Source organism: Winogradskyella ursingii, assembly GCF_013403975.1.
Classification (GTDB): domain Bacteria; phylum Bacteroidota; class Bacteroidia; order Flavobacteriales; family Flavobacteriaceae; genus Winogradskyella; species Winogradskyella ursingii.
In genome coordinates this window covers 692,057-749,727 of record NZ_JABFDH010000002.1, presented here as the reverse complement: position 1 = coordinate 749,727, position 57,671 = coordinate 692,057, and the positions used below count along the sequence as shown (strand labels likewise).

55 protein-coding genes (2 of these 55 running past the window's edge) are annotated in these 57,671 nt (G+C 35.2%); 14 read left to right on the top strand and 41 right to left on the bottom strand.

Going from position 1 to position 57,671, the window contains the following annotated elements; translation table 11 throughout:
• Positions 1 to 165, bottom strand: the 5' portion of a protein-coding gene (locus HM983_RS07130) for an immunoglobulin-like domain-containing protein (protein ID WP_179344692.1). The gene continues 4,542 nt to the left of window position 1, outside the view; the window shows 165 of its 4,707 coding nt (coding positions 1–165); its start codon is at positions 163 to 165; the stop codon falls past the left edge of the window.
• Positions 166 to 418: 253 nt separating this feature from the next.
• Here HM983_RS07130 and HM983_RS07125 point away from each other — a divergent pair, with 253 nt between their 5' ends.
• On the top strand, positions 419 to 2,113 hold the full coding sequence (locus HM983_RS07125) for an ABC transporter ATP-binding protein (protein ID WP_179344691.1): 1,695 nt from the start codon (positions 419 to 421) through the stop codon (positions 2,111 to 2,113).
• A 350-nt stretch (positions 2,114 to 2,463) separates the two neighbouring features.
• Here HM983_RS07125 and HM983_RS07120 read toward each other — a convergent pair whose 3' ends face one another.
• The 5 genes from HM983_RS07120 to HM983_RS07100 all read right to left on the bottom strand — a co-directional run bounded on the left by HM983_RS07120 (position 2,464) and on the right by HM983_RS07100 (position 7,940).
• Positions 2,464 to 3,117, bottom strand: a complete 654-nt coding sequence (locus HM983_RS07120) for a 3-oxoacid CoA-transferase subunit B (protein WP_179344690.1) — start codon at positions 3,115 to 3,117, stop codon at positions 2,464 to 2,466.
• Positions 3,117 to 3,815 carry a CoA transferase subunit A gene (locus tag HM983_RS07115; RefSeq protein WP_179344689.1) on the bottom strand — a complete coding sequence of 233 codons (699 nt, stop codon included), beginning with the start codon at positions 3,813 to 3,815 and terminating at the stop codon, positions 3,117 to 3,119. The genes HM983_RS07120 and HM983_RS07115 overlap by 1 nt, the downstream gene beginning before the upstream one ends.
• An 87-nt stretch (positions 3,816 to 3,902) precedes the next feature.
• The gene (locus HM983_RS07110; protein WP_179344688.1) at positions 3,903 to 6,260 is read right to left on the bottom strand and encodes a penicillin-binding protein 1A; all 2,358 of its coding nucleotides are present in this window, start codon (positions 6,258 to 6,260) and stop codon (positions 3,903 to 3,905) included.
• Positions 6,261 to 6,262: 2 nt separating this feature from the next.
• Positions 6,263 to 6,769 carry a gliding motility lipoprotein GldH gene (locus HM983_RS07105; RefSeq protein WP_179344687.1) on the bottom strand — a complete coding sequence of 169 codons (507 nt, stop codon included), beginning with the start codon at positions 6,767 to 6,769 and terminating at the stop codon, positions 6,263 to 6,265.
• The gene (locus HM983_RS07100) at positions 6,753 to 7,940 is read right to left on the bottom strand and encodes a PSP1 domain-containing protein (RefSeq protein ID WP_179344686.1); all 1,188 of its coding nucleotides are present in this window, start codon (positions 7,938 to 7,940) and stop codon (positions 6,753 to 6,755) included. Before HM983_RS07100 ends, HM983_RS07105 begins: the two co-directional genes overlap by 17 nt.
• Positions 7,941 to 8,143: 203 nt before the next feature.
• Between HM983_RS07100 and HM983_RS07095 the strand changes: the two genes are divergently transcribed.
• A complete protein-coding gene (locus HM983_RS07095) occupies positions 8,144 to 9,565 on the top strand; it encodes a peptidoglycan DD-metalloendopeptidase family protein (protein ID WP_179344685.1) in 1,422 nt (473 codons plus the stop codon).
• A gap of 61 nt (positions 9,566 to 9,626) precedes the next feature.
• Here the strand turns inward: HM983_RS07095 and trhO are convergent, their stop codons facing one another.
• Positions 9,627 to 10,697: an oxygen-dependent tRNA uridine(34) hydroxylase TrhO gene (gene trhO / locus HM983_RS07090; protein ID WP_179344684.1), complete on the bottom strand. Its 1,071-nt coding sequence runs from the start codon at positions 10,695 to 10,697 to the stop codon at positions 9,627 to 9,629.
• A 383-nt stretch (positions 10,698 to 11,080) separates the two neighbouring features.
• Between trhO and recA the strand changes: the two genes are divergently transcribed.
• The 4 genes from recA (at position 11,081) to HM983_RS07070 (ending at position 14,764) form a co-directional block, all read left to right on the top strand.
• Positions 11,081 to 12,085 carry a recombinase RecA gene (gene recA / locus HM983_RS07085; protein ID WP_179344683.1) on the top strand — a complete coding sequence of 335 codons (1,005 nt, stop codon included), beginning with the start codon at positions 11,081 to 11,083 and terminating at the stop codon, positions 12,083 to 12,085.
• A gap of 99 nt (positions 12,086 to 12,184) precedes the next feature.
• Positions 12,185 to 12,595 carry a hypothetical protein gene (locus tag HM983_RS07080; RefSeq protein ID WP_179344682.1) on the top strand — a complete coding sequence of 137 codons (411 nt, stop codon included), beginning with the start codon at positions 12,185 to 12,187 and terminating at the stop codon, positions 12,593 to 12,595.
• A 52-nt stretch (positions 12,596 to 12,647) separates the two neighbouring features.
• The gene (locus HM983_RS07075; protein ID WP_179344681.1) at positions 12,648 to 13,193 is read left to right on the top strand and encodes an RNA polymerase sigma factor; all 546 of its coding nucleotides are present in this window, start codon (positions 12,648 to 12,650) and stop codon (positions 13,191 to 13,193) included.
• A complete protein-coding gene (locus HM983_RS07070; protein WP_179344680.1) occupies positions 13,193 to 14,764 on the top strand; it encodes a porin family protein in 1,572 nt (523 codons plus the stop codon). Before HM983_RS07075 ends, HM983_RS07070 begins: the two co-directional genes overlap by 1 nt.
• 91 nt (positions 14,765 to 14,855) lie before the next feature.
• On the opposite strand, the gene HM983_RS07065 is transcribed toward HM983_RS07070, so the two are convergent.
• A complete protein-coding gene (locus HM983_RS07065; RefSeq protein ID WP_179344679.1) occupies positions 14,856 to 15,593 on the bottom strand; it encodes a lysophospholipid acyltransferase family protein in 738 nt (245 codons plus the stop codon).
• Positions 15,594 to 15,685: 92 nt separating this feature from the next.
• Here HM983_RS07065 and trpS point away from each other — a divergent pair, with 92 nt between their 5' ends.
• A complete protein-coding gene (gene trpS, locus HM983_RS07060) occupies positions 15,686 to 16,654 on the top strand; it encodes a tryptophan--tRNA ligase (RefSeq protein ID WP_179344678.1) in 969 nt (322 codons plus the stop codon).
• Positions 16,655 to 16,711: 57 nt separating this feature from the next.
• Here the strand turns inward: trpS and dprA are convergent, their stop codons facing one another.
• Positions 16,712 to 17,815, bottom strand: a complete 1,104-nt coding sequence (dprA, locus tag HM983_RS07055; RefSeq protein ID WP_179344677.1) for a DNA-processing protein DprA — start codon at positions 17,813 to 17,815, stop codon at positions 16,712 to 16,714.
• A 107-nt stretch (positions 17,816 to 17,922) separates the two neighbouring features.
• Here dprA and HM983_RS07050 point away from each other — a divergent pair, with 107 nt between their 5' ends.
• Positions 17,923 to 18,864 carry an HU domain-containing protein gene (locus HM983_RS07050; RefSeq protein WP_179344676.1) on the top strand — a complete coding sequence of 314 codons (942 nt, stop codon included), beginning with the start codon at positions 17,923 to 17,925 and terminating at the stop codon, positions 18,862 to 18,864.
• A gap of 105 nt (positions 18,865 to 18,969) precedes the next feature.
• Positions 18,970 to 19,479, top strand: a complete 510-nt coding sequence (locus tag HM983_RS07045) for an acyl-CoA thioesterase (RefSeq protein ID WP_179344675.1) — start codon at positions 18,970 to 18,972, stop codon at positions 19,477 to 19,479.
• Here HM983_RS07045 and HM983_RS07040 read toward each other — a convergent pair whose 3' ends face one another.
• The 24 genes from HM983_RS07040 to HM983_RS06915 form a co-directional block, all read right to left on the bottom strand.
• Positions 19,480 to 20,703: a murein hydrolase activator EnvC family protein gene (locus HM983_RS07040; protein WP_179344674.1), complete on the bottom strand. Its 1,224-nt coding sequence runs from the start codon at positions 20,701 to 20,703 to the stop codon at positions 19,480 to 19,482.
• The gene (locus tag HM983_RS07035) at positions 20,703 to 21,494 is read right to left on the bottom strand and encodes a DUF4292 domain-containing protein (protein ID WP_179344673.1); all 792 of its coding nucleotides are present in this window, start codon (positions 21,492 to 21,494) and stop codon (positions 20,703 to 20,705) included. Before HM983_RS07035 ends, HM983_RS07040 begins: the two co-directional genes overlap by 1 nt.
• Positions 21,495 to 22,856, bottom strand: a complete 1,362-nt coding sequence (locus HM983_RS07030) for a tetratricopeptide repeat protein (RefSeq protein WP_179344672.1) — start codon at positions 22,854 to 22,856, stop codon at positions 21,495 to 21,497.
• Between the two features lie 127 nt (positions 22,857 to 22,983).
• Complete coding sequence (locus tag HM983_RS07025; protein ID WP_179344671.1) at positions 22,984 to 23,550, bottom strand: hypothetical protein; 567 nt, start codon at positions 23,548 to 23,550, stop codon at positions 22,984 to 22,986.
• A 21-nt stretch (positions 23,551 to 23,571) separates the two neighbouring features.
• Positions 23,572 to 24,591: a sugar phosphate nucleotidyltransferase gene (locus tag HM983_RS07020; protein ID WP_179344670.1), complete on the bottom strand. Its 1,020-nt coding sequence runs from the start codon at positions 24,589 to 24,591 to the stop codon at positions 23,572 to 23,574.
• Between the two features lie 33 nt (positions 24,592 to 24,624).
• Positions 24,625 to 25,059 (bottom strand): dUTP diphosphatase, encoded by a 435-nt coding sequence (dut, locus tag HM983_RS07015; RefSeq protein ID WP_179344669.1) that lies wholly within the window; start codon positions 25,057 to 25,059, stop codon positions 24,625 to 24,627.
• A gap of 112 nt (positions 25,060 to 25,171) precedes the next feature.
• Complete coding sequence (locus HM983_RS07010; RefSeq protein WP_179344668.1) at positions 25,172 to 26,632, bottom strand: oligosaccharide flippase family protein; 1,461 nt, start codon at positions 26,630 to 26,632, stop codon at positions 25,172 to 25,174.
• A 124-nt stretch (positions 26,633 to 26,756) separates the two neighbouring features.
• On the bottom strand, positions 26,757 to 27,143 hold the full coding sequence (locus HM983_RS07005; RefSeq protein ID WP_179344667.1) for a hypothetical protein: 387 nt from the start codon (positions 27,141 to 27,143) through the stop codon (positions 26,757 to 26,759).
• A 136-nt stretch (positions 27,144 to 27,279) separates the two neighbouring features.
• Entirely contained in the window at positions 27,280 to 27,972 is a 693-nt protein-coding gene (locus HM983_RS07000; protein ID WP_179344666.1) for a fibronectin type III domain-containing protein, read from the bottom strand.
• 2 nt (positions 27,973 to 27,974) lie between these two features.
• On the bottom strand, positions 27,975 to 31,988 hold the full coding sequence (locus HM983_RS15995) for a thrombospondin type 3 repeat-containing protein (protein WP_317166951.1): 4,014 nt from the start codon (positions 31,986 to 31,988) through the stop codon (positions 27,975 to 27,977).
• 282 nt (positions 31,989 to 32,270) lie between these two features.
• Positions 32,271 to 33,131 (bottom strand): ATP synthase F1 subunit gamma, encoded by an 861-nt coding sequence (atpG, locus tag HM983_RS06980; RefSeq protein WP_179344665.1) that lies wholly within the window; start codon positions 33,129 to 33,131, stop codon positions 32,271 to 32,273.
• Between the two features lie 104 nt (positions 33,132 to 33,235).
• Positions 33,236 to 34,816 (bottom strand): F0F1 ATP synthase subunit alpha, encoded by a 1,581-nt coding sequence (gene atpA / locus HM983_RS06975; protein ID WP_179344664.1) that lies wholly within the window; start codon positions 34,814 to 34,816, stop codon positions 33,236 to 33,238.
• 56 nt (positions 34,817 to 34,872) lie between these two features.
• Positions 34,873 to 35,403: an ATP synthase F1 subunit delta gene (gene atpH / locus HM983_RS06970; RefSeq protein WP_179344663.1), complete on the bottom strand. Its 531-nt coding sequence runs from the start codon at positions 35,401 to 35,403 to the stop codon at positions 34,873 to 34,875.
• A gap of 41 nt (positions 35,404 to 35,444) precedes the next feature.
• Entirely contained in the window at positions 35,445 to 35,939 is a 495-nt protein-coding gene (locus HM983_RS06965) for a F0F1 ATP synthase subunit B (RefSeq protein ID WP_179344662.1), read from the bottom strand.
• A gap of 76 nt (positions 35,940 to 36,015) precedes the next feature.
• Positions 36,016 to 36,225 carry an ATP synthase F0 subunit C gene (gene atpE, locus HM983_RS06960; RefSeq protein WP_034042296.1) on the bottom strand — a complete coding sequence of 70 codons (210 nt, stop codon included), beginning with the start codon at positions 36,223 to 36,225 and terminating at the stop codon, positions 36,016 to 36,018.
• A gap of 19 nt (positions 36,226 to 36,244) precedes the next feature.
• Positions 36,245 to 37,348: a F0F1 ATP synthase subunit A gene (atpB, locus tag HM983_RS06955; RefSeq protein ID WP_179344661.1), complete on the bottom strand. Its 1,104-nt coding sequence runs from the start codon at positions 37,346 to 37,348 to the stop codon at positions 36,245 to 36,247.
• A gap of 146 nt (positions 37,349 to 37,494) precedes the next feature.
• Positions 37,495 to 37,890, bottom strand: coding sequence for a hypothetical protein (locus HM983_RS06950; RefSeq protein WP_179344660.1), 396 nt, complete (start codon positions 37,888 to 37,890; stop codon positions 37,495 to 37,497).
• Between the two features lie 7 nt (positions 37,891 to 37,897).
• Positions 37,898 to 38,161 carry an AtpZ/AtpI family protein gene (locus HM983_RS15950; RefSeq protein WP_262886481.1) on the bottom strand — a complete coding sequence of 88 codons (264 nt, stop codon included), beginning with the start codon at positions 38,159 to 38,161 and terminating at the stop codon, positions 37,898 to 37,900.
• Positions 38,094 to 38,546, bottom strand: a complete 453-nt coding sequence (locus HM983_RS06940; RefSeq protein WP_179344658.1) for a bactofilin family protein — start codon at positions 38,544 to 38,546, stop codon at positions 38,094 to 38,096. The genes HM983_RS15950 and HM983_RS06940 overlap by 68 nt, the downstream gene beginning before the upstream one ends.
• A 17-nt stretch (positions 38,547 to 38,563) precedes the next feature.
• Positions 38,564 to 41,137, bottom strand: a complete 2,574-nt coding sequence (gene porW, locus HM983_RS06935) for a type IX secretion system periplasmic lipoprotein PorW/SprE (RefSeq protein WP_317166950.1) — start codon at positions 41,135 to 41,137, stop codon at positions 38,564 to 38,566.
• A gap of 240 nt (positions 41,138 to 41,377) precedes the next feature.
• On the bottom strand, positions 41,378 to 42,100 hold the full coding sequence (locus tag HM983_RS06930; RefSeq protein WP_179344657.1) for an ABC transporter ATP-binding protein: 723 nt from the start codon (positions 42,098 to 42,100) through the stop codon (positions 41,378 to 41,380).
• A 20-nt stretch (positions 42,101 to 42,120) separates the two neighbouring features.
• A complete protein-coding gene (locus HM983_RS06925; RefSeq protein ID WP_179344656.1) occupies positions 42,121 to 43,599 on the bottom strand; it encodes a DUF5687 family protein in 1,479 nt (492 codons plus the stop codon).
• Between the two features lie 60 nt (positions 43,600 to 43,659).
• Positions 43,660 to 44,352, bottom strand: coding sequence for a hypothetical protein (locus tag HM983_RS06920; RefSeq protein WP_179344655.1), 693 nt, complete (start codon positions 44,350 to 44,352; stop codon positions 43,660 to 43,662).
• A gap of 11 nt (positions 44,353 to 44,363) precedes the next feature.
• Entirely contained in the window at positions 44,364 to 44,696 is a 333-nt protein-coding gene (locus HM983_RS06915) for a PadR family transcriptional regulator (protein WP_179344654.1), read from the bottom strand.
• A gap of 132 nt (positions 44,697 to 44,828) precedes the next feature.
• Here HM983_RS06915 and HM983_RS06910 point away from each other — a divergent pair, with 132 nt between their 5' ends.
• A complete protein-coding gene (locus HM983_RS06910) occupies positions 44,829 to 45,887 on the top strand; it encodes a ferredoxin--NADP reductase (RefSeq protein ID WP_179344653.1) in 1,059 nt (352 codons plus the stop codon).
• Between the two features lie 45 nt (positions 45,888 to 45,932).
• Here the strand turns inward: HM983_RS06910 and HM983_RS06905 are convergent, their stop codons facing one another.
• Both HM983_RS06905 and HM983_RS06900 read right to left on the bottom strand, forming a co-directional pair.
• Entirely contained in the window at positions 45,933 to 46,955 is a 1,023-nt protein-coding gene (locus HM983_RS06905; protein WP_246277475.1) for a glycosyltransferase family 9 protein, read from the bottom strand.
• Between the two features lie 49 nt (positions 46,956 to 47,004).
• A complete protein-coding gene (locus HM983_RS06900; protein ID WP_179344652.1) occupies positions 47,005 to 47,613 on the bottom strand; it encodes a DUF4254 domain-containing protein in 609 nt (202 codons plus the stop codon).
• Between the two features lie 70 nt (positions 47,614 to 47,683).
• Between HM983_RS06900 and upp the strand changes: the two genes are divergently transcribed.
• Complete coding sequence (gene upp, locus HM983_RS06895) at positions 47,684 to 48,343, top strand: uracil phosphoribosyltransferase (protein ID WP_179344651.1); 660 nt, start codon at positions 47,684 to 47,686, stop codon at positions 48,341 to 48,343.
• On the opposite strand, the gene HM983_RS06890 is transcribed toward upp, so the two are convergent.
• Positions 48,332 to 49,249: a DUF6427 family protein gene (locus HM983_RS06890; protein WP_179344650.1), complete on the bottom strand. Its 918-nt coding sequence runs from the start codon at positions 49,247 to 49,249 to the stop codon at positions 48,332 to 48,334. The genes upp and HM983_RS06890 overlap by 12 nt on opposite strands.
• Before the next feature lie 54 nt (positions 49,250 to 49,303).
• Here HM983_RS06890 and HM983_RS06885 point away from each other — a divergent pair, with 54 nt between their 5' ends.
• A complete protein-coding gene (locus tag HM983_RS06885) occupies positions 49,304 to 49,531 on the top strand; it encodes a DUF6341 family protein (protein WP_179344649.1) in 228 nt (75 codons plus the stop codon).
• 4 nt (positions 49,532 to 49,535) lie between these two features.
• Here HM983_RS06885 and purD read toward each other — a convergent pair whose 3' ends face one another.
• The gene (gene purD, locus HM983_RS06880; RefSeq protein WP_179344648.1) at positions 49,536 to 50,807 is read right to left on the bottom strand and encodes a phosphoribosylamine--glycine ligase; all 1,272 of its coding nucleotides are present in this window, start codon (positions 50,805 to 50,807) and stop codon (positions 49,536 to 49,538) included.
• A 104-nt stretch (positions 50,808 to 50,911) separates the two neighbouring features.
• On the opposite strand from purD, the gene HM983_RS06875 reads away from it, so the two are divergent.
• Both HM983_RS06875 and HM983_RS06870 read left to right on the top strand, forming a co-directional pair.
• Positions 50,912 to 52,222: a phenylacetate--CoA ligase family protein gene (locus HM983_RS06875; protein WP_179344647.1), complete on the top strand. Its 1,311-nt coding sequence runs from the start codon at positions 50,912 to 50,914 to the stop codon at positions 52,220 to 52,222.
• Between the two features lie 6 nt (positions 52,223 to 52,228).
• A complete protein-coding gene (locus tag HM983_RS06870) occupies positions 52,229 to 53,392 on the top strand; it encodes a glycosyltransferase family 4 protein (protein WP_246277474.1) in 1,164 nt (387 codons plus the stop codon).
• Here the strand turns inward: HM983_RS06870 and HM983_RS06865 are convergent.
• From HM983_RS06865 to HM983_RS06850, 4 genes are all read right to left on the bottom strand, one after another.
• On the bottom strand, positions 53,389 to 54,744 hold the full coding sequence (locus tag HM983_RS06865) for an undecaprenyl-phosphate glucose phosphotransferase (protein ID WP_179344646.1): 1,356 nt from the start codon (positions 54,742 to 54,744) through the stop codon (positions 53,389 to 53,391). The two genes, HM983_RS06870 and HM983_RS06865, sit on opposite strands and share 4 nt — an antisense overlap.
• Positions 54,745 to 54,921: 177 nt before the next feature.
• Complete coding sequence (locus tag HM983_RS06860) at positions 54,922 to 55,833, bottom strand: GDP-mannose 4,6-dehydratase (RefSeq protein WP_246277473.1); 912 nt, start codon at positions 55,831 to 55,833, stop codon at positions 54,922 to 54,924.
• Complete coding sequence (gene gmd, locus HM983_RS06855; protein ID WP_179344645.1) at positions 55,802 to 56,836, bottom strand: GDP-mannose 4,6-dehydratase; 1,035 nt, start codon at positions 56,834 to 56,836, stop codon at positions 55,802 to 55,804. Before gmd ends, HM983_RS06860 begins: the two co-directional genes overlap by 32 nt.
• 1 nt (position 56,837) lies before the next feature.
• Positions 56,838 to 57,671, bottom strand: partial view of a glycosyltransferase gene (locus HM983_RS06850; protein WP_179344644.1) — the 3' portion only. Its footprint extends 315 nt past the window's final position; the window shows 834 of its 1,149 coding nt (coding positions 316–1,149); its start codon lies off the right edge, out of view; it ends in the stop codon at positions 56,838 to 56,840.

Sequence of the window (57,671 nt, the reverse complement as noted above, 5' to 3'; positions counted from 1 at the left end):
ACTAGATGTATTTAAGTTAAATACATGAAAATCTGTAAGGTTCTTGTGACTGGCCTTAGAGGCAAAAGAGCTGTTAGTTATTTCTTTATCCCAATAACGGTCGGATTGTGACCATACAGTACTAGTAACCGTAAAAGCAATAAGCAAGAGTAGTTTAATTTTCATATAAGCTATGGTTTTGAATTAAAATGTCTCTGAAATTAGATTAATTTTTACTGTATTCGGCACTAAAATTTAAGTTTATCTTAACAATTTAACAAAATTGCGTAAAAACCGTAATCTCATGTAAGTATTTTCTTGCTATTGTTGGCTATTTGATAATATATTATCCTAAATTTTTTTTGGTCTTTAAGTTGCTGTATTTTTAGTCAGATCTTATTTAGGTTAATCATTTAAAATAAAATAACGACATTTAATTATGCATAATGCACGCCTGATAGAAGTTAATGACTTAAGTATCTCTTTTTTTAAGGATAATAAGTCTGAAACGGAAATCATCAAGAAAATTAAATTCAATATTAATTCTAATGAGATAGTCGCCATGGTGGGAGAGTCCGGTTCCGGAAAATCCATATCTTCATTGGCTATAATGGGACTTTTGCCTCAAAATATTTCTAAAATTACATCGGGTTCAATAGAATTTAATGGTTTAAACCTTGTTGAAGTCAATTCCAAGAGATATAAAAAATTAAGAGGTTCAGAAATTGCAATGATTTTTCAGGAGCCTATGAGCTCGTTAAATCCATCGATGCAGTGTGGTAAGCAAGTAGAAGAAATCTTAAAGGCACACCTTAACTTATCAAAATCTAAATTAAAGTCTGAAATTTTACAATTATTTGAAAAAGTAAAACTCCCAAACCCACAACGCATCTATAAGTCTTATCCACATGAAATATCTGGTGGCCAAAAACAAAGGGTGATGATCGCCATGGCTATTGCATGCAAACCTAAATTACTAATTGCAGATGAACCTACAACTGCACTTGATGTTACAGTACAAAAGGAAATATTAGAATTACTAAAGGAATTACAACGGGAAACAAAAATGAGTATACTTTTTATTTCCCATGATTTATCGCTGGTGTCGGAAATTGCAGATCGTGTTTTGGTTATGTATAAAGGTGAGATTGTAGAACAAGGTTCAACAATTGAGATTTTCAATACTCCTAAGCACAATTATACCAAAGCATTGATTGCGGCTCGACCATCTACAGATCAAAGATTGAAGCGACTGCCAACCATTTCGGATTTTTTAGCTGAAACGGTGAATAACTCATCAATATCTGATAAGGAACGAGTAAACAACCATAAAAAACTGTACAACCAAGAACCCCTTTTAGAACTTTTTAATGTTGAAAAAGAATTCTTTTCCAAAACTGGAATGTTTACAAAAGATCAATCTTTTAAAGCTGTTGATGGTGTAAGTTTTAAAATCTATCCTGGAGAAACGCTAGGTTTAGTTGGTGAGTCTGGGTGTGGCAAATCAACCTTAGGAAATGTGATTTTACAACTGGATCAGGCAACCAAGGGAAGTATTAAATATTTAGGAAAGGAAATCACCAATCTTACAAAAACAGAATTACGTCATTTACGAAAAGATATTCAAATCATTTTCCAAGACCCTTATGCTTCCTTAAACCCAAGATTAACGGTTGGTAATGCCATTATGGAGCCCATGAAAGTGCATCATATAAGCACATCTAGTACCGACAGAAAGAATAAGGTCATTTCTCTTTTACACAAAGTTGGATTGGACAAACAGGCATTTGACAAATACCCTCATGAATTTTCAGGTGGACAGCGACAACGCATTGGGATCGCAAGAACCATTGCTTTAGAACCTCAACTTATAATTTGTGATGAATCTGTATCCGCCTTGGATATTTCAGTTCAAGCTCAAGTTCTTAATCTTCTCAATTCACTTAAGGAAGAATTTTATTTTACCTATATATTTATTTCACACGATTTGGCTGTAGTAAAATATATGGCTGATCAATTGTTAGTAATGAATAAAGGAAAAATTGAGGAGATTGGTGAAGCAGATGCTATTTATACCTCTCCTGAAAAAGAATACACCAAAAAATTAATCCATGCTATACCCAAAGGATTATAGCATGAATATTTTTTTGGTCAACTTTAAAACACCTTTGACAACTCTAATTGTGTTTTTGAAATTTGAAAACATTACATTTTCATCTAAAGTAGGTTCTGGTAGATTTGGGTTTGAGTTCATAAGCGGTAGTTTACGATAGATTTGGGGTAAATCATAAAGTTAAGTTTATGGTAAATTTGGTTGTTTAGATTTGGGACTGCTAATATGTAATATATTTTTAAATATTCAGTTTAAATACATTATTAATCGATGTAATGCACTATTTTTTAACATTTAGCTTCAAAAATAACGATTTTACCTACAAAAAAAGCGACTATGCTTTTTAGTCGCTAGGTAATTTTTTTACAGAACTATAAATCCATTTCTGGAATTTCCCCTTCAACAATTAAAGTACCCTCTGTGGCCATTTTAATATCTTCGACCGATACGCCTGGTGCACGTTCTAAAAGTTTAAATCCTTTGTCTGTAATTTCGATAACAGCCATGTTGGTTACAATCTTTTTTACGCATTCCACACCTGTTAATGGCAATGAACAACGCTTTAAAAGTTTAGATTCTCCCGCTCTATTAGTATGCATCATAGCAACAATAATATTTTCAGCACTTGCCACTAAATCCATGGCTCCACCCATACCTTTTACCATTTTTCCAGGTATCTTCCAATTGGCAATGTCTCCGTTTTCTGCAACTTCCATTGCTCCAAGAATTGTTAAATCTACATGCTGACCTCTTATCATGGAAAAACTCGTTGCCGAATCAAAGAAACTAGCTCCAGGTAAGGTTGTAATAGTTTGTTTTCCTGCATTGATAATGTCTGCATCCTCTTCCCCTTCAAACGGAAATGGACCCATGCCCAATACACCATTTTCACTTTGGAATTCTACTTCGATATCGTCTCTTACAAAATTAGCGACCAAAGTAGGTATACCAATTCCTAAGTTAACATAGTAGCCGTTTTTTACTTCCTTTGCTATTCGCTTTGCTATTCCGTTTTTATCTAACATTATCTTTGTCTTACTGTTCGCTGTTCTATACGTTTCTCATAATTCTTTCCTTGAAAAATTCGTTGTACAAAAATGCCAGGAATATGAATTTGGTTTGGGTCCAGTTCTCCAACAGGCACTAATTCTTCTACCTCAGCAACCGTGATTTTTGCGGCACCGCACATATTGGGATTAAAATTTCTAGCTGTACCCTTAAAGATTAGGTTTCCGGCAGCATCTCCTTTCCAAGCTTTTACAAATGCATAATCCGCATCAAATGCCTTTTCCAAAACATACATTTTCCCGTCAAACTCACGGGTTTCTTTACCTTGCGCCACTTCAGTCCCATAGCCAGCTGGTGTATAAAATGCTGGAAAACCAGCTTGTGCAGCTCTGCAACGTTCTGCCAACGTACCTTGTGGAATCAATTCTACATCTAATTCTCCAGAAAGCATCTGGCGCTCAAATTCTCCATTCTCACCCACATAGGACGAAATCATCTTTTTGATTTGTTTTTTATGTAGCAATTGTCCCAATCCAAAATCATCTACACCTGCATTATTAGAAATACAGGTTAGTCCTTTTACGTTGAGCTTTACTAATTGTGCTATGGCATTTTCAGGAATTCCAGATAGTCCAAACCCACCTAACATCAAGGTCATTTGATCTGTTATACCTTTTAGTGCTTCGGAAACACTAGCTACTTTTTTATTAATCATAAAGAATATGCTTTAACTCTTAAAAATACAAAACAAAGATTGGAATTTACAGCGAAAGTCCCAAATATGAATCGTGCGAACTTACTTTTAGAAATCCACAACATCTTCAACATCATCTAAATCACTGTCTTCTTCGGATTCGCCATCTTGGATTGTTGCTTCACAATCAATATTTATAGACAGGTCGAGAGGTCTTTCAAAATTATCTTTAGAAACATTTAATTCTTCATCTTCGTAACACAACTTCATATACAAGCCCCAAATCGGAAGCGCCATAGAAGCTCCCTGTCCATATGTTATTGTTTTAAAATGTGCAGCACGATCTTCTGCGCCTACCCAAACACCAGTAACTAAGTTTGGCACCATTCCCATAAACCAACCGTCACTTTGATTTTGAGTAGTTCCTGTTTTTCCAGCTATTGGATTTTTTAGACTGTAAGGATAACCGGTAAGCATTTCCTTTGTGAATTGTTGGTTGGCTCTCCACTCATCAGTTAAGCGTCTTCCGGAGCCAGATTGTACCACCCCTTGCATTAAGTTTACAGTAACATAAGCTACTTCTTCACTTAATACATCTTTACTTTCTGGTGCAAATTGGTAAAGCACCGTACCGTTTTTATCTTCGATACGCGTTACCATAACGGGTTTATTGTAAACTCCTTTATTGGCAAAAGTAGAATAGGCTGCAACCATCTCGTAAACACTAATATCTGGTGTACCTAAAGCTATTGCAGGAACCGGTTCTATATCTTGTTCTATACCCAATTTTTTAGCCATTTCCACCACAGGTTGAGGGCCAATTTCGTTAATTAATCTTGCTGTAATTGTATTTGTAGAATTTGCCAAAGCATCCTTTAAAGTTTGAACACCAGAATAATCACCATCGGAGTTTTTTGTGGTCCATGGTTTTGGATTTCCGAATTTATTCGCTTCGATTGTAATTGGACCTCTGGGGAAAGAATCACATGGAGATAACTGTAATTGGTCAATAGCAGTTGCGTAAACAAATGGCTTGAAAGTTGAACCTACTTGGCGCTTGCCCTGTCTCGCCATGTCGTATTGAAAATGTTTGTAGCTTACTCCACCAACCCATGCCTTTATATGTCCAGTTTGTGGTTCTAAAGACATCATTCCTGTACGCATAAAAGATTTGTAATAGCGCATAGAGTCAATTGGCTTCATAATGGTGTCTACCTCACTTGCTTCGCCATCTATCCATTTAAAAACACGCATTTCTGTGGGTTCGTAAAAAGAAGCCCTAATTTCTTTTTCAGATTTACCTTGATTTTTTAAAATCCTCCATCGCTCACCACGTTTCATAGCGTCATCCATCAATTTTTTGATTTCGGATTTATCCAAATCCAAGAATGGAGCAGTAGGGTTTCTTTTGGGTGTGTTTTGATTATCAAATTCTGCCTGAAGTCTTGGCATGTGCATTGCCACGGCATTTTCCGCATGTTTTTGCATACGAGAATCTATAGTAGTATATACTTTTAAACCATCACTATTAATATCGTACTTACTGCCATCTGGTTTTCTGTTTTTTTCATCTTTCACCCATTCTTTCATAAAACCTCTTAGATATTCTCTGAAGTAGGTCGCTGTACCTTCTTTATGGTTTTCTGGTGAAAAATTTAAATCCAATTCTGTTTTCTGTAGTGAATCTTTTGTGGTTTCATCGATGTAATCGTATTTCGCCATTTGAGCTAACACAACGTTTCGTCTGTTTTTAGTACCTACTGGATTTCTAGAAGGAATAGGGTTATATAAAGATGAATTTTTGAACATACCAACAAGCATAGCAGATTCCTTTATGTTCAATTCATTAGGCTCCTTTCCAAAATATATTCTTGAAGCGGAACGAATACCGTCACCATTGTTTCCAAAATCATAGATATTAAAATACATGGTAATGATTTCCTCTTTAGTATATTGACGCTCTAAACGAATAGCAATGACCCATTCTTTTATTTTTTGTGAGAGCCTCCCAAAAGTGTTCTTTTTAGCTACTCCAACAAATAATTGTCTCGCTACTTGCTGTGAAATTGTACTTGCACCACCCTTACTTCCTAAATTTACGATGGCTCGCAAAGTGCCTCTTGCATCAATACCAGAATGCTCATAATATCTAATGTCTTCAGTAGCAACCAGTGCATTTACTAAGTTTTCTGATAAATCTTCAAAATCAACAGGTGTTCTATTATCGTTAAAATAGAATTTCCCTAAAGTTTCATTGTCAGCTGAAATAATTTCGGTAGCTAAATTGGTTTCAGGATTCTCCATTCTTGTATGGTCTGGCATTTCACCCAAAGCTCCCCAAGACGCCAATAAAAAAAGTAACACCACGGCTAAAATACCACCAAGGAATACCATCCAAAACCATCTAACATATTTGCCAAAATCTGCTGTTTGGGTTTTTGTTTTTGCTGTTTTCTTTTTTGCCATAATTAGTTTTTTGACCCTTGTTCTACTCTAAAGCCTATATCTGTAATTCCTTCTAAATTAACAAGACCATCTATATCACCATTTTTACGCATAGCATGTTGAATGGCCGCAGTGTACTCGCCCTCTTCGGTAAATCTAAAAGGGGTTTTGTAACCTCTGTACCACAATTTGTTTTCCTTAACATCAGAAAAGCCTTCGCCTAATAATTCTCCATTTGGTTTGGCCATTTTGTATTCTAAGGTATCTTTTACAGTTTTGCCATTAGGATAGTTTAATGTCACAATTAAAAAAAGATTGCTATACCTATATGCCGCATTATTTCTAAGGTTTACATAGAGATTATAAGCATTCGTGGTGTCTGGAGCTTTAAAATTAAAGCTTGCAATAGAATCCTTATGCCATTGATTTGGTACCGATTTGTACTCGTCATAAACAGCTTTAGAATCGCAACTTGTGATAAAAAAAAGACAAACCACAATTATTAGTAACCTGCTAATTCTTTTTTGCATTTGGCTTTTGCTTTCTGTTACGGTTTCGATTACGATTTTTCTTATTCCTATTGTTTTTACGTTTCTTATTTGATTTTGGACTATCAAAACGCGTTAAACTATCTTGACCTACAACGTTTTCAAATTCGGTTTTAGTGTCTTGGACGTGCTCTGCCGCATACATTTCTAGACTAGCTACTTTTTCTTTTTTCTTATTTTTTGAAATGATTTCATTGGCTTGGTCTGTAGTAATAACATGCCAATTCATCCATTCACCTTCATAGGCGTACCACATAAGTCCTTTAAAAATATCTGTTTTTTGACAGACCGCTGTACCCTTTTCAGTATATAGTTTTACGTCAGATTTCGGAAATGCCTTTAATGCATCTAAATAGGCATCCAGTTCATAATTGAGACAACATTTTAATTTACCACATTGGCCTGCTAATTTTAATGGATTAAGAGAAAGCTGTTGATAGCGTGCAGCAGATGTGCTCACCGACCTAAAATCTGTAAGCCAAGTTGAACAACATAACTCCCTTCCGCATGAACCAATGCCTCCAAGTCTTGCTGCCTCTTGCCTAAAGCCCACTTGTTTCATTTCAATCCGTGTTCTAAATTCTCGTGCAAAAACTTTAATTAATTCTCTAAAATCTACACGTTCTTCAGCCGTATAATAGAATGTGGCTTTACTGCCATCGCCTTGGTATTCGATATCAGAAATCTTCATTTTTAATCTTAAGTCAATTGCAAACTGTCTTGCTTTGACTTTCATCGTTTCTTCTTTTTCTCGAGAAGCAGACCAAATGTCAATGTCTTTTTGTGAAGCCTTACGATAAATTTTTAAGACGTTTTCTTCGTCTTCCAAATTCACTTTTTTGCGCTTCATTTGCACACGAACCAATTCTCCCGTAAGAGTAACCATCCCGACATCGTGACCAGAAGGTGCTTGTGTGGCAACAATATCGCCAATACCAAGTGTTAAATTTTCTGTGTTTTTGTAGTACTGTTTTCTTCCATTTTTAAAACGCACTTCAACACCTATAAAAGGTTCTTGTCCATTAGGAAGTGACATGTTAGCCAACCAATCAAAAACAGTAAGTTTATTACAGCTGTCGGTGCCGCACGTACCATTGTTTTTGCATCCTTTTGGTTGGCCGTCTTTACCAGTTGAGCAACTGTTGCAAGCCATAAAATTTTGTATATTTAGTCTAGAAGATCTTAAGATTCTAGCTATAGGATTCGTAAATAATTAATGAGTAAAGATAAGATTATTTCTTTAGTTCTCGAAGGTCAAGAAGGATATTAGATTGCGTAAAAATAAATCTCAGATTTTCTTATGCTCACATTTTTTAAGTTTTTCGATTAATTAATAAACCACTAAAATATTTAATTATGAAATCAACAATTACTATCCTATTTGTTACCTTATTTTCAATTAGTTTGTCGACAGCGCAAGACAACTATTTTGAGCCCGAAGGAGGTGAATTTGTTTTTAACGCAGATAAAACGCCATGTTTAACAGACTCTCAAAGAGAAGAGGTTAAATCTAAAATTAAAAGTGGCATAATAGATCTCTCCCAACAAGGCCGATTGGCTTTCAATAAGGCGAATAAAATGCCACACCCTTTATTTATATGGCCAATTAAAAAAAGTAATGGGTCTAATTATAATGATGTTTGGGGAATTTCTAATTATGTAGATCAAAACTCGGCCTATCCAAACCAAGTATTGGATTACAATTGCGAGGGAAGAACTTATGACACTACCGACGGTTATAATCACGCAGGAATCGATGTTTTTAACTGGCCATTTCAATGGAAGCTCATGGATAATGATGAGGTCGAAATAATTGCAGCAGCACCAGGTCAAATTATTGCAAAAGGTGGTTCTCAACCAGACAGAAGTTGTTCGTTGAGTGGTGGAAACTGGAATGCTGTCTACGTACAACATTCAGACGGAAGTGTCGCTTTGTACGGACATATGAAACAAAATTCGCCAACAACTAAAAATGTTGGTGATATGGTAACCGAGGGAGAATATTTAGGTATTGTTGGCAGTTCTGGTAACTCAACGGGGCCACATTTACATTTTGAAGTTTATTCTGAAGTTGAGTTAGGAGGTGTAGGCCAAGATGTTTTGGCAGATCCTTACGCAGGCCCGTGTAACAGTCTTAATACAGACACTTGGTGGCAAACCCAAAAACCTTATGACAATCCAAACATTAATGCGGTACTAACACATAGTGCTCCTCCTCAATTTCCCACTTGCCCAGAACAAGAAGTAACTAATGAAAGTGATGATTTTGACACTTCAGATCCAATTACTTTTGGTCTTTATATGAGAGATCAAATGAGCGGAACGAGTATTAACCTTAGAATTATTAGACCAGACAACTCAATAGTTTACAATTGGAATTTCGCTTTTAATGATGATTATGTTGCCTCTTATTGGTACTGGACTTATTCTGGAATTTACAATATGGACGGTGCATGGAAATGGCAAGCCACCTATCAAGGCCAGACTGTTACGCATACCTTCAATGTTAGTGGTGTCCTTAGTGTCGATAAAGAAAATTTAGAGTCTACTTCAATTTATCCTAACCCTTTTAACGATATAGTTACTATTAATTCTAGAGTTAATATTGAAAGCGCAACCATTGTAGATATAATGGGAAAAACGGTAATAAAAGTTGAAGAAAATTCAAGTATTGGTTTAAAAGAACTAAACCTTTCACAACTTTCTAAAGGTATGTATTTTGCTACTCTAGTGGGTCAAAATAACCAGAGGAAACAAATAAAAATAATTAAAGATTAAAGGTCAAATTGAGCGTAGTTGAAAATTTAAGAGATTCAGCTACGCTCAAAATGATTTAATTTTATTTTGAAGCTTTAAGAGTTTCAAAAATATTTCTCAAATCCTTTTTATACGGTAGATGATCTGCTCTTCCTTTCTTGAAAATATCATTACTATTTCCTTGTCCTTTTCTTAATGCTTTTTGTTCTTCATGCGGAAGCCTATTGATTTCCATACAAGTTGTGGAACAACAATTTTCCATTTTGTCCTTACAGCTTTCACATTGAATAAATAGCAGATGGCAAGCTTCATTAGCGCAATTTGTATGAAGGTCCGCTGGCTCACCACATTGATGACATTGGGCTATGACATCATCGCTTATACGTTCTGACCGTCTTTGGTCAAACACAAAATTTTTGCCAATAAACTTATTGTCCAAACCTTCGGATTCTACCTGTCTTACATAGTTGATGATACCACCTTCTAATTGAAAAACATTTTTAAATCCTTTGTGCTTATAATAGGCACTGGCTTTCTCGCAGCGTATACCGCCAGTGCAATACATTACTAACTTTTTGTCCTCTTTATGCGCTCTTAAATCTTCCTCAATTAAATCCAACGATTCCCTGAAGGTGTCAACATCTGGTGTAATGGCATTTTTAAAATGTCCTATTTCACTTTCGTAATGGTTGCGCATATCCACTAAGACCGTATCTGGGTCTTCAATAAGCTCGTTGAATTGTTTTGCCTCAACATGAACACCTTTGTTTGTAACGTCAAAAGTATTATCGTTTAAGCCATCTGCCACAATTTTATTTCGCACTTTGACTTTCAATTTTAAAAAAGAAAAGTTATCGTGTTCAATGGCAACATTTAATCTTACATTTTCTAAAAATGAAATGGTGTCGAGATGTTTTTTAAATCCATCAAAATTCTCTGCTGGCACAGAAAGTTGTGCATTAATCCCTTCGGTAGCAATATAGATTCTGCCTAGAACGTCAAGCTCATCCCAAGCCAGAAACATGTGGTTTCTAAAAATTTCGGTGTTTTCGATTTTCGCGTACTTGTAGAAAGAGATCGTGAGTCGTTCTTTACCTGCCTCTTCAATAAGAGCAGCTCTTTCCTTAGCACTTAAGTTATTGTACAGTTGCATGCTATACTAATATTTTAAGTTAGAGTTATTTTGAACTGCAAAGGTATTGATTTTGTTAAGATTGACGGTTTTTAGCACAAAAAAAGCACTACATAAGTTGCAGTGCTTTTTTAGATTAACTAAACTAAAACTAATTAAAAGGTTAATCTACATGGGCTTCACAGTTTCATTTTACAAGAATAAAACTGAAACGCCTAAAACTTTAATCGGATTGTTAATACACTTAGATGATGTCTAATCTTAAGATTTCAATCCAATTCATAGCAATTTTTTCCTTTTTCAATCAGTAGATGTAAAAAGTGCAAAATGGTTGCGTCATAAATTTAAAAAAAGTAAAATTAGTGGTATTTTAGCTGTTGCAATAAATTAGAAAAACAGAAGAAATGAGCAGTGAAAAAGACGCAAAATTAAAAGCATTAAAATTAACATTAGATAAATTAGATAAAGCCTACGGAAAGGGTACCGTAATGAAAATGAGCGACCAAGCAATTGTGGATGTCGATTCTATTTCGTCCGGTTCTTTAGGTTTGGATATAGCTTTAGGAGTTGGAGGCTATCCGAGAGGACGTGTAATAGAAATTTACGGACCAGAATCCTCAGGTAAAACTACCCTTACTTTACATGCCATTGCAGAGGCGCAAAAAGCAGGAGGTATTGCGGCATTTATTGATGCTGAACATGCTTTTGATCGCTTTTATGCTGAAAAATTAGGTGTTGATTTAGAAAACCTCATTATTTCCCAACCAGATAATGGAGAGCAAGCATTAGAAATTGCTGATAATTTAATTCGCTCTGGCGCTATTGATATTATTGTCATTGATTCTGTGGCTGCCTTGACGCCAAAAAGCGAGATTGAAGGTGAAATGGGTGACTCAAAAATGGGACTTCATGCACGTTTGATGTCTCAAGCATTAAGAAAATTAACAGGGTCTATAAGTAAAACCAATTGTACCGTTATTTTCATTAATCAATTACGTGAGAAAATAGGAGTTATGTTTGGTAATCCTGAAACGACAACGGGAGGTAATGCACTTAAATTTTACTGTTCGGTACGTTTAGACATTCGTCGATCTACACAAATTAAGGATAGTAATAGTGCCGTACAAGGTAACAAAACACGTGTAAAAGTGGTTAAGAATAAAGTAGCGCCACCATTTAGAACCGCCGAGTTTGACATTATGTATGGAGAAGGAATATCGAAAGTGGGTGAAATTTTAGATATAGCAGTAGAACATGACATTATAAAAAAGAGTGGCTCTTGGTTTAGCTATGGAGATACCAAACTTGGCCAGGGACGTGATGCAGTTAAAGCTTTAATTAAAGAAAATCCGGATTTAATGGACGAACTGGAAGAAAAAGTAAGAACATTAATCAACGATTCTGAATAGAAAGTTAAAAAATCCTGAAAAATCAGGATTTTTTTATTTTTTGACGCAACGCTTTTGAGTTTTGTGCATCTACAAAACAAAAACTCAATTATATTAAATATGAAAAGATACATTTTATTGTTACTCGTTTTGGTAACAACGATGACATCTTGTAGTATAGATGATGAACAAAATTTTTATCTTGAAGTTATTCCAATAGATAGTGTTATAACGCCTGAAGAATTCGTTTTAGGAGAACCTCACGTTATATCCATAACCTATACCAGACCTAACTTCTGTTATGAATTTAATGATTTCTATTACGAAATAGATGGAAACGAAAGAACTGTCGCAGTAGTAAATACTGTATATACCAACGTTAGTTGTATACAAAATACCGAAGCCGTAACTGTAGATCTTAACTTTACGCCTACTAGTAATGAGACCTATATCTTTAAATTTTACAAAGGAGAAGATGACATGGGCCAAGACGAGTATTTTTTAGTTGAAATTCCAGTTGTAAATGAATAAAAACTATTGCTGGCAGTAGTCAGCTTAATTGTTAATTAATCCCTTAGCTAATGTGAGTTTAGAACAACTCATTAAAAATTGTGCAAAACACGATGCTCAAGCGCAAAGCCAGTTATACAAGCAATTTGCAAGTAAATTATTTACGGTTTGTCTTAAGTATTCAAGGAATTATGCAGAGGCAGAAGACAATCTGCACGATGCCTTTATAACTATTTTCAATAAAATAGATCAATATAATCATAAAGGTTCTTTTGAGGGTTGGTTAAAACGAATAGTAATAAATACAGCATTAGGTCGCTATAGAGAAAATGTAAAGGTGTATGACCTAGTTAATGAAGGTAATATTGAAGATGAAACTGTAGATTTAGAAGATGATAACATTAATCTCAATTTTTTGCTCAAAATCATTCAAGAATTGCCAGATCGATATCGATTAATATTTAATTTATACGTGTTAGATGGCTATTCGCATGTTGAGATAAGCGAGTTGATAAATATTTCAACCGGAACCTCAAAATCTAATTTAGCTAGAGCTAGGGCGATATTGAAGGATAAAATTGAAAAATATAAAGCGGTTAAAAAATCGTATTATAATTAATGAAAGACAAGAAACACATAGATAGGATCTTTCAGGAAAAGTTCAAAAATTTTGAAGTTGCTCCAAATGAAGCGGTATGGGATCGTATTAACGAAACTTTAGGTAACAAGAAAAAGAAGCGAAGAATCATTCCTATTTGGTGGCAGTTAGGTGGAGTAGCAGCAGGCATTGTGCTGTTGTTAAGCTTGGGTATCTCTCTTTTCGATTCTAATTCTGGTTTAGATTCTCAAGATTCACCTATTGTAAATACTGATAAAAATAACAACAAAGACAGTGGTAATAGCGACGACAAATCTAATTCAATATCAATAGATGGACAAAATGGCACCAATGATAATTTCAAAAATGAAGGCGTAGCTGAGTCGAACACTGAAGACGGATCTGATAATATAGAGATAAAGGAAAGTGTTTCAAACCAATTAACAAATCCCAACAAAACACCATCGCGTCAAGCTAATCCAATTGTAAATCAATCTTTAAAAAACAAAGAATCAATATCTAAAAATAATGAAGCACTAACTTCAAGTTCAAAGGAAGACAAATCTAAAGTTGCAGTAAATTCAAATTCTTCTAACCCAAACACAAATAATTCTGAAAGCACTAAGCTTATTAAAGCGGATGCAATGAAATCTGAGTTAGAAAAAAACATTAAAAATAATAATGGAGCTGTTACAGAAAATTCCAGTTCCAATAATGATAGTTCAAATGACTCTAACTCCATTAATAATATAGAAGACTCAAGAAAAAACGTTACAGAATCTTTAATTGAGAATATTAAAGAAAAACAATCCATTGAAGAAGCCATAGCAGAAAACACTAACACAATAATTGAAAAAGAAGAAGAAAAACCAAACAGGTGGAGCATTGCACCCAATGTGGCACCTGTTTATTTTAGCTCATTGGGCGAAGGGTCTTCTATAGACCAACAATTTAATACCAATTCTAAAAGGAGCGACATTAATATGAGCTATGGTATTTCTGGTAGTTATGCCATTTCCGAAAAAATTAAGATTCGTACAGGGGTCAATCATGTAAATTTAAGCCATACGACATCGGATGTGCTATCTTTTACTGGTCCATCTTCCACGGCGAGAGGTGTTAATGCACAGTACAATAACATCAATTTTAAAGATGGTATTCAAACCATTTCAATAATGAGTAATAGTACTATAAACAGATCCTCTGTTCCCGAAGTTTTCAACACCCAGAATACTGGAAATATCGATCAGCGCTTTGGTTTTATAGAAGTCCCGCTAGAAATTGAATACCGTTTGTTAAATAAAAAATTTGGTGTTAATGTGATTGGTGGTTTCAGTACGTTTTTCCTAAATAACAATGAGATTTTCGCTGATGTTAACGGCAGCTCCACCTTAATTGGCGAAGCCAATAACATCAATTCAACAAGCTTTAGTGCTAATTTTGGTTTGGGTATGGACTACAACCTCTCAAAACAATGGAATATCAATCTTGAACCAACATTCAAGTACCAATTAAATACATTTAATAATACATCTGGAGATTTTAGACCATTTTTTATTGGTGTGTATACAGGTTTAAGTTTTAAGTTTTAGGTTATGTTTGGTTAAGTGAGTTATTGCAATGCAATTAAGCAATGATGAATGCAATAGCTATAAAAGCCGCTCCTGGTTAGAGCGGCTTTTTTTATTTTGAATCTCTACTCAGCTCATCCCAAATAAGGGATCTCACTTTACTATTCAAATCTTTTGTATCTGCTGTAGTTAGACCGTAAGTTGGAAAAAATTTATGAATTTTAGCTCGCATTCTTCCTGGACTACCACTAAAAAAAGTATAGGAAAAACGTTTCTTATTATCGTAAAATGTAATTGGTACTACAGGAATCTGATGGTTAATCGCAAGTCTAAAAGCACCATCTTTAAATTCATCCAATAATATATATTCTTCTGGAACTCCTCCTTCTGGAAAAATACAAATACTTAATCCTTGCTTGAGCCGTCGTTGCGCCCTAAGAAATACAGCTTGTCTGCTTTTAGCACTTGTTCTATCTACTAAAATACAAGTACGCTTATAGAAAAACCCAAATAAGGGTATTTTGGCCAGTTCCCGCTTACCAACAAAAACAAACGGATTCTTAACAGCAACTAGCATAAGCATAATATCTGCCATAGATGTGTGGTTGGCTACAAACATATAGCTCTTTTTAGGCACTGGTGTTTCAGCCCTAATAATCTTATAATTAAAACCCATCCCAATTAAAATGAATTTGGCCCAAACCCGAGCTAGTTTAAAAAATAAAGGATACCATTCTTCTTTTAGGATAGAAACAATTAAAATTGGAAATAAAACAATAATAGGTAAGGTTACCAAAATGTAGAACCAAATACGGTACAATAGCCAAAAAGGATATTTTAGAAATGCCATGGCATCAAAACTAATTAAATAGTTCTTTTAAAAAAATTATCTTTGTGCTTCGTTTAATTTTATAAAAAATCTCGTTTTCGCGGGAAGTGAACATGGCAAGAATATTAACAGGTATACAAAGTACAGGCACACCACATTTAGGTAACATATTGGGAGCTATTATGCCAGCTATAGACCAGGCAAAGGATAAAGCCAATGAATCCTTTTTTTTTATTGCAGATTTGCATTCGCTGACTCAAATAAAGGACGCAGCAGTTTTGAGAAATAACACCTATTCTACTGCGGCAACATGGTTAGCTTTTGGTTTAGATATTGACAAAACAATATTTTACCGTCAAAGCGATGTTCCTCAAGTTACAGAATTGTCTTGGTATCTCAACTGCTTTTTTCCATTTAAGAGATTAGAGCTAGCACACAGCTTTAAGGACAAAGCAGACCGGTTAGACGATGTCAATGGCGGACTTTTCACTTATCCAATGCTCATGGCTGCCGATATCTTGTTGTATGATGCTGAAATAATTCCGGTTGGAAAAGACCAAGAACAACATATTGAAATGACACGTGATGTCGCTTCACGTTTCCATGCAAAAATGGGCGAAACATTTGTACTGCCAAAAGCAGATATCCAAAAGGACACTATGTTAATTCCTGGAACTGATGGTGCAAAAATGAGTAAGAGTAAAGGCAATATTATTGATATTTTCTTACCTGAAAAAAAACTCAGAAAACAGATTATGTCCATCGCTACCGATAGCACTCCGCTTGAAGCGCCTAAAGATTGGGATACTTGTAACTGTTTTGCTATTTATAGTTTATTAGCTTCAGAAGATCAGATTGTTGAAATGAAAAACAATTATGAAGCTGGGAATTATGGGTACGGCCATGCCAAGCAAGCGTTATTCGAATTGATTTTAGACCGATTTGCTGTACCGCGAGAACGCTATAATTATTATATGAACAATGTTGAGGAAGTTGATGCCGCTCTAGCTAAAGGTGCTGCTAAAGCGAAATTAGTTGCAGATGATGTTTTAAAGCGGGTTCGCGACAAGGTTGGTTATTAAATAGTTTTTACATTTCAAAAGTTCCTTTTAGGGATTTCTCTATGTTTTAAATATTATCTAGATAACCTCAAACAACTTGCCAGGTAAGGGTCGAACAACACCTTTTAGTTCCATATTCAATAAAATTCCTGCAATTTTATAAGTTGGCATTTCGCATTGCAAAGCAATCACATCAAGCAGTTCTTTATTATTGTCTTTCAAAAAGTTATAAATAATTTTTTCATCAGGCTCTAATTCTACGAATAATTGTTTCTGCACAACGGGCTTTGTCTCTGATTCTATCTCCCAGTTAAGTATATAAGGCACATCTAGAGGATTGGATAACAAATGAGCTTTCTGGAATTTTATCAGATTGTTGCAACCCACACTTTGACTGTCTGTGGTTCTTCCTGGTACAGCAAAAACTTCTCGGTCGTAAGAATTGGCTATATCTGCAGTGACCAAACTGCCCCCTTTTTCTGCAGATTCAATGACAATTGTAGCTTCGCTCAACCCAGCTATAATTCTATTTCGTTTCAAAAAGTTATTTCTATCAAAAATATCTGTGCTCCAAAAATCGGTGTAGAACCCTCCGTGATTTTCAATATCTGCTACGTATTTCTTATGAACCTTTGGATAAATTTGATTTAATCCATGCGCCAGGCAACCAATGGTCTGGAGATTGTGTTTTACAGCGGCTTTCTGTGCCGTGATATCTGTGCCGTAGGCAAAACCCGATACGATTATAGGATTAAATTGCGCTAAAGTTTCAACTAATTTTTCACAAAACGCAATTCCTGAGGTTGTAATTTTCCGTGCGCCAACAATACTAATTACGTGCTGTTGCTTTATATTAATGTTTCCCGACTGAAAAAGCACGATTGGTCCATCGACACAATGCTTTAAACGTTCGGGATAACTTTCTTCCGTAAAATAATGCGCTTCAATATTATTTTCTTTGATAAATCGCAATTCTTGTTCGGCTTCTTCAAGATGGATTTTATCAAAGAGCCCTTGAATGGTAACCGTACCTATACCATCTATCTTTAGTAAATTATCTTTCTTTTCTTTTAATACCGCTTCAGCCGAACCGCAGTGATTTATTAATTTTTTAGCAGTAGTCGAACCAATTTTAGGAACGTGTTGCAAGGCTAAAGCATAAATAAGTTGTTGGTCGGTCATTTAAAGTATTGATTTAAAACCTACAAGAAACTAAATATTTCTGATGTTAATAACTAAATACACACAAAGTTTCATCAAATACAAAAATTTTTAACTTTGTTTCACATATGCAGTTAGAGACTTACATTAGCGACCTACTATACAGATACGATTGTGTTACTGTTCCGAACTTTGGGGCATTTTTGGCTAATCGTGTTTCTGCTAAATTGAACGACTCTACGCACACCTTTTATCCTCCAAAAAAGGTATTGTCTTTTAACGAGCAGCTTCAAAATAACGATGGGCTTTTGGCCAATTACATCGCCGAAGTAGAAAAGATACCTTACACCACAGCAACGGATAAGATTGCCAAACAGGTGAAATCCATTAAATCTTATTTGGTAGAAGGGGAAACTATTCAACTTGAAAATATTGGTGAATTACTGTTAAACAAAGACGGAAAGATTCTTTTTGATCCATCACCAGACATCAACTATCTAACTGATGCTTTTGGATTATCTCAGTTTACATCGACCGATGTTAATCGCGAAGTTTATAAAGAAAAGGTCGAAGCTGTTGAGGCATCTGCACCACTAGCATTTACACCAGAAAAACGTTCTAATTATAATTGGTTAAAATATGCTGCTACGGCAGTAATCATATTGGGCATAGCTGGATTTGGAGCTTCTTATTATTACAATGATAAGGTTGAAAACCATAATCAATTGGCTCAAGAAGAAGCCAACTCCCAATTAGACGCTAAGGTTCAAGAGGCAACTTTTGTTATAAGTAATCCACTTCCTGCGGCTACCTTGCCTATTGAAAAACAAATTGGAAATTATCATATCGTTGCTGGTGCCTTTAGAGTTGAAGCTAACTCAGATAAGAAAGTTAACCAATTAAGAGACAAAGGTTACAAAGCCAGAAAAATCGGAAAAAACCGTTTTGGCCTTCATGAAGTGGTCTATTCAAGTTTTGAAAACAGAACTGACGCTCAGCGTGAGCTTTACAAAATTCGTCGTGAGCACAATCGTGATGCTTGGTTATTGATTCGTAAGTTGGATAAGTAATAGAGTCTATAATCAATTTCACGAATTTTTTTTCTTCCATTTATATTCTAAATCTTACAACTACAATCTAAAATCGCTCTATCTTTGCACAAATTTGTAGAATTTATGCAATCGAGAACAGCTTTTCAGTCTAAAACCATAGTTACAGACCTCGTTTTACCAAGTGAAACCAATCCCATAAATAATCTTTTTGGTGGCGAACTTTTAGCGCGAATGGATAGAGCCGCAAGTATTGCTGCAAGACGACACTCTAGACGGATTGTGGTTACAGCTTCTGTGAATCATGTGGCATTTAATAGATCTGTGCCATTAGGGAGCGTTGTGATGATTGAAGCTAAAGTTTCCAGAGCATTCACATCTTCAATGGAAGTTTATATGGATGTGTGGATTGAAGATAGAGAATCTGGCGAATGCGTTAAAGCCAATGAAGCTATTTACACCTTTGTTGCGGTAGATGAAACAGGAAGACCTGTAAAAGTGCCCGAACTTGTTCCTGAAACCGAATTAGAGAAAGAGCGCTTCGATGCCGCTTTAAGACGTAAACAATTAAGTTTGGTTTTGGCTGGAAAAATGCAACCTACTGAGGCTACTGAATTGAAAGCGCTTTTTGAGTAGCTAATTCTTTGCCAGCCACGATTCTGGATTGAGCTTTTGATCGTTTTTATAAATTCTAAAACCTAACATGGTCTCACCAGTGATGTTGTTTGTGAAAACTTCACCAATGGATTGACCAGTTTTAATCTTTTCACCTTTTTTTACAAATATTTTAGACATGTTTGTGTAAATGCTCAAATAATTACCGTGTCTTATCATAATCGCTGGATTTCCGTTTTTAACAATAAGTACTTGAGAGACTTCTCCGTTAAAAATTGATTTTACTTCAGAATTTCTTACTGTCGCAATTTTAATTCCTGGATTATTAACCTCAACTGCATTATCGATTAAAGACCTGCCTTTGCCAAATCTTCCTTTAATTACACCTCTGGAAACTGGCCAACCCAATTTCCCTTTATTGGCTTCAAAATTTGAGGCGAGTTTTTTAGCTTCAGGTGTAAGAACAAACTTTCCTGTTGATGATGAATTACCTGCTTCTTTATTGGATGCCGCAATAGCTTCTCTAATCAAACGGTTAATTTCTCTGTCAATCTTATCAGCTTCCTGCTGTTTCTTTTTAATCTGAGCAGATAATTTGCTCATATTGGATGTAATTGAGCTCATTAATCTTTCACGTTCTTTAAGCTCCTGCTCCAATTCTTGTTTGGCGACTCGATTTTCTTGAATTAATTTTTGTTTGTCTTCGTTCTGTTTAGATAGAGTTACATTTAATTCTTGTAGTTTTTTAGTTTTATCCTTAATAATTTCACCTTGTTCTTTTTGGTAATCTGCATATTGTCTTATATACTGCAATCGTTTGTAAGCTTGTTTAAAATCATTAGACGATAATAAAAACATTATTTTACTTTGCTCAGATTTACTTTTATAGGATTTAACGACCATAGCCGCATAATCTTCTTTTAACTCCTGAAGCTGTGTTCTTAGACTTGTAATTTCATTTTGATTAGCATTAATTTCGCGCGTAAGTAAATTGGCCTGTTCATTTGTTATTCTAATAAGATTTTCTCTTACATTCACTTTATAGTTAAGGTCCTCAATAAGTGTGAAAACAGATTTTTGTTCTTTTTTATTCGAAAAAAGAAGCGCATTAATTTGTTTCATTTCTTTCAGAACCTGCTGACGCTTAGCTTCGAGCGCTTTCTGCTTGTCACTCTGCGCAAAAAGCACCATTGACGACAAGAGCAAGCCAATAAGTAGAGTAAGATGAAAACGCTTTTTTACCATTATTCTATAATTATCTCTTTGTATCCTGAAGGAATATTAAATGGAAATCGGACCTCTTCGTTGAGTGTAACTGATTTAAATTCCATTTTAACCATTACTTGTTCAGAATCTTCCACGGCAGAAATTTGAATATTTTGAGGTAATATCTGCTTATCTACATTTTGATAGCTACTGTAATCTACTTGAAGAAATCTCTTTTCTGATTGTTGTTGCATCTGAAGGCTATCCATTTTAAAATGCGAAGGATTGATCAAGTAGAATAGTTCCAAAAGCACATTTTGTTCTTTTGGTTGAAGCGCATAAGAATTTTGATGCACCGACACCAAATGAGGCTCCTCTTTTAAATCAAAAATCGCCTGACCTAGTAATATATTTTGCACCTTGAAAAAATCTAGTTCTATTCCCACAAAATCACTCAGTAATTTATAATTCCCATCAAAATAAGTATTGTCACTTTTGTTGTAAAATTTTACCTTTTCTGGTGTAATCATCATTCTAGCCAATCCCAGTGGTGCACTTAACCAAATCACTTTGTCCTTTTCCATTCTATAAGAAAAGGTGTAGCCTTGTTCCTTATCCCCATCGATAAGATCTATTTTCACCCGTGACTGCATGGTTTTAAAATTGGCCTCAATTCTTGAGTGCTCTTTTATAACTTGTTTTGCCGTAAGTTTTTCACTGGCTTCTCCCGAGGCAATCACACTTTTGGCAGAGTTGCAACTAAAAACAGAACTTATTACAAGTATCAATACTGAAAATCGAATGAATTTAAAAAATAGAGGTGTCTTCATTTATTGTTGCGCTTTTAGTGCTTGTGCCTTTTTAGCAAACGTTTCAGCTTTAGTATTATTATTAATGCCCTTATATGCGATACTTAATTCCGAATAGAAATCAGCTTGCATTGTTGGATTTTCAACTAAGAAGTCAACTCCCATTTCTAAGTTTTCAATTGCTTTTTTATAATTGTTTAAATTGTTTTGGGCTACACCATTTATCAAATACAAAATAGGCTGTGCAGGATATAATTCTAGTGCTCGCTCACTTTCAGCCGCAGCAGCTTTGTAATTCTGCATTTCCAATTGCAACAAAAGCACGTCTTTAATCAGCTTAAAATCCTTTGGCATTTGTTTTAAAGCTTCCTGAAAATTGGCCAAGGCCTTTACTTTGTCTCCAGCCTTAAGATAATATTGGCCCAGGTTACTATTGGTCTCGGCATCTTTAGTTTTGTCTATCACAGCTGTAATATCAATAAGATCCTTTTCGTATTCTGGGTTTTGGGAAACGAAAGCCACAAAGTCTTTTAATACTTTGGCTTTGGCATCTGGGTTAATTTCTGGGCTCGTAACCGCAATTTTTACCGACTTGATAGCATCTTGGATTTTGTTATCCTGTAAATAAAATTTATAGAGTGCCAAATGAACAAACTGTGATTCGGGTTTAATTTTTAATAGATTTTGTGCTGCTTTATAAGCCGCTTTTTTATCGCCTGTTTGGCTGTATCTATAAATGAGTTTTAAGTGGTTGTCTTCGTTATTTGGATTGTTGGCGATACGTTGCTCCAAATTTTCGATTCGGTCGTCTGCGTTGCCTGTAATACTGTAAATATCGTTTCTCATCGCATCCCGAGTTGGGCTTGTGCCCAACTTTTGATCGAGTTCGTCCAACAGCTCTAATGCCTTGTTGTATTTTTCTTCTCTCACATAAAGTGCTGCCAAATCCTCTTTATAATCAGGATGATATTTTACTAGTTGCTCAATGGTTTTTATAGCTTTTTTGATATCATCTTGTTGATAATAAACCTCATAAAGCTCGTCCAAAAACCACTCATTATCGGGCTGCATATCTATGGCCTTTTTAAGGTTGTCTTCCGCTTCACCGAAATTTTTAAGTTTATTGTAATTCTTCCCCAATTCAAAATAGACAATGGGCAATTTACTATTAAGATTAAGGCATTTTTGAAGCGCATCCACGGCACGTTCATAGTTTTCTATTCCTTTTTGTTTTAACGCTTCAAAGAAATATTCTTGAAATTCATCCTCTTCGTTTCCTAAATCGTCATCTGGTTTTTTATTGAAGTCTACTTGGGAATAGGTAGCCTGCGGAATGATTAGCATTCCGATTAGGATTAGAAATATGTAGGTTTGTTTTTTCATATATAAGACCTTTCGACTGCGCTCAAGGTGACAGAGTAATTTCAAAAATTATTCCGAACTTAATCATTTACAGTAACCTTATTGATAGTTTTAATAACATCGCTGTGATTTACATTGAAATAAAAACTTAAATTCCTGCCTTTCTGACGAGGTATTGTTTTAGTAAATAGCTATTTATTAATTTTTCAGTTATTATTGCGCCCATTACAACCCCAAGAGTTCCAAAAAAGGTTTTACCTGTTAGATTAGTTAAGATAACTCCAAGAGACAAGCCTGAAATTATACCAACAATCAGTATTCCGTGATACTTATAAACCTTCTGTTTTGCTAACCTGATACATTTAATGTTTTTTTTCTTGAAATCAATTTCCTGATTAATGAATTTTTCAAGATTACATATAAATGTTTCAAATAAAGAAGAGAATGCTACTGATGATAAAACCCCATTAGATATAACATCGTATTTAATGATGGCCATTCTATTTTCAATTAATTTAATTTTAATTGTTGTCTCCCAATCTAACGGGTTGAATTTCCAGCCATTCGACAAAGACCATTTTTTTTCAAATACAAACTCGTTTTTGTTGTTTTCTATTTGGTCAAAATTGTAATAATCAAAATAATATTCCAACTTCCTTTTAAACCTAGAAGAATCAGAAAATTCAAACTCAATAATATTATTATAATTGTTCATTTTAAAAAAATGATTTGTTGTTTACTCTAAAATAGTATAATCTCCAATACTGATTTTTGTAAACTCGCCATTGTACTTCACATGATTACCAATCATTGCTTCCTCTAAATTAGCATTTTTGATGATGGTTTCGTTTTGTATTAGACTATTTTTAACGGTTGAGTTTTCCAGCTTACAATTACTGCCAATCGATACATTTGGACCAACTGTTGTATTTTTTAAAATTGTACCTTTTCCGATACAGCATGGCTCAATGACCTTTGAGTTATCTAAAACGACTGAGTTGTCAATTAATTGCTCTTCTTTGTCTTGAGAAAGAAAGCCTAACATTTTGGCATTGGTTTCCAGTGTTACCGTTTTGTTACCACAGTCCATCCATTCGTCAACTGTTCCTGTTTTAAAAATTTTGCCATCAGCCATCATGCGCTTGATGCCATCATTAATTTGGTATTCACCACCATTCATCACGTTTTCATCCAAAACCTCTTGTAGTTTTTCCTTTAAAACCGCTACATCCTTAAAATAATAAATGCCAATAACGGCTTGGTCACTGACGAAGGTTTTGGGTTTTTCAACCAATTCGACAATGTTTTTGCTTTCATCAAGTTTAACAACACCGTAAGCTTCAGGATTTTCTACTTGTTTTGTCCAAATTACACTGTCTGCGGTTGGGTCTAAGTCAAACTCTGCTCTAATCAAGGTATCTGCATAAGCAATTACTGCTGGACCAGACAATGAAGGTTTGGCGCTCATAATGGCATGTCCTGTTCCTAAGGGCTGATCTTGTCTATAAATAGATGCTTTTGCACCTAAATCTTCCGCCAGTTCTGTTAAACTGGTGACTACTTCATCACCAAAAAATGCTGGATCCCCTAAAACAAAAGCAATTTCTTCAATCGGCTGTTTTAAAACTTTAGCAATATCTTTTACCAAGCGGTGTACAATCGGCTGACCCGCAACAGGAATTAATGGTTTCGGAACTGTTAAACTATGCGGTCTTAGGCGAGAGCCTCTGCCTGCCATTGGTACTATTATTTTCATTTTTTAAGTTTATTCGTTGATTTGTTTATAAGCTTATTTGGTGCCAGTGCTACCAAAACCACCTTCTCCTCGATCAGTTTCAGAAAGTTCTTCTACCGCTACCCAATCTGCACGTTCATGTTTTGCAATCACTAATTGAGCAATTCGCTCTCCATCCTGAATCGTAAAATCCTCATTGGAAAGATTTACAAGTATCACACCTATTTCGCCTCTGTAATCTGCATCTATGGTTCCGGGTGCGTTGAGCACTGTGATCCCTTTTTTGGCTGCTAATCCGCTTCGTGGTCTAACTTGTGCTTCAACGCCAATAGGTAATTCTATAAATAAGCCTGTACCTACAATAGTTCTTTCAAGCGGCTTAAGTACTCGAGCATCGGTTAAACTAGCTCTTAAATCCATGCCAGCCGAAGCTATTGTTTCATAATGTGGTAGGTTGTGTCTTGATTTGTTAATTATTTTTATTTTCATTCCCATCTTCCGTCTTCCCACAGGGAAGAAATTTTTAGTTATATTCTTAATTTATAAAGTCCTATTTGCTCTTCGACAAGCTTAGCGTGACATTCAGGAATGGCAACCACCATTACTTTTGTAATAACTGTTTTAGTTGGTTCTTTTCCAATAAAACGACTAGTCCCAAAAATACAATTAACATTGTAATTCCTATAATATATTCACCTCGATATCTGTAAAATGAAAGTAAGGACAGTCCGATGGAAATGATAAAATACAGTCCTATTTTCTTAAGATTATATGGTATTGGATAATATTTTCGCCCGAAATAATAGGACAACAACATCATTAGACCATAAGCCACAAGTGTCGCGATTGCAGAAGCTTTATAGCTATATGTTTCTATAAATGCGAAGTTAATCACTAAGGTTACTATAGCCCCAAAAACCGAAATGTATGCGCCAAATTTTGTTCTATCCGTTATTTTGTACCAAACTGAAAGGTTGTGATAAATACCCAAACAGAAATTGGCGATGAGGATGATTGGGACAATCCACATGGCTTCCCAATACGCTTCACTTCTTATGATAATCGGTTTTATAACATCGGCAAAAACCACTACTCCTAACAAAATAATAGATCCAAACGCCACAAAAAATTCTAAAATACGGGCATAATTTTTTTGAGGATTTTTGGTGTCGGAATGACTAAAAAAATACGGTTCAATACCCAAACGGTAGGCCGTTGCAAACAGAGTCATAAACAAAGCCAATTTATAGCAGGCTGAATACATACCTATTTCTGAGTCGGCAATATCTGCTGGTAGTAATTCCTTAAGTAAAATTCTATCAAACGTTTCGTTGATGGAAAAGGCCACTCCTGCAATTAATACTGGCATGGCGTAACGCATCATTTTTTTCCATAAGGTGAAATTGAATTTGTATTTTAATTTGGTATAAAACGGCATCATTAAAACCAAAGTGAACGCACTCGCGACTAAGTTGGCTATGAAAATATAACTGATTTCGAAATTAGGCTTATAAATTGACGCTAGCCAACCATCATTTTGAGCTAAATTTTTTAAAGCTAGAAGAAAGAACAAATTAAGACCGATATTTATAATCACGTTGGCAATCTTAACCGTAGCGTAGCGCATAGCTGCAGCTTTCGCTCTGAGATATGCAAATGGGATAATTACCAATGCATCCAAAAGCAGAATCCAAATAACAAGGTTGATGTATTTAACATCTATATCTATGTAGTTGGCAATTTGATTTTGAAACAACAATCCCATCACAAAAAACACGAAGGATGAAATAAGCAATGAAATTGTAGCCGTCGAAATTACTTTTTCTTTGTCATCTTCTTTATTAAAAAAACGAAAGAAAGCGGTTTCCATTCCGTAGGCCAAAATCACATTGAAAAGGATAAAGTATGAAAAAATCACTGCGACTTTACCGTATTCGGAAGGATTTGCCAATACGTCAGGACTTGTGTATAAGGGCACTAAAAGAAAGCTCAACATTCTCGGAAGCACAGTCGCCAATCCGTAAATAAATGTCTGCTTAAAAAGTGATTTGAATCCGCTCAAGATACTTTTAATGGTTGTTTCAAAAGTATTGAATAATGACTTGCTATAAAAGTTTTATTTAAACGATGGAATAAATAAAAAACCTAACTCACACGAGTTAGGTTTCAAATAAATTTAAATACGGTTAATTATTATTTGGCAAAGGTGTCATAGGTAAAGTTTCAGTAGGCCTCTCTTTTATTCCGGTAAACTTAAAGTATTTTGTGGTCCCATTTTCATTATAACTTACTACACATTCATCATTTTCTAACTGAAATGGGAAATTCTCTACACCTTCACTCTGTTTTGGGTATACATTTGACCCAAACCGTCCTATATATAACGTATCGTCACTTGGCTTTGTTTCCAACTTCACTTTTGAATTTCTAAAGTAAACGCTATCCAACACTATATTGCGGTCTGTAGTTTCAATAAACAAATTGGTGCCCGAGCCACCTCCCTCAACTCCTGACACCCAACTTTGAGTATAAACCGCTTCGACCAATATCGGAGGTTTTTTTTCTAATTTCATAGTCGAAGCACATTTTAGAAAGCTAAACGAAATTAATACTAGACACAGAAGTTTTAAAATTTTATGTGTTTCTTTCATAATATGATAATTCTGTTTAGTAAATATTCAATAGTCATGCCAGCGCACGTAAAAAATTCTAATTTGTTGTAAAAGACCATATCTGACCTATAGTCTTTGTCCCAGAACCGTCAATGGAATCAACTCTCCAATAATAGGTATTGCTAGAAGTTGTTGTAACGCTTAAATTTTCAGTAGTTAGTCCTGATTCTAATAACGGCGGATCAGTCTCTAAACCAAAATATAAATCATAAGTTAGCGTGTCTTCAGTATCTACATCTCCACCAGTCCAATCTAAATTCACGGTACCAAAACTCACACTACCACCGTCAGCCGGTTCATTTAACGCTGCCGTAAATGGAGCATAGTTTGATATTCCCGGACCAGATGTAAAAAATGCCAAAGTTGGTGATGGTTCTGCTTCGCTACCTGAGTCATCAATAGCTGTTACATTCCAATAATATGCCACACCCTGTTGAAGAGTTAAAACGACACTATTTGTTGATATAGTCCGCTCCTCTATGATAATATTTAATTGACGATCTGTTGCAACTGTAATTCTATAACTTATAGGGTCATTATCCGCATCAGAAGAACCACTCCACTGAAAATTTATAGTATTATCAGTACACAGCAAGTCTGCAGTTGGAAACGTAATTTGGGTTACTTGACTTGGTGCAGAGTTGGGTGGTGGTCCATCATCACCTCCACCACAAGCACTTAAAAACAATATTGTAAGTAACGCTCCTATGTATTTTATGTCTTTTTTCATATCTATTTTTTAATGATTTTGATCATTTCTGCTTGTTCTAAATTTAATCTTACAAAATAGATTCCTTTGGTAAGGTTTTCAAACGGTACTTTTATAAATGTTTTGTTATGTGTAAGTAACATTTGATTTATAACCATTTTACCGTTTACATCAAAAACCTGAACATTTACACCTTCTTCGGGTGCGTTAGGAATATTAATTGTTAGATCATTAACTACTGGATTTGGTCCAAAACTAAGATTTGATAACGTTGTTCTTCCAACTACTTTGCTAAGTTTACCTTCACAGGCTAAAGATGATGTAACCTCTAAAAGTCCACCGCCAAACGTATTAACATTAAACGAACTCTGACTGGTAACCATAACAAGTTCGTCATTAAACACCACAGAGTATGGTGGAGTTCCTGTTTCAATATTAACTGAGGTGACCTCATCCTGAGTTGTATCCTCACCATCAAAAACTATATTAAACACACCGTCTAAAATTGGGGCCGAGTCAACGTTAATTTCAAAACATTGCTCAAAATCTCTTCCGTCTACATTAACACACAATTCATAAGTTCCAACAGCTAAGGGCGCAAAGGAAGTCATATTAGAATTACCTGTAATGGACTGAGTCAAATTCACACCACCACCAATTAGTGTTACGGTATAGTCAATAAAGGTTTGATTTACATTAATTATGGCTTCCCCATTGTTTTGACCATCACAACGTTCAGAAACGATTTCTAAACTTATATTACTTGGATCTTCATAGCTTGTGTCACAGACATCACCAATATTGTTATTGTTTAAATCTTGTTGATCTGGATTAGCTGTATTTGGGCAATTGTCATCTATATCTAAAACACCATCACTATCTGTATCTTGGCAGGCGTCACCAATACCATTACTATCTGCATCGGCTTGGTTTGGATTAGGTGTGTCTGGGCAATTATCATTCACATCTAATATAGTATCATTATCTGTATCTTGACACGCGTCACCAATACCATTACCATCTGCATCTGCCTGGTCCGCATTAGCAGTATTAACACAATTATCTAAACTATTCACAATCCCATCACCATCGTTATCACCATTTGGATCCAAGGTAAATTGACCAGAAAAAACACCTCTACCATAAGTAGAAATATATATGGCATTATCATCTCTTAGGTCTATGTCTGTTATTCTTACATTGGACATACCTCCCTGTGCAGGTAGCCAATTAGGACTTGTAGATGAAAAATTAGATGTAAACCAAATACCTAACTCGGTACCAACAATAACTTCTTCGAGATTTAGTGGATTTTGAAGAATCGCTTTAACTGGTAAATCAGGTAAGTCTCCATCTTTTTCTAACCAAGTTGTTCCACCATCTGGAGTGTACCAAATATTATTAACACCATAATTATGCACTGTGGCCATAATTATGTTTTCGGAGGTTCCAAATTCTATATCAGATATACTCCCTACAATAACATTATTAGTATCTAGACTACTCCATATAGGTGTTGCATCAGCATTTTCTAATTTAATTACCTCACCTAGAAGAGTACCTACCAACAATGTAGATGACTCATTTGTATATGGAGAAACTTTAAATGCTGTTGGCCTACTAGTTAATATTGCATCAGATAAATCGGTTTTTGATAAAGTTGATGGAGATTTAATACCAGCGTACCTTCTTATAATCGAATTAGCTCCAGACGAATAGTTCGAAAACAAAATATCCAAATTTGAATCTAACTCCTGAGGGTTTATAAACGAGCCATTACTAGAAGACTCACTATTTAATGTCACATTTGGTCCTGAACCTAAGTTAAAAAGATTAACAGCACGATTGTAAACAAAATTTGTAATAAAATATTGATCCGTACCATCTTGATCGAAAAAACTGAAAGCTCCATCGCCACCAAAAGCAGTTGAGGAACTGTTTATTCCAGGATTTGCATTTGTAAATAACTGAGTTCCGTTATCTTGAAGACCACCAATAAAAAAATCTGTATCACCTGTAAAGGCAGTAGTAGGGGCTACACCGACTGTATAAAATTGTGATGTTATAAAACCACTATTACGAGAATTGATATTTTCACCTGCTGATGTGGCATAATAAACTCCACCATCATTACCAAACAACATTGTATCTGGGTCACCAGGTGCAAATATCAAGGCATGTTGATCTGCATGAACTAGAGGTACATTAAGACCTGCTAAATTATTATTGTTAGACCATTTTGAAATTTGACTCCAAGAAGCAGCATTTCCAAGTGCCGCACCATTTGTAGATTTAAACAAATCAATACCGCCAGCAAATAAGACCTGATCGTCTCTTGGATCTACTTCTAACAACAAATCATAAAATGCTTGACCACGCGTAAAATCATTTGCAGGTATACCATTGTCGACGTCATTTGGTAGTTCGAGATCAAATATATTAGACGAAAAACCATCTGTCGTACCTTCCATAGTTACTCCGCCTGGTATTTCAGCAAGTAAATAGATGGTCCCTGCATTTTGAGAGGACACTGCAATTTGAGTTCTGTCGGCATTTGCCACAGTATATTGATTTGTAAAATTCTGACCATCTGATGAAGAAAATATCTCACCTCCACCATCGCCAAAAATTGAACTGTTAGTTGTCGACATCCAAATCGTTCCGTCTGCAGCAACCTCTATATCATTTGGTTCATGATCGTTCCCATTTGCTGTTTGTGGTACATTTAATTTTGTCCATGATGTACCTTCATCAACAGATTTAAAAATACCTAATTCTGTACCACCAAGAAACGTTGTAGCATTTGATGAGCCGTAAAAAGCGTCACCAGCAGCAACATATACTTCTGTTACGCCTCCATTATTCTTAATTTTAATATCATTTATATGTTGAATTCCTGGGACTAAAGTACCTGTAAAACTTCCTGTCGCAGGATTAATTGAACCATTTACAGTCTCTGACTGTAGCGCAGCTTCTATAATATCTCCATCTTGTTTTGAAATCATAACAGCCGGAATTGTAATTGAAGCATCAGCACCTCCCATCGGTATTGGCGCACCCTCTATATTATTAAGAACTATGGCGGCAATTGCTCCTGCATCTTGTGCATTTTTAACTTTCTCAGTAAATGAACAGTTGCCTCTTCTTATAAGAGCAATTTTTCCAGTAGCATCCTCTCCAAAAGAGCCACAACCTTCGCTAGGATTTCCCGTATTATCGTTTGCTAAAATAAAATCTCCTGTAATTACAGTACTTACAATAGAGCCAAAATTTGTTGTCTCTCTAGAATTATAGTCACCTGCTATGTTAGAAGGAGTATTTACTGAAATATTAGATGCAGATTCGAATACACTTGGACCGGCTATACCTCCTAGAACTCGCGTCCAAGTATTACCTCCGTCAGTGGATTTCCAAACTCCGTTACCACTTACATCACCATTAACGTAAGATTCGCCTGTACCTATATAAAATATATTAGGATTGTTTGGATCTGAAATGATAACCGAAACGTTAAGATTATCTGGCAAATCAACTCTTTCCCAAATAGTATTTGGGTTGGTAATATCCATATTTCTCCATAAACCACCACTAACGCCACCAGCAAAGACTATTTTGTTAGATGTATCATTAGGGTCAAACATTATGCCTCGTGTTCTACCACCGACGTTATCAGGCCCTCTTGAGACCCAATCCGAATCGACACCGTCGCCAGGTACGCGCTGACTCAAACTCGATTCTATCATGTTTCTAATACCCTTTAAATTCTCTGGTGTTGGACGACCAAGCACTGGGTCCATAGTGAGTTCAAAATCATCTTCGTAATAACGATCTGGCGGAATACCCAATGCCTTCCGTTCTGACTTATTAAGTTTAAGCGTTTCTTTGAAAGGACTATTTTCTAAATTCTCTTCGTGAAGTTTTACAATATCGTCATTAGAAAGTTGATCTAAATTTGTATCTGTATCAAATACAAACACTGCAAATGCGAGTGTAAGACCAAGTAAGATACTTGAGCCTATCAGCAATTTTTTATTCATTACAATTTTTTAAAACCAAATATCTCGAAATTAATCTAATCTTAAGCAAATTCTTATGCTTTTTTTAGTATAAAACATCTGAATTCATGAATCAAAAAGATAAAATAAGTATTATTTTAACTTATGCTTTTTTTTAGATAAAAGAATTGATTTAGAATGGAGTCGGTGGATTGTGTGTTTGGTATTTCAAAAATGATACGTATGAACATAAAAAAACCTAACTCGTAAAAGTTAGGTTTAATATTTTTAAAACTTCGACTCTATTCAGAGTGACACTTTCTGTTAATTGTTCAATGCCTCAGCACCACCAACAATCTCAAGTATTTCATTGGTAATAGCTGCCTGTCTTGCTTTGTTATAAGTCAATTTCAATTGGTCTCTAAGCTCAGTCGCGTTATCTGTTGCCTTGTGCATCGCTGTCATACGTGCTCCGTGCTCAGATGCAAAAGAGTCTCTAATACCCTTATATAGCTGTGTTTTTAATGACTTTGGTATTAACGCTTCAACAATTTCCTCTTTAGAGGGTTCGAAAATATAATCCGTAGTAGAACCAACATCTCCTTCAATCGGTTTGATTGGCAGAAACTGTTCTGTTATTACAATTTGAGTTGCTGCATTCTTAAAGCTGTTGTAAACTATTTCAATTTTATCAAACTCACCCGAAACGAATTTGTCCATCAGCATTTCTGCGATTTCAGCAACATTGTCAAACGTTAAGTCATCAAATAAATCACTCCTATTGGCGATAACTTTGTTCGTCTTTTTAAACGCATCATTTGCCTTTTTACCAATTGCCAAATAAGAAACCGCTTTGTTGGCATATGTGTCAGTAGCGAGTTTATTGACTTGCTTAATAATGTTTGAATTAAATGCCCCAGCCAAACCTCTATTTGAAGTAATTGCAACGATAAGTACATTCTTTACAATTCTTTGGTCAGAATATTTACTACCGCTATCGGCATCTAAAGTTGCACTTAAACTTTGCAATAATTCAGTTAACTTATTAGAGTAAGGACGCATTGCAGTAATAGCATCTTGAGCTTTCTTCAATTTTGCAGCAGATACCATTTTCATGGCACTGGTAATCTGCATCGTTGAAGATACCGATGATATTCTATTACGTATTTCTTTTAAGTTTGCCATCTTTTCCTATCCTAAATCCCTTCCAAAGGAAAGGACTTTTATTAGTTAAACTTGGTTATAAGTTCGCCGCATAACTCCTTCCCTCTGGGAAGGTTGGGATGGGCTTATCCTCTATACTTACCTGTCAAATCCTTAGCTACACTTGTCAATGTATCAGTAACCTCATCAGTTAATTTACCAGACTTCAGGGTATCTAAAGTGTCTCTGTGCTTTGCATTTAAGAATTCTAAATAATCTCTTTCGAATTCTTTCACTTTTTCAACAGGAACATCTCTCAACAAGTTCTTAGAACCTGCGTAGATGATTGCAATTTGGTCTTCAACTGTATAAGGGTCGTTTTGTGCTTGTTTTAGGATCTCAACATTACGTTTACCTTTTTCAATAACGTTTAATGTTGAAGCATCTAAATCTGAACCGAACTTAGCAAAAGCTTCCAATTCACGGAATTGTGCTTGGTCTAATTTCAAAGTACCAGATACTTTCTTCATCGATTTGATCTGAGCGTTACCACCTACACGCGATACAGAAATACCTACGTTAATCGCTGGACGAACACCAGAGTTAAACAAGTCACCATCCAAGAAAATCTGACCATCAGTAATAGAAATTACATTGGTTGGGATATATGCCGATACGTCACCTGCCTGTGTTTCGATAATTGGTAATGCAGTAAGTGAACCACCACCTTTTACCATTGGTTTAAGCACTTCTGGCAAATCATTCATTTCCTTTGCAATAGCATCGTCATTAATGATCTTTGCAGAACGCTCCAATAATCTTGAGTGAAGGTAGAAAACGTCACCTGGATACGCCTCACGTCCTGGTGGACGACGTAACAATAACGATACTTCACGATACGCTACCGCTTGCTTAGATAAATCATCATAAATGATTAAAGCCGGACGGCCCGTATCTCTAAAATATTCTCCAATAGAAGCTCCTGTCATTGGTGCATAAACTTGCATTGCGGCAGGATCTGATGCGTTAGCTGCTACAATAGTTGTGTAAGCTAAAGCTCCTTTCTCTTCTAATGTTTTTGCAATGTTTGCAACTGTCGACGCTTTTTGTCCAACAGCAACATATATACAATATACAGGCTCACCTGCATCGTAAAATTCTTTTTGATTTAAAATGGTATCGATACAAACGGTAGTCTTACCTGTCTGACGGTCACCAATTACCAACTCACGTTGTCCTCTACCTACAGGAATCATTGCGTCAATCGCTTTAATACCTGTTTGTAATGGTTCAGTTACCGGCTCTCTGTAGATAACACCTGGTGCCTTACGCTCAACTGGCATTTCATAAGTTTCGCCTGTGATTGGTCCTTTACCATCAATTGGGTTACCTAAAGTATCTACAACACGCCCAACGATACCCTCACCTACTTTTACAGATGCGATACGCTCAGTACGTTTTACTGTAGAACCTTCCTTAACTCCTACTGAAGTACCTAAAAGTACAATACCAACGTTATCTTCCTCCAAGTTAAGTACAATACCCTCTGTACCACCTTCGAATTCTACTAACTCACCATATTGTGCGTTAGCTAATCCGTAAGCACGTACAATACCATCACCTACAGTTAATACTGTTCCTACCTCGTCTAATGAAGCACCTGCTTCAAAACCTGAAAGTTGTTGTTTTAAGATTGCTGATATTTCAGCTGGTTTTACTTCTGCCATTTTTATTAGTGTTTAGCTTTTAGCTATTAGCCTTTAGCGGCTAACCTAAACCATTATTAATTTAATGTAAATTCTCTTTTTAATTTATCGAGTTTATTTGCGATACTTGCATTATACTGAATATCACCAACTCGTAATATGAAACCACCTATAATGCTTTCATCTATAATATTTTCTAATTCCGCGTCCTTTCCTGTCAATTCTTTAACCTTGGCAGATACCATGGTTTTTAATTCTGCTGTTAACGGCACTGCAGTTGTTACTTTTGCAATTTGCGAACCTCTTAATTGATCGTATAAATTATTATAACTAACAGCCACATCATTTAAGATTGCCAGTCTATTGTTTTCAATTAAAGTATCTATTAATTTATAGGTCGCATCGTTCGCATTTTTAAACACTTTAGTAAGGACAGCCTTTTTGTCTGAAGACCTAACCACTGGATTTTGAATCATATGATTTAAATCATCAGATGCTGAAATTGTTTCAGTAACAAGCTTCATGTCATTATTGACAGCCTCTGCTGAGTTTTGCTCAGTAGCTAAACTTAAAACTGCTTTTGCGTATCTTATTGCTGCTCTACTCATATCTTAGATTGTAACTTCGACTATGCTCGGTCACCAGATTTTTAATTCAATTTAGCATCACCCAACATATCTTCAACCAACTTCAGTTGCTTGTCTTTATTGGATAATTCTTGACGTACTACTTTTTCTGCGATTTCAACCGACAAGCCAGCTACATGACTTTTTAGTTCTGCCATAGCTGCTTTCTTTTCGCTTTCGATCGCGACTTGAGCCTGCTCAATCATTTTATTGGCTTGCGATTGTGCTTCGTCTTTAGCATCAGTAATCATTTTATTCTTCATCTCACGAGCATCTTTTAACATTGCTTCACGCTCAGCACGTGCTTCTTGTAAAATACGCTCATTGTCTGCATGAAGGTTTTGCATCTCCAAACGTGCTTTCTCAGCCGAAGCCAATGCATTTCTAATCCCATCTTCCCTATCGCTAACCGCACCTAAAATAGGCTTCCAAGCAAACTTTCTTAAGATAAAAAGTAATATTAAAAATGTGATTAACGTCCAAAAGACTAATCCAAATTCCGGTGTAATTAAATCCATTTCTATTCTGTTTTAAATAACTTAAATTTTATAAAATACAGAAGCAACCAACCGTTACTTCTGTATCTTAAATGTCTTACCCTTGTAAGAAAGCAACAACAACACCAAATAGTGCTACCGCTTCTACGAAGGCTGCTAAGATTAATGCAGAAGATTGAATCTTTCCGTGCATTTCTGGTTGACGAGCCATAGCTTCCATAGCTGATCCACCAATCTTACCAATACCAACACCAGCTCCAATAGCTGCTAAACCAGCTCCAATAGCTGCAATTCCAGTAATAGTCATAATATAAAATTTAAATTAATTAATGATGTTCTTCCTCTGTTGCCATTCCAAAATAAAGGGCTGACAAAATTGTAAATATATATGCTTGTATCGCCGTTACAATTACCTCAATTACCGTAATAAACAATGAGAATGCTACAGATACCGGTGCAATTGCATAAGACTTAAATACAAAAATTAAAGACATTAATGCTAATATGATTACGTGACCCGCAGTTATGTTAGCAAATAACCGTATCATTAAAGATATAGGCTTAACAAACATACCTATAATCTCAATTGGCATTAAGAATATTTTCATTGGCACAGGTACTCCCGGCATCCAAAAGATGTGCTTCCAGTAATTCTTGTTACCACTAAATGTTGTTATGATAAATGTAATAGCTGCTAATGTAAATGTAAACGCAATATTACCGCTTAAGTTAGCTCCATTTAAGATTGGTATCAACCCAAAAATATTGTTGATCCAGATAAAGAAAAATATGGTCAACAAATAAGGCATATATTTTCTGTACTTATGCTCACCAATCATTGGTCGTGCAATCTCGTCACGCACAAAAACAATTAAAGGCTCAACAAAACTACCAACACCAGATGGCACTCCATTCTTAGATTTTTTATAACTGCGCGCAGCAGTCAAAAATATAGTGAACAATAAAATCATGGACACCCACATCATGAACACATTTCTTGTAATAGAAAGATCCAACTTTGGTCGATGCGCATTGGTTGGGTGGTGCTCTTCGTCATATTGAACAGAAGTAGCTCCTTCATCCAAAACATATACTTTTTCGTGAACGTTGACGAAACGCTGACCGTTCTTTTCAACAATCACTTCGCCATTGTAGTCATGGTGAAATTCAGAAGACATAAAAGTTGTCAATCCGTTTTCAGTCCACAAAATTAATGGTAATGGAATAGTAATATGAAGTTCGTTTTCCTCACCTTGATTAAGGGTTGCAATGTGCATGCCGTAAGCATCCTTAACGTGATGAAGAATCATCTCTTTAGGATCAAACTTCTCGTCATCTCCTCCCTCTTGAGTATCCTTGGCAAAACCAAAGCTAAATGCTGATAAAAACAGAACTGTAAATACTGTGCGTTTAAAGGTGCTTAATGTCATTATCTACGGCTTTAAAATACCTTGCTTTAAATTCCGTGCAAATGTACGTACATTTAATGAATTGACAAACAATAATTATCCTATAATTTTTAGTGTTTTTTAGACCTTAAAAACTTTTGATTATCAACTTATTGAAAAATCTTCAATTAAGACTTTTGAAGAAACCTCGTAAGCGCAAATACCTCGAAGAACAAATAAAGAAAATAAGGAATGAAAAAATTGAATACGTCTGGTTGTTTATTTTCAAAATCTGAAAGTAATAATGGCAAAAGGAATAAAATGGCAAAAATCATTTTTACAAATGTCAATACCATAAATAGATTGAAAACTTCTTTTTTACCTGAAGAATATCTGTAATTAATCACAGAATAAAACAATAGCGTTACAACGAAATGAAATACATAAACTTGCCAAATAGGAAAAAAGAAATCGACATCTTGGGCAAAATAATGCAACAGATATGCATGTATGCCAAATACCACGGCAGACACACCTATTAGTTGAAGCAAAAAACTAATTTGTCTTTTTTTAAAATCCTCCATATTTAATTCAATTATCTTTTGAGGATGCAATAATACGTCTTATTACGTAAATTGTGGAAGCAACAACTGCAGTTAGAGTTATAAATAAGGTGAAAAGGTTATTGGTGTTGGGATATGTATCGTCTAATTTGATACCAACAAAAACACCAACGGCAATTATGGCAGCCATTTGAATAACCAGTCCGGAATAAAAAGCATAGCTGTTAAGCTGGCCTTTCTGTTTTTGCAGTTGGGACCGTTTGTTTTGGTCGTTGTTCTGTTTCTGACTCATTGGATATTGTTTTTACCGTACCCTTCATGCTACATGTAGCATTAAAAGTAGCACCAGGCTCAACGGCCAATTTGGTTGTGTGTACCTCACCTTCTATATGAGCTGTGGATTTTAAACTTAATGTTCCTGTTAAAATAAGTTTGCCGGAAAATTTACCTTCAAAATCTGCATTTTCACCTTGTAAAGTTCCTTTTACAAATCCTGATTTACCAACTACGACCTTGCCAGAAGTTTTTACGTTGCCCTCTACGGTACCATCAATTCTAAAAGGCCCTTGACTTGCTATATCTCCAACAATTTTTGTGCCTTGTGCTATAATATTTTGAGATGTACTTGTTTCCATAGTTGCTTGTTGTTTTGGTTTTTTATTGTCCGAGGAAAACATAATAATTAAGATTTAGGTTATTCTAATTTTAAATATGCATTTAGGTTTTTATGTCGCTGAACAATAGCATAGTTAGGCGATGAAATTGCAATATGAGGTCTTGTAATTTTCGGTGGTAATGGTTTACCATTTTTATCTTTTTCGTTGCGGTTAAGTAATTCTGAAAAACCTATTGCTCCACCACTGGTTTTCAAACCGTGCACCACCACAAAAGTCGTATTTTCATCATAAACATCTTTTGAAACTGTTAAGTCAAAGTACGTAATTTTTTCAACTTCTTCTTTAAGGGTTTTGATAAAACCATTGATGTCTTCTCCAGAATCATTGTTAAATTGATAAATAACATTGAAATTTTGGGCGTTTTCATCATCAACAAATTCTTTTTTCGCTAGAACTGGGATCGCATTTTTAATAATTTCTTCTGCTTTTTTTCCTTCTTCGGTATTTCCATAGGTTAACGCGATATAATTAATGGCCTCTTCATAAGCTTCAAAACCATATAATCGGCCTTTAGCTGAAGCTTTTAATATTTCAAACTTTGGGACAAAAGGATCACCTTCAAACTTATCAATATGTTCTTCTGCAGAAGCGATTACCTCAGCATATTTCTGGTTTTCAAACTCCCTGTAAAGATTTGTGTAGATAGCTTCTGGGCTGTTTTCGTTTTTTGCTAAAGCCGATTGCGGATTGCGAAGAATTTCTGCATATCTTGAATCTGAATAATTTTCAATGATATCTGTTTTAACCATTTCGGACTTACGATTAAGACCCAATTCCTGGTAAATATTATACAGATTATACTTTGAGGGTAAAACCAAACGGTCTTCCGGATTGTTTTTTAACAAGGTTTCCAATTTGTTTTTAGCCAATTCGTATTCCTTGAATTTTTCCTTATAAATAATACCCAATTGGTAATATGCGTAATTTCTTTCTTGTGTGATACTATCAATTTTCACTTGTTCCGTTGGGAGTGAGGCGATGTAAAATTCTGGATCAAACCTCTCATTCTTCTCTAAAGCTGTAGTTGTTACGCCTTGTGAAGCCGTTGCAATATCTGACCGTTGATCCGAAAGCCTCCAATTATCCTGGAGCTTGCGATCTCCCCAAAGTTCTAGGAATTCATTTTTGCCATAGGCTACAGTAGATGGATTATAAAAATAAAAACTGCTGGCATCTCTGTTATTTCCGCCTACATTAATTCCGGTGTTATTATTTAAGGTGTTATTGTTGTCTATCGTATTATTGCTTCGGTTTTCTGCCTTTGCAATTCGTTCTTGCTCAGCGATGGCTTTTGCTTTTAAACCTTCGGCATATTCTGAATAAAATGCTAACTGGTCTGCTTTGGGCAAGCTGATAATATTGAGAATGCTATCATCGACACGCGCTATGCCTTCGTAATAAATCACATCATCTAAATTCTCACGTTTCTTTTTAACAACGCGGTAAGGTTTTGTGTCCACAGTCATTGCTGTGAGTGTACTATCGAAATAATCTCCTGCAATTTTGTATTCATTTCTATCAAAATACATATTGCCCAATGTTTCGTAATCAAGCGAAGCCAAATATTTGTCTGACCTACCAACTCTTAACGATTTGTTATAGTACGCTTCAGACAAACTGTCTCTATCGTTATTACGATGAAACTCGGCTATCCGGTAATAAATCTTATCTAAAAACGGTCGGTTTTCACGATTTTCCTCTAATTCTGTTAAATATTCTTGAAACTCAACAATATCGCCATTTTCTATATCAAAATTATTGGACTTTGCTATGTGTGCATTGATGTAAAATGCCCTCGGAATTTGACGGTGCATATCTATGATGGCATCAAACTCTATGTTGGCGCTATCTTTTTTACCAAACTCGTTATAAAGCTGTCCTCTGATAAAATGGTAGCGCGCTTTTTCTCTTTTTATTTTGGTGTTTTCTGCGGCAATCGCCAAAGGAACTAATGCACTATCCTTAGACTTGGTATTAATGTAAGCCTGAGCTAAAGTGGCCGTAGCATCTGCCAAATGCTGGTCTTCAAGTTCTTCGTCCTCGAGTAAACGTTTCAATTTTTTAATGGCAATCTCATCGTTATCCAAGCGCATGTTGGCCTTTTCTCGCCAGATCTTTACTTGGTTGATTTTATCGCTCGTTGGATATTTATTTAAAATATTGTTGAAAGCTGCCAATGCCGGCACAAAACGCTGATCGTAATAACGGGCTTTACCCAATAGCAGATAAGCTTCATCTATTTGTGGGTTTTTTTCTTTGCCATCGATGGTCATCCCGTGTTTTTGAATGGCTTTTACTGCTTTTTCTTCGGCTCTTGCAAAATCCTCATTCTTTTTTTGTCCTGGAAGAAATACATCGTCCGATACATCCATACGTTCCACAGGCAATAACTCCCAAAAATTTTCCGTAAAAGCGTTATTGACACTCTCAACGCCTCTATCTAGAGCAATATTTCCATTATAGAGAATATTGTACTTGGTACCTAAAGCGTGAAAATTACGGTTGATAAAGGTGTCTTTTTTGCGCGAGCAGCTCTGGGCAATCATTGCCACGCAAAAAAGTGAAAGTATAATTTTGTAAAAGGATTTCAAACGTCGGTAATCTTTGGTTTATAGATAACTAATATGTGTTAAATATATTATGCGCTTTGGTAAAAATACGTAGTTTTTTGAATTATGGATTATTTGATGCGGATATTCTCTGGAATTTGCAGACTTCATGGTTAGCTCGCAGAGTCGCTAAGGCGCAAAGAAGAAAGCCTGTAAATTTGGGTTTACAGGCTTTTTGAAATTATTTTACATATGCTAATACTATATAATTGAAAAAGTTTTTCACTCTTCCTCCTGAGCAACCGCCATAGAACCCGCAAAATGTGCTTCAAGCTCCTTTAAAGTTGCTGGATTGGTCTCCAAGTCCTTGATGACCTCACCTTTTTCCAATACCACAATGCGCTCGCATACATCGGTGACATGCATTAAGTCGTGGCTAGATACCAAAACCGTGACACCTTGCTTTTCGGCCAAATCTTTAAGGATCTGTTTTAATCTAATTTGGGTGGTTGGGTCCAAATTTGCAAAAGGTTCGTCTAAAATAATCACTTCAGGATTACCGATGAGTGCCGCCACAATACCAGCCTTCTTTTGATTACCCTTACTAAGGTCACGAAGGTATTTTTTCTTTCCTATGATTTCACCATTGAAGAAATCTTCAAACTTAGCTGTGAGATTATCCACATCAGCTTTATTTTGGCCACGCAAATCTCCGATAAAATAGAAGTATTCTTCTGGTGTGAGGTAGCCAATTAAGAAACTTTCATCAATAAAAGAAGAAGTGAAAGGCTTCCAATCTTCGCTTTCATCTACCACTATACTGTTACTGGTAATGTTTCCTGTTGTTGGTTTTATTAGATCTAACAATAGGCTGAAATAGGTTGTTTTTCCCGCTCCGTTATTGCCGACCAAACCAAAACTCTGACCTTTTGGTATGTTTAATTCGTTTATGGTAAGCACCGTAGTTCCGTTATATGCTTTTGAAAGGTTTTGTGTATGTATCATCGTTTAAATTCTTAGTATTATTAACTATCTTGGCTAAAGGCGTCAATCATTTTGTATTTGGCATCGAGGTATCGTTTGGTAATCATGGTCATTAACTTTTTATGAAGCACAATACCTACAACTCCAAACACAATAAGTACAGCGATTCCTGCTTCAAAGCCTATGAGCCAATTGACCAAAGCAAAAATGAGCATTGGCAAAATCATGAGTGGCAGACCAATGATCCATTGGACGGCTCCAGTGCCTTGATAATTAAAAGCTGCTCGTTGATTTAAATCTATTTTTTTTCTGTTGAAAGATCCGCCATAAAGTATAACATGGGAGTTGACACCAATGTTATAAATGGCAGCAGCGAAATGTGCTATCAATATTTTCCAACCAAAATACACATACGGAATACTGAGCAAAAACATGATACCAACGCTAAGCACCATTAATATAAATTTTGAACGCAAATATTGCTCGTATTTAATATTCTGACTCATTAAAAGCTTGTAATACCCACTATCCCAAGCCGGAATGAATTGCCCGAAATTGATGAGAAAAATTCCTGTGACGAAGATGCCAATAAACGGGAACATCCAAACCATATCTTTATACACCGGCTGCGGATAAAAGAACAGTCCATACAATAAGCCGATTACCATAATAAAAACGGAAGACTTGGTGCGTTTGTTTCTCCAAATGAGTTTTAAGTCCAGTTGCATAAACGGCGCAATATTACCAAAACGCTTCGTCCATGACATATCTGCTGCTTTGACTTCGGTCACTTTAGATTTTAGCGAACTGTCTAAAAACAGCTTTTCTCTTAAAATCTTAAAGTTGTAGACATAACAAGCCGCTAGAATTAACAGAGGGACCAAAATTAGAATTGGATTATTTGCAACACCTCGCATCGCATTGCCAATGAGATCCGTCATTGAAACCACGTTAAAAAAATCCAGTGCATATAATGCACCAACAACTAAAATCAATGGTAAAAAAGAAAGTTCGGTTTCCGCCGAAAGTGCTTCGACTATAAAATTCAAAAAATTGATAATGAGCACCACAATAATTAAGGTGAACATCCATGTGAGTACCATCGATACCTCATAGCCATCCAGCATCAACATGATACTAAAAGGTATAATGGCAAACAAGGGTAAAAAATTAAAAAATGATAATGCCGATTTCCCTAAAACATAGTGTACAATAGTTGAGCGTTTTATCGGTAATGTAAGCAAAGGCTTAACGCTCATAACCGGTAATTTCTGAAGAAAAAAGCGCAGCATAAGATCAGCTATTATCCAAAAGAAGAGGTAGCTATTGGCAACTATAAATGGGTCTTGATCGGGAAAGAATTCTTTAAATATAGGCAAAAGGCCAAAGCCAAGCGCTAAGAACATAACTATAAAGTACAAAGCGAAAAACACCAATAAGATATTCATCGCCATGTTTTTCTGCCAATAAGACGAACGGAAGTATTGTTTCCATTCTAGATTGAGAAAATGTTTTATCATAAGTGGTGCTGGTTAGTTTGCATGAGATAAGTAGCTATTATAATACAATTGTTACAATTGTTAAGCTAATTTATATTCTGGATGTTGTTTTGCCATAGTCATTCTTAGTTTTGGTGATACAATGAATATAGAAATATATAGCGTAAGACCAAACAGCACAAGAAATGCTGAAATAAAGAACAGTATTAAGTTGGGCAATGTGCGATCCAAATCAAATATCACAGAAGCATAGATACCTATATTGAAGAAGTGAATTAATCCGCCAAGCTGCATGCCTATATTATCAAACAACCATTTTTTTCCAGTTTCTCTTTTTAACTTTTTAATTTGTTTTTGCTTTTGAATCATAAACCAGATAGGTACAACCAAAAAAACTAAACATATTGGAACCACAACAATCAAAGTGTTTTCGATGGTTTTAAGACTTAAATAATAAATATAGACCAAAAATAAAGTGAACATGATTTTTGGTAACTTGAAATAGTCTAAAAAATACTTCCAAACCAATTTTCTGTACCGCTTATTTAGTGCTTTTGTTTTTTCTTCGATGACATCACCAAATCCCATAATACCGAATTTTTTGAATTCGACATCCAAGGCTTCGTTAAAACTCAAATCTGAATTTTCTTCCCACTGTGCTTCAATACCATTAGCCAAATGGTCTACAAGTTCGGTTTGCACATCGTACCAATCTACATAGTGTTTTTGGGTGAAGGTGTAGAGGTATTTTATTTGCGATTTGGTTAGTTTCATTTACAATTATTTTAAGCCAATTTAGGGTTTACCAAAGCCTGCATCGTTTTTATGTATTCAGCCAATTCTTCAAGTTTGTTCACTGTTTCCTTTGTTCCTGTCTCTGTGAGTTTATAATATTTTCTTAAACGATTATCTACTTTTTTCACCTCGACATCCAACAGCCCTTCAGCTTCCATTTTGTGCAACGCAGGATAAAGGGCCCCTTCAGTAATGTTGAGTTCGCCCTTGGTCAACGCTTTTACTTTTTGGGTAATCTCGTAACCATACATCTTATCGTGCTCCTTTAGCAACTTTAAAATAATGACGTTCAAGCTTCCTTTGTATAATTTTGAATTGCTCATTGTGACACAAATATACATCATTTTCTTATGTATAAGTTTCTTAGGTATTGTTTTATCTTGCTAGAACTACTAGGTTCTAAAAACTTTGCAGGACTGTCTTAAGATTGCTTATTTTTGCCAAAAAATATTGCAATGTCACAATTCAACACCTTAAATATAAAATCAGTAGACAAAATCACTAAAGATGCTGTCGCTATTTCTTTTGAAATTCCAGAGAATTTAAAGGATAAATATACTTTTGAAGCTGGCCAGTACATCACCTTAAAAACCAAAATTGATGGTGAAGAAGTAAGACGCGATTACTCTATCTGTTCTTCCAAAAATAGTGGTGATCTTACAGTTGCAGTGAAAGCAGTTGAAGGAGGGACGTTTTCAGTTTACGCCAACAAACAATTAAAAGCTGGTGATCCCATCGACGTTGCCGAACCAAACGGTCGTTTTGTATTAGAAACAAATCAAGAGAGAACCAGAACCGTTGCCGCTTTTGCCGCAGGTAGCGGAATTACGCCAATATTAAGCATCGCCAAGACACTTTTGGAAGATGAACCTTTCAGTAATTTTATTTTAGTTTATGGGAATAAATCTTTGCAAGATGCTATGTTCTTTGATCAAATTGTAGAGTTGCAGGCGTTTTATGGCAACCGTTTTCATGCGCATTTTATATATAGCCAAACACGTGAAGAAGATGCATTATTTGGCAGAATTGAAAAAAGTACCGTCAATCTCATTGTTAAAAACAAATATAAAGATGTGACGATTGATAGTTTCTATCTGTGCGGTCCAGAGCAAATGATAAACACCGTAAAAGACGTTCTTATTGAAAATAGCATTAAAGAAAAACACATTTTCTTTGAATTATTTTCGGTTCCTGTTGAAGCTGAAAGCGTTTCTGAATCCGAATTACCTTCTGGACAAACCAATATTAAAGTATTGGTTGATGATGAGGAGTTTGAGTTTGACATGTCGCAAGAACAATCCATATTAGAAGCGACCTTGAAACAAGATATAGACGCACCGTATTCTTGCCAAGGTGGTATTTGCAGTAGCTGTATTGCCAGGATTACTGAAGGAGAAGCTAAAATGCGACAGAACAATATTTTAACAGATGGAGAGGTTGCCGAAGGATTGATACTCACTTGCCAAGCCCATCCCACTTCGGCTAAAGTTGTTGTGGATTATGATGATGTTTAACTAAGGTTATTCGATTTTTGGATTGCTAGACTTTTAGATTATTATCTAAGAAAAAATCACAGCTTTTATTTTAGTCACAATTTCCTCAACAGGAATACTACCAGCCGCATCCTCATAGCCATCAGGAAATTTGTTACCATACACAGAAGTTGGTATTAATGGATATTGATTTCTATCAGCTAATAGAGCATAATCCTGTGGCTGGTTAAACGGTGCAAAACCTGCAAAAGGATGTGTCACGCCCCAAATGGTAATTACTTTAATGCCAAGCATTGCAGCAAAATGAGCATTACCAGAGTCCATGGAAAGCATCATGTCTAAATTTGAAATTAAATCCAGTTCTTCATCCAAGCTCAATTTGCCGGCAACCGAATTGGCGCTTTCAAATTTCACTTCAAAGTTGTTCAAAATATCTACTTCATTTTGTCCTCCACCAAATAAGATTACGTTATAGTTTTTTGACAAATCTTTAATCACTTCTTCCATTTGTTGTAATGGATACATTTTGCTTTTGTGGGCTGCAAAAGGCGCAATTCCGATGGTTTTTCTTTCAGGATTTTGAATGAACTGTGTAAGATTTGGTGTAAGTTGCTTTTGTTTTGGAAAAGTTGGTTCAGATAAATTGACAGAACAACCTAAAATTTGAAAAACATCGGCATAACGTTGATGTGTGGTTTTTAATTGCTGAAATTTTTTACCACTAGTGAGTGCTTTTTTCTCAGCGCGACCTTTATCTATTTGTACAACCTGCGTGCCTGAAAAAAATAACTTTAGAATTTTACTTCTTAAGACGTTGTGTAGATCTGCGACAGCATCGAATTTTAACTTCTTTAATTCCTTAGACAATTGGTAAAGCCCTAAAATACCTTTGTGTTTTTCTTTTAAGTCAGCTGTATAAACCTCAACATTTTTTAAATCCCGAAATATCGGTTTGAAAAATGGTTTGGTAACGACTGTGATTTTTAATTCGGGATGTTGTTCGGTTAATGCTCTTAAAACTGGAACTGTCATAGCTACATCTCCCATTGCGGAAAATCTAATAACCAGTATGTGTTTTGGTTTGGGCATAGGGCATTGGATGTAGACCTCCTAGGTTTTTAAAACCTGCAAGGTCTTGTTATTTTTCACCACGCAAAACAGGATTCAGCTCATCGTCATTGTACATTTTCATTTGTTTGTAAACCTTCATGTACTTATCTCCATTCGCAATATCATTGAGCAAATCGTCTATAGCTGTGCTTAAATCCTTGCGTTGCTCTAATAACACGTTTAACTTTTTAATACAGGTTGCTTTGTGCGCTTCGGATGCATTTTCCCTTATGGTTTCCAAATGCATGTGATAGATTTTTAATGCTAAAATTGAAAGCCTGTCTATTGCCCAAGCTGGACTTTCGGAGTTGATTTTAGCGTCCGGTTTTACCTTTACGTCACTATATTTATCCAAAAAATATCCGTCAATAAACTCTACCGTATCCGTTCGGTCTTGATTGGAAGCATCTATTTTTCGTTTCAGTTTTAATGCAGCAACTGGATCTATATTTGGATCTCTAATAATATCTTCGTAAGCCCATTGAACAGTATCAATCCAACATTTTCGATACAACAAATGTGCTATTAAATCTTCATTTTTATTGTACTTATTTGTAAAAGGCTGATCTACCGTATTTAATATTTTATATGTGCTTATAGCATCTTGAAAAATGGTGTTGGCTTTTTCTGAAAACATGAGTCTTTTGTTTAATACTGCAAATATAGTTTGAATTATTAACTTTAGGCATTCAACTAAAAGCCATTCGATGCAAATTCATAACCTTTCTGAAACACCTTCAATACTTAATTCATTTATTTCTGAAATAAGAAACATTAACATTCAAAATGACCGCATGCGATTTAGAAGAAATATAGAACGCATTGGCGAAGTTTTAGGATATGAGTTAAGCAAATCACTTCAGTTTGAATCTAAAAAAATCGAAACACCCCTTGGAATTTCACACACTTCGTTATATAACAACAATATCGTTTTGTGTTCTATTTTAAGGGCTGGTGTACCATTGCATAACGGTTTGTTGAATTATTTTGACGACGCCGACAACGCATTTATTTCAGCATATAGACAACACAAACACAACCCGGAAAGCTTTGATATTGTAGTGGAATATTTGGCCTGTCCTAATCTTGAAGGCAAGACTTTAATTTTGGCGGATCCAATGTTGGCCACAGGTCAATCTATGGTGGCCACTTTTGAGGCGTTGAAGCCTTTTGGTACACCAAAGGAAATTCATTTGGTGAGCGTTATTGGCGCTCAAGAAGGTGTGAATTATGTAAGTAGGTCTTTCGGCAAAAAAGCCCATTTATGGATCGCGGCCATTGACGAAACACTAAATGACAAAGGTTATATAATTCCAGGATTGGGCGATGCCGGTGATTTAGCGTTTGGCAATAAGTTACAGCAATAAGCTCAAGGCCGCAGCAACAATTAAGAGGGTTACAAACACTTCCTTAAACCAACGTTCGCTAATAATCTCAATATACTTTGTGAGAATTATCGAGAAAGGAGCAAAGAGAAATAGGAATTCACTACCATTTTTTAATGGCGCAATAATAGCGACCAAAACCGCAATTACCGCAGCCCAACCAATGATAAAATAAGAAGGTCTCAGCTTTTTGTTTTTATCACCCATGGTTTTAAAGTAATAAACCATAATCCAAACGAGCATCGTAAACAGAATTGTAAGTTTAATAATGTTTTCGGCACTATTATAGGCCGTAAAATCCAAACTTGCCAATAGTTCAAAATTTGAAGATTGAATAAATTCATCATAAAAAATAATATTGAAACTCATTAACAAAACACCTACCGCAGCTATTGCCACAAATGGTATTATGGTGTTCTTTACATCATTCTGAGAATGGTAAATCAAGGCTACAATCACCAAGGCAAAAAACAGCATCGCCCAAAAGTAGAATAGTGTTGCGAACGCTATCCAAAAAGCAGCATCAAAGAATTTCTTTTTAACATTAATATGAGAATGAAGACTAATGATGCGTCTTAGAGCAAACATTATAAACAAATTGGACATTAGAATGTCTGAATGATTTAATGCATTAGGAAACACGGCAAACAGCAAGCCAAAAGCCATGATGCTGTAACTGTTTCTTTGTGTAAGGTTATTCTTTGAAATAATAAAATCCAAAAGAAACACCATAAACAAAACGATACCAAGCTTAAAAATTGCTTTTGATGCGGAATTAAAATTTGAAAAAAGTGGGGTGTGATTTGTGATGACAAATAATAAAACCACAAAAATCACAATGATAACGAGGTTAATGGGCTTTGATTTTTTAAAAACGCTTGTTATCATTAACTGTTTGTTGTACTTTTGTAGCTTGAAAGTTAGTTCAAATTTAAAAAACTTATGAAGGATTTCTTTTACGCTATAGAGGATTTATTTGTAAATGTGCTGTTTGCACCTTTTGATGCACTTAGAGCGTTGGAACTAGAAAGCTGGTTTGCCGCAAATATATTGTCTTGGATTTTTATGCTTATTGGTCTAGTGGCATTTACTTATTGGATGCTACAACTCAAAAAATACAACGATAACAACGAGGAGGACAAGACCGTTACTTCTCATTCTTACCTATAAATATTTAGAGGTCAAAACCAATATCCTTACGATAATACATCTTATCAAAATGTAGTTTTTCTATATTTTGATAAGATTTTTTTATGGCCTCTTGATACGTGTTGCCGTAAGATGTAACTGCCATAACACGACCACCTGAGGTCAATACTTTACCATTTTCTTTTTTGGCACCTGCATGAAACACTATAGAGTCCTCAACATGCTCCAAACCCGAAATCTCTTTTCCTTTTTCATAAGCTTCAGGATAACCACCAGAAACGAGCATTACCGTTGTTGCTGCTCTATCGTCAATTTCAATATTAATTTTCGATAAAGTTTTATTTGCCATAGCTTTAAAGATTTCAACCAAATCTGTTTTTATTCTGGGCAACACCGCTTCGGTTTCAGGATCTCCCATTCTAACGTTATACTCAATTACTTTTGGATCATTCCCGACCTTAATAAGTCCTATAAAAATAAAACCGACGTATGGTAAATTGTCTTTCTTTAAGCCTTCTACGGTGGGTTTTACGATTTGATTTTCAATTTTATCCAAAAAATCTTTGTTCGCAAATGGCACTGGCGAAACAGCTCCCATTCCTCCCGTATTTAAACCTATATCACCTTCTCCAATGCGCTTGTAATCTTTCGCTGTTGGCAAAATTTTATAATCTTTTCCGTCTGTTAGTACAAAACAGCTGAGCTCAATACCATCTAAAAATTCTTCAATCACCACTTTGGTGCTAGCGTCGCCAAATTTGGCATTTACGAGCATACTTTTTAGTTCTGATTTTGCTTCGTTTAAATCGTTTAAAATCAGAACTCCTTTTCCTGCCGCAAGACCGTCTGCTTTAAGCACATAAGGTGCGTTTAGACTTTCGAGAAATTTATATCCTTCCTCAACATTGGCCTTGGTAAAACTTTGATATGCTGCCGTTGGGATGTTATGGCGCATCATAAATTCTTTTGCAAATTCTTTGCTGCCTTCCAGTTGCGCAGCAGCTTTTTGTGGACCAATCACCGAAACGCTTTTTAAATCCTTGTCATTAAGAAAAAAATCGTGAATGCCTTGTACCAACGGATCTTCTGGACCAACTATCACCAAATTAATATCGTTTTTTAACACTTCTTCTTTGATAGCATTAAAGTCGGTAACTACAAGATTTAGGTTCTTTGCAATTGTCGCCGTACCTGAATTGCCAGGAGCCACAAAAAGGTTACTGCATTTATCGCTTTGTGCTAATTTCCAGGCAAATGTGTGTTCTCTACCTCCTGAACCAAGTACTAAAATATTCATGATTATTCTGTTTTTTGAAAATCTATAATGACTTCTGGCAAAAATAATTGGTTTTAAATTGAAAAAACAATTAATTTACGGAAACCTTAAAAGCTAAAAATAGCTTGCAATTATTCGACTTTTCTCTAAAGATAAATGGCTTTGACATTGACAAAGCTAAATCTGAGTTATCTAAAATCCACGAAAAAAACAACACGGAATTTGAAACTTATATTACACAGCGCAAAAATGCCATTCTCAATTTTCATTTAAAATACAATCATTTTTATAAAAATTTTGGAAAAGCAATTGACACAAGCAACTGGCAATCAGTTCCTGTAATGACCAAACAGCATTTGCAACAACCATTGAAACATAGATTATCAGACCATTATACGCCTAAAAGAGTTTATGTTAACAAAACCTCTGGCAGCTCTGGCGAACCCTTTGTTTTTGCAAAAGATAAATGGTGCCATGCCATGACTTGGGCTGTAATAATGAATCGTTTTTCTTGGTATAATATTGATTTTAACACTTCAAAACAGGCTCGGTTTTATGGTATTCCTCTCGATAAAAAAGGGTTTTATAAAGAAAGTTTGAAAGATTGGTTCGGTAATCGATATCGGTTTTCGGTGTTTGATTTGAGTGATAGTGCTTTTGAAAAAGCATTGCAAAAATTTGAATCTACAAAGTTCGATTATATCAACGGTTATACAAGCTCTGTTGTGCAATTCGCTAAATTTTTAAAGCGGAAAAATGTTGTTTTAAATCAGGTTTGTCCGACGTTGAAAGTTTGCATTGTAACTTCAGAAATGTTATTTGACAATGATAAAAGATTGATGGAGGCCCAATTTGGTGTGCCCTTAGTCAATGAATATGGAGCTTCGGAACTGGACCTCATCGCTTTTCAGAATAAAAATGAAGAATGGCAAATTAATAGCGAAACGTTGTTTGTTGAAATTTTAGATGAAAATGACAATGTTTTGCCCAATGGAAATGAAGGACGTGTTGTTATCACTTCGCTTTATAATAAAGCGCACCCGTTTATACGGTATGACATTGGTGACATTGGGATTTTATCCACAAAAAGCTCATTAAAAAAACCAATCTTACAAGCGCTCATTGGCAGAACTAACGATATCGCTGTATTGCCAAGTGGCAAAAAAGCAGCCGGACTCACATTTTATTACATTACCAAAAGCGTAATTGAAGATGATGGCAATGTTGCTGAATTTACTATTGAACAATTGAAATTAGATAAATTTAAGATTAGCTATGTTGGCGAATTTGCACTTTCAGATGAAAAAAAGAGTACTATTGCAGCTGAAATGAGGCGTTATTTGGAAGACGGCATTAATGTAGAATTTGAACGCGTATCTCAACTACAACGCTCTAAATCTGGTAAGTTAAAACAGTTTACCTCCTATGTTAATTAAGCAACAATGATGCAAGAATTAATGATTATTACGAGTTACTATCCTCCAGAAATTGGTGCGGCCGCTAACCGTATTTGTCATTTAGCAGAAGGATTATCTTCTGATTATAAAGTGAGTGTGGTCACGCCTTTGCCCAATTATCCAACCGGGAAAATTTTTACAAATTACCGCGGCAAAAGTTCTTCCAAATCTTATGAAAATGGTGTAACAGTGCATAGACTTTGGCTTTATGCCTCGGTTTCAAAAAACAAATTTGTTAGACTTTTTGCTATGCTTTCGTATAGTTTTAGTTTGATGTGGTTTTTTATATGGCATACGATTCCTCAAAAAGTAGTAGTACAGTCACCACCGCTTTTGGTAGCTTTTACCTGTATGTTATTTTTACGTTCTAAAAAAAGAACATTGATTTTGAACGTAAGCGACCTCTGGCCAAGTGCAGGTCTGGAACTGGGAGCTTTAAAAAATGGCTTGACTTATAATACTCTTAAAAAACTAGAGCGTTATAACTATAAAAATGCCGATCTGGTTTTGGGACAAAGCCAAGAAATTCTCACGCATATTAATAAAATTACTACAACACCAGAATTGTTTTTATATAGAAATTACCCTGAATTTAACACGTCGAAAATTATTCCGAAGGATTCATCGAACAAAAAACTACGTTTAGTTTATGCAGGTTTGTTGGGTGTAGCGCAAGGGATTTTAAGACTTTGTAAAGAGCTGGAATATGACGGCATAGAGTTTCATATTTATGGTTCTGGTGCTGAAGCTTCTGATATTGAAAATTTTATAAATTCTAATAAAAATTTGCCTCTATTTTTTTATGGCAGCTTAAAAAGAGAGGAGTTACACCAAGCTCTAATTGGCTACGATGTCGCTATAATACCCTTATTAAATAGGATTTACGGCTCGGTACCTTCAAAAATATTTGAGTATTCAAAATTAGGACTTCCTATGCTCTATTTTGGTGGAGGCGAAGGGGAGAAAATTATTTCAACCTATAATTTGGGTTGGATTGCTAGAGAAGGTGATTATGTTGAGCTGAATTCAACATTGAAAAAAATAAAGTCGCAAAAAATATCTGTAGAGTTAAGAAAAGATATTCAAAATAGTGCAAAGGAACATTTTGACTTTCAACACCAACTTAAAAGGTTAAAAACAATTCTTTAATATGCTTTTTCTTCACCCTTAACGGCATTCATAAATGTTTGGACTATAATTTTTAAATCTAACAATAGTGACCAATTTTCGATATAAAAAATATCAAACTTCACACGTCCAATGATATCCTTATCAGTTTCAACCTCACCTCTAAATCCGCTGATCTGTGCCAAACCCGTAATACCCGGTTTCACAAAGTGCCTTACCATAAATTTATCAATTTTTTTAGCATACATATTGGTATGGCTCACCATATGAGGTCGTGGCCCTACAACGGACATATCTCCGAACAATACATTGAAAAATTGCGGCAATTCGTCTATACTGGTTTTTCTAATGAATTTGCCAATTTTAGTTACACGTTGGTCGCCTTTTGTTGCTTGATATAAATGTGCTTCTTTATTTGGTGTCATTGACCTAAATTTATAACAGTCAAACTCCTTATAATTAAAGCCATTTCTCGATTGTTTAAAAAATACCGGACCTTTGGATTCTATCTTTATCAAAATAGCAATTATTGGCGTGAGCCATGATAGGATAAAGACGATAATAAAACTCGCAAATAAAATATCAAAACTTCGCTTTAAGAACATATTTACAGAATCTTCAAGCGGAATGGTTCTAAGGGTAAGTACAGGAATGTAATCGTAATATTCGTATTTCAACTTTTTGGAATAAATTTCTTTACTGTCTGGAATAAATTTTAAAATTTTTAAATTGTTGTCAGCAAAGTCTACGATATCAGCAATTTGGGTGTTGGTCATTTCTGAAATTGAGCAGTAAATTTCATCAATGCCTTCTTCCAAAATATATTGAAATGCTTCATTGAGACTCTGCCCTTTGTTCTTAAAACTAAACGATTTTTTATGAGAATAGCCATATTCTGGATTCCTTTTGAAAAAATTCTCTAAAGCCAAGGTCTTTTTGTTAAGACCTAAAATAACTGTAGATCTGTAGTTACCGCCAAAAGACGTTCTATATTTTTGGAGTAAATAGTATACAGTAAATTTGAATATAGTAATAAGCAATGAGCAGGTAAAAGCATATATTACAGTTGGTCTTGGGTACACATCCAACTCATGGTAAAGACCAGAAAATGCAAACGCCAGCAATAAAAACAATATAGATTGACGTGCGATTAGGGTTAAAATATTGACAGGCCTGGTATATCTATATACTTCATAAAAACGAGTATAAACAGAAAGCAAAACCCAGCTGATGGAAATGAAAGTTGAAAATGTTAGAAAATCTTCAGGTTTGAGCAAATAATAGTAAGCAACCAAATTTATAATACTTAAATCTATTAAGTATGAAATTGGCCTGAGGTAACCAGAATATCTTCCTTGTTTAAATAAGCTCAAATTTTTTTGGTATAAAAATAGTGTTTAAAGTGATTATGAGTCCTAGTAACTTATTTAAAAATCATTAAAAGACTATTGAAAATATAATTAAATGTAACAATCACCTAGGTTAAGTTAAATTGAAATATTCATTTTTTGAAAATTTTTTAATTATTAAAAAATCTCAATTTAAGTAATTCAATAGCTATACATTTTCTCTAAAGTATTCTTAATACTATTATGGTTATTATTATTCCCTATAAACGAGGTTAGTTTTTTATTAGAGCCTTTAAGAGTTTGTATCTCGTTTTTTCTGACGAATTCAGGATTAATTTTCACTGTAATAGAGTATCCAGCAATATCTTCCATTATATCTAATATCTCTTTTATGTCGATAGCGCTTCCGCTACAGACATTGACAATCTCTGATTTCACATCAGAAACAAGAAGGTCAATATAACATTTTACCACAAAATTTACACTGTTGAACTCTCGGTAAACATTAATATTTCCCAGTTCAATTTCTTTTTTCTTCTCTTGGAAGTGTGAAACTATTTTAGGTATTAAAAATTTACTGTCTTGACCTATTCCGGTGTAATTAAATGGTCTTGTTATTATGATATTTTGTGTTTCAAAATATGTCTTAATCATGTTTTCCATGACTAATTTACTATTCCCATAATGGTTAACGGGCTGAGGGTTCATAGTTTCATCTAGCTCTCCCTCAATATTACCATAAACTGCACCACTACTCGCAATCAAAATTTTATTAGGGCTATAATCTAAATTATCTATGGCCTCAAGCAGATTTAAAGTGCCAAATATATTGACATTGTATATTTGCTGCTTATTTTCAGAAGCTACAAATGAGATAGCTGCTAAATGAACAATATATTTAGGCTTAATACTCTTTAAAATGTTTCCAAGCTCTTTTTTATCCAAAATATTACAACAATAGTGTTTTGGATTATTAGGTGTGCTTACTGTAGTTCCGTATACATCAAACCCCTTATCTAAAAGGTATTGTTCTAAATGAGCACCTGTGAAACCATTAATTCCTGTTATAAATACTTTTTCTTTAGAAAGTTCCTCCATTTTGATTTCTTTCAATATCCTTTTTAACCATCATGTCGCATAATTCTTTCAGAGTCGTTTTAGGCACCCAGTTTAATTGGTTGTTAGCTTTAGTAGCGTCTCCAATCAATAAATCAACTTCTGCAGGGCGATAGAATTTAGGATTAACCTTTATTAACTCTTTACCCGTATTGTCATCAAAACCAATTTCATTTTCTTCCTTTCCTTTCCAGGATATATTTATATCAATTGCTTTAAAAGCTAAAGACACAAAATCCCTGACAGTTTGTGTTTTATTTGTTGCCAGGACAAAGGTTCCTGGCTCATCAATTTGTAACATTCTATACATGCCATCCACATATTCCTTTGCATAGCCCCAATCTCTTTTTGCGTCCATGTTACCGAGTTCTAGCAGCTCTTGTTTTCCTAAATGGATTTTAGCTACGGCATCTGTAATTTTTCTTGTAACAAACTCCTTGCCTCTTAAAGGTGATTCATGGTTAAATAAAATACCGCTAGTGGCAAATATGCCATATGATTCTTGGTAATTTAAAGTCGCCCAATGTGCAAATACCTTTGCAACACCATAAGGACTTCTAGGGTGAAATGGTGTGTTTTCATTTTGGGGAATAGCATGAACTTTACCAAACATTTCTGAAGTTGAGGCCTGATAAAATTTAATTTTTGGATTAATCGTTCTAATAGCCTCAAGTAAATTCATTGCGCCAATACCAGTTATGTGGGCGGTAGCAATGGGTTGAGTGAAAGAAACACCCACGAAACTTTGAGCCGCCAAATTATAAATCTCGTCAGGTTCAATTTCTGAGATTATTCTATAAGCGCTTGATAGATCTATCAGGTCATATTCCAACAATGTCAAATTAGGGTGTTGATCTACACCCAATTCTTCGATTCTCCAAAAGTTTGTTGAACTTGTTCTTCTATAAGTGCCATAAACTTTATATCCCTTATTCAGTAATAATTCTGCCAAATATGCAGCGTCTTGGCCAGTGATGCCTGTTATAATTGCTTTCTTCATTTTATTGATTTTCCTTCCAGTTCTTATATAATTCTTCTATTGTTTCTTTAAATTCCAGTTCAAATCTTTCCACGCTAAATCGTTTTGCATTTTTCCTTATCTCAATTTTATTAAACCTAGCCTCATTATCTTCAAAATATTTTAAAGCATTAATAAGGCTGTCTGCCTCTTGATCTTCAAAGAATATCCCTGTCATTGCTTCTGACACGTTATTTTCACTAGGAAATACCCCTTTAATTGTTTCTAAGGCACCACCTTTTCCATATGCAATTACCGGAACACCACAAGCCTGTGCTTCAATTGGTGCGATTCCAAAATCTTCTTCAGCTGCAAAGATAAACGCTCTTGCTTGCTTTATTAAGACTTGCATCTCTTCTTTTTCAACATACCCTTTAAGTTCGACATTTGAATTTGCTAATTTTTTAATTTTCTTATAATCAGGGCCGTCACCAACGACAATTAATTTTTTGTTCGTTCTTGAGAACGCGTCCACTATTAAATCAATCTTTTTATATGGTACCATTCTTGAACAAGTAATATAATAGTCCTTTGTTTCTGTGGCTAATGTAAATGATTTCGTATCTACTGGCGGGTAAATAACAATGGCTTCCTTGTTGTAAATTTTTTTGATTCTTTTGGCAACGAAATTAGAAATTGCAATATAGTGATCGGGTCTATTCGCTGTTGAAAAATCCCATAATCTTAGCTTGAACAAAAAATATCTTGCAAATAAGCCTTTTATACCTTTGTCAAGTCCTTCTTCCTTTATATACTGCGAATACAGATCCCAAGCGTATCTCACGGGTGAATAAACGTAAGAAATGTGTAATTGGTT

Coding starts and splice junctions, on each gene's coding strand:
- HM983_RS07125 (WP_179344691.1), top strand. CDS start 419: ATGCATAATGCACGCCTGATAGAAGTTAATGACTTAAGTATCTCTTTT.
- HM983_RS07120 (WP_179344690.1), bottom strand. CDS start 3,117: ATGTTAGATAAAAACGGAATAGCAAAGCGAATAGCAAAGGAAGTAAAA.
- HM983_RS07115 (WP_179344689.1), bottom strand. CDS start 3,815: ATGATTAATAAAAAAGTAGCTAGTGTTTCCGAAGCACTAAAAGGTATA.
- HM983_RS07110 (WP_179344688.1), bottom strand. CDS start 6,260: ATGGCAAAAAAGAAAACAGCAAAAACAAAAACCCAAACAGCAGATTTT.
- HM983_RS07105 (WP_179344687.1), bottom strand. CDS start 6,769: ATGCAAAAAAGAATTAGCAGGTTACTAATAATTGTGGTTTGTCTTTTT.
- HM983_RS07100 (WP_179344686.1), bottom strand. CDS start 7,940: ATGGCTTGCAACAGTTGCTCAACTGGTAAAGACGGCCAACCAAAAGGA.
- HM983_RS07095 (WP_179344685.1), top strand. CDS start 8,144: ATGAAATCAACAATTACTATCCTATTTGTTACCTTATTTTCAATTAGT.
- trhO (WP_179344684.1), bottom strand. CDS start 10,697: ATGCAACTGTACAATAACTTAAGTGCTAAGGAAAGAGCTGCTCTTATT.
- recA (WP_179344683.1), top strand. CDS start 11,081: ATGAGCAGTGAAAAAGACGCAAAATTAAAAGCATTAAAATTAACATTA.
- HM983_RS07080 (WP_179344682.1), top strand. CDS start 12,185: ATGAAAAGATACATTTTATTGTTACTCGTTTTGGTAACAACGATGACA.
- HM983_RS07070 (WP_179344680.1), top strand. CDS start 13,193: ATGAAAGACAAGAAACACATAGATAGGATCTTTCAGGAAAAGTTCAAA.
- HM983_RS07065 (WP_179344679.1), bottom strand. CDS start 15,593: ATGGCATTTCTAAAATATCCTTTTTGGCTATTGTACCGTATTTGGTTC.
- trpS (WP_179344678.1), top strand. CDS start 15,686: ATGGCAAGAATATTAACAGGTATACAAAGTACAGGCACACCACATTTA.
- dprA (WP_179344677.1), bottom strand. CDS start 17,815: ATGACCGACCAACAACTTATTTATGCTTTAGCCTTGCAACACGTTCCT.
- HM983_RS07050 (WP_179344676.1), top strand. CDS start 17,923: ATGCAGTTAGAGACTTACATTAGCGACCTACTATACAGATACGATTGT.
- HM983_RS07045 (WP_179344675.1), top strand. CDS start 18,970: ATGCAATCGAGAACAGCTTTTCAGTCTAAAACCATAGTTACAGACCTC.
- HM983_RS07040 (WP_179344674.1), bottom strand. CDS start 20,703: ATGGTAAAAAAGCGTTTTCATCTTACTCTACTTATTGGCTTGCTCTTG.
- HM983_RS07035 (WP_179344673.1), bottom strand. CDS start 21,494: ATGAAGACACCTCTATTTTTTAAATTCATTCGATTTTCAGTATTGATA.
- HM983_RS07030 (WP_179344672.1), bottom strand. CDS start 22,856: ATGAAAAAACAAACCTACATATTTCTAATCCTAATCGGAATGCTAATC.
- HM983_RS07025 (WP_179344671.1), bottom strand. CDS start 23,550: ATGAACAATTATAATAATATTATTGAGTTTGAATTTTCTGATTCTTCT.
- HM983_RS07020 (WP_179344670.1), bottom strand. CDS start 24,591: ATGAAAATAATAGTACCAATGGCAGGCAGAGGCTCTCGCCTAAGACCG.
- dut (WP_179344669.1), bottom strand. CDS start 25,059: ATGAAAATAAAAATAATTAACAAATCAAGACACAACCTACCACATTAT.
- HM983_RS07005 (WP_179344667.1), bottom strand. CDS start 27,143: ATGAAATTAGAAAAAAAACCTCCGATATTGGTCGAAGCGGTTTATACT.
- HM983_RS07000 (WP_179344666.1), bottom strand. CDS start 27,972: ATGAAAAAAGACATAAAATACATAGGAGCGTTACTTACAATATTGTTT.
- HM983_RS15995 (WP_317166951.1), bottom strand. CDS start 31,988: ATGAATAAAAAATTGCTGATAGGCTCAAGTATCTTACTTGGTCTTACA.
- atpG (WP_179344665.1), bottom strand. CDS start 33,131: ATGGCAAACTTAAAAGAAATACGTAATAGAATATCATCGGTATCTTCA.
- atpA (WP_179344664.1), bottom strand. CDS start 34,816: ATGGCAGAAGTAAAACCAGCTGAAATATCAGCAATCTTAAAACAACAA.
- atpH (WP_179344663.1), bottom strand. CDS start 35,403: ATGAGTAGAGCAGCAATAAGATACGCAAAAGCAGTTTTAAGTTTAGCT.
- HM983_RS06965 (WP_179344662.1), bottom strand. CDS start 35,939: ATGGATTTAATTACACCGGAATTTGGATTAGTCTTTTGGACGTTAATC.
- atpE (WP_034042296.1), bottom strand. CDS start 36,225: ATGACTATTACTGGAATTGCAGCTATTGGAGCTGGTTTAGCAGCTATT.
- atpB (WP_179344661.1), bottom strand. CDS start 37,348: ATGACATTAAGCACCTTTAAACGCACAGTATTTACAGTTCTGTTTTTA.
- HM983_RS06950 (WP_179344660.1), bottom strand. CDS start 37,890: ATGGAGGATTTTAAAAAAAGACAAATTAGTTTTTTGCTTCAACTAATA.
- HM983_RS15950 (WP_262886481.1), bottom strand. CDS start 38,161: ATGAGTCAGAAACAGAACAACGACCAAAACAAACGGTCCCAACTGCAA.
- HM983_RS06940 (WP_179344658.1), bottom strand. CDS start 38,546: ATGTTTTCCTCGGACAATAAAAAACCAAAACAACAAGCAACTATGGAA.
- HM983_RS06930 (WP_179344657.1), bottom strand. CDS start 42,100: ATGATACATACACAAAACCTTTCAAAAGCATATAACGGAACTACGGTG.
- HM983_RS06925 (WP_179344656.1), bottom strand. CDS start 43,599: ATGATAAAACATTTTCTCAATCTAGAATGGAAACAATACTTCCGTTCG.
- HM983_RS06920 (WP_179344655.1), bottom strand. CDS start 44,352: ATGAAACTAACCAAATCGCAAATAAAATACCTCTACACCTTCACCCAA.
- HM983_RS06915 (WP_179344654.1), bottom strand. CDS start 44,696: ATGAGCAATTCAAAATTATACAAAGGAAGCTTGAACGTCATTATTTTA.
- HM983_RS06910 (WP_179344653.1), top strand. CDS start 44,829: ATGTCACAATTCAACACCTTAAATATAAAATCAGTAGACAAAATCACT.
- HM983_RS06905 (WP_246277475.1), bottom strand. CDS start 46,955: ATGCCCAAACCAAAACACATACTGGTTATTAGATTTTCCGCAATGGGA.
- HM983_RS06900 (WP_179344652.1), bottom strand. CDS start 47,613: ATGTTTTCAGAAAAAGCCAACACCATTTTTCAAGATGCTATAAGCACA.
- upp (WP_179344651.1), top strand. CDS start 47,684: ATGCAAATTCATAACCTTTCTGAAACACCTTCAATACTTAATTCATTT.
- HM983_RS06890 (WP_179344650.1), bottom strand. CDS start 49,249: ATGATAACAAGCGTTTTTAAAAAATCAAAGCCCATTAACCTCGTTATC.
- HM983_RS06885 (WP_179344649.1), top strand. CDS start 49,304: ATGAAGGATTTCTTTTACGCTATAGAGGATTTATTTGTAAATGTGCTG.
- purD (WP_179344648.1), bottom strand. CDS start 50,807: ATGAATATTTTAGTACTTGGTTCAGGAGGTAGAGAACACACATTTGCC.
- HM983_RS06870 (WP_246277474.1), top strand. CDS start 52,229: ATGATGCAAGAATTAATGATTATTACGAGTTACTATCCTCCAGAAATT.
- gmd (WP_179344645.1), bottom strand. CDS start 56,836: ATGAAGAAAGCAATTATAACAGGCATCACTGGCCAAGACGCTGCATAT.